A 57,671-nucleotide genomic window follows, 5' to 3' on the forward strand; every position below is an offset into this window, starting at 1 on the left:
AAAACATGATGAATATAGCGGAACAGGAGGCTTTATGACATATGTAGCAATTTTGATTTTTGTCCTGACCATCACATTGGTTATCTGGCAACCACGCGGATTGGGTATTGGCTGGTCCGCCATGGGCGGGGCTTTGCTGGCGTTGATGTGTGGTGTCGTCAGTCTGAACGATGCCTCTGATGTGGCATCCATTGTATGGAATGCAACGCTCGCTTTTGTCGGTATTATTATGATTTCATTAATACTCGATGAGACAGGTTTTTTCGAATGGGCAGCTCTTCATATGGCAAGATTGGCGGGAGGAAATGGACGCAGGCTGTTTATCTATTCCATTTTGCTCGGGGCGGCGGTATCAGCTCTCTTCGCCAATGATGGTGCAGCGCTCATTCTTACCCCGATTGTGCTTGCGATGGTACGTGCATTGAAGTTCGATGAGCGCATGGTGCTTGCCTTTGTTATGGCCAGTGGATTTATCGCGGATACAACGTCGTTGCCGCTGGTCGTCAGCAACCTGGTGAATATCGTATCTGCGGATTATTTCGGTATTACATTTGTGGAGTATGCGGTGCGGATGATTGTGCCTAATCTCTTTTCCATCTTGGCGAGTACGGGGATGTTGTTCTTGTTTTATCGTAAAAACATCCCGCTCCGCTACGATATCTCTGCAGCACGTGATCCACGGGAAGCCATTCGTGATCCGCGGATGTTTCGCATCGCCTGGTTTATGCTGGTGCTGCTGCTCGTGGCCTATGCTTCCAGTGAGTTTTTGCCGATCCCCGTATCGGTTATCGTCGGTGCAGTAGCTCTTTTGTTTGCCATATTGGCGAGAAAGAGCGAAGCCGTGGACCTGAAACGCGTAATCAAGGAGGCCCCATGGTCCATTGTCGTGTTCTCGGTCGGTATGTACATCGTGGTGTATGGGCTGCGTAATGCCGGATTAACCGATCACCTGAGCCGCTGGCTTGATGCCATCGCAGACCATGGTCTGCTGGCTGCCTCAATGGGAATGGGCATGATCGCAGCAATATTGTCATCTGTAATGAACAACTTGCCTACCGTGTTAATTAACGCACTCGCGATTCAGGGTGCACACACCGATGGCATTGTGCGTGAGGCCTTGATCTATGCCAATGTGATTGGTTCGGATCTGGGTCCCAAAATGACCCCGATCGGTTCACTTGCCACATTACTGTGGCTGCATGTGCTGTCCCGCAAAGGTGTGAAGATTACATGGGGATATTATTTCAAGGCAGGCATCATCTTAACCATTCCTACCCTATTAATTACCTTGGCCGGATTAGCGTTATGGCTATGGATATTGGGTTAGTAAAATCGCATTTTACATTAACAATCATCAAATGATCCAATATATTGTAAAAAGCTGCTCTCACACGCTGGTGTTACCTACTAGCTATGAGGCAGTTTTTTTGTTTCTTCTATAGAAGAAACAAATTCTCTTTCTTCATTATGCATTTACACTAAGGCCAGCCTTCTATAGACTGGCCTTCTTTTTGCCATCCCCCAGGCTGAGGATTAAAATGCCTGGGACCCCACCAGCGGTGACACAGCGCAGGGAACGGAAAGATTGTGTAAAAGCGAAGCGTATTCTATGTAAGAATTTTAATTGTAAGAAAAGATCAAAATGATCATTTGTTCTTGATGGGTAGATTGAGTAGATAAAAAAACTGAACGTAGTGGAGGGGACGGAATCGATTCTGAAGAAGCGGCAGCGTTCGCCTTTGTCTCCGAGTTTTAACATTATACATATCAGATCAAAAAAAATTGGAGACAACAGCGATCGGAAGAACGATCCGTAACCGGAACGGCCACTCGAAAGTATTAGCGACTTATTCATTATGTGATGAAAAACTGGACACAATACGGATTGAAACAACGTCCGTTCACGAAGCGGTCACTTCAGCGCAATTTGTCTCAGGTAAATTTCAATCCACAGTAAACATTTTTAACATTGCGTTTACAAAACATTGATTTTGAGATGACATAACGAAACTACAATGAATAAAGAGTTGATGGTGAACAAAAATAAAAGCCAAATCACCGTCACTAAATTGGGGGAGGAAAACAAAACATGTTTAAAAAGTTGCCGTTCATTTTGATGACCTTAACGTTCGTACTGGTTCTCGCAGCATGCGGATCGAAAAATGACGCTGGTACAGAGGGAAGCAATAATTCCACAGGAGAAACTGCTACTGAACTTAGCGGTAACATTCTGGCTGTTGGTTCAACAGCACTGCAACCTCTGGTAGAGCAAGCTGGACAAAAATTTATGGCAGTTGATGAATATAAGAACGTAACAGTACAAGTGCAAGGCGGCGGTAGTGGTACTGGTTTGACACAAGTATCCGACGGACAAGCTACAATCGGTAACTCTGACGTATTTGCAGAAGAGAAAATCGATGACGCAGCAAAAGTAAGCGAATTGAAAGATCACCAAGTGGCTGTTGTAGCCATCGCTCCAGTAAGCAACAAAGATGCGGGTGTACAAGATTTGACGAAGCAACAACTGATCGACATTTTCTCTGGTAAAATCACAAACTGGAAAGATGTTGGCGGTAAAGATCAAGCTATCGTTATCGTAAACCGTCCTAGCAGCTCCGGTACTCGTGCAACATTCGAGAACTTTGCACTGGGAACAAAAGTTGAAGATATCCAAGGTTCTATTCAGGAAGATTCCTCCGGTACAGTTAAAAAGCTCGTAGCTGAAACGCCAGGCGCAATTGGTTATCTGGCTCTGTCCTACCTGGATGACAGCCTGCAAGTTTTGAAATACGAAGGTGTAGAAGCAACAGTTGAGAACGTAGAAGCAGGAACTTATCCGGTATGGGCTTACGAGCACATGTACACTAAAGGTGACCCGGATGCAGCAACAAAAGCATTCCTTGACTACATCTTGAGTGACGAAATTCAACAGAAAGATGTGACGGAGCTTGGTTACATCCCAGTATCCGGCATGAAAGTAAAACGTGACGCTGCAGGCACTGTGACTCAATAATCTTTGAACTTGCGCATACAGCGAGAGAGGCGGACCCAGGTCCTGCCTCTTTGCGCGGTTTGCTCTGGAATAATCCCATATTTATGAATTCTACTATAGAAGGATGGTTGTTATGGAACAGACCGAAGGGGGAACGGTAATGAACAACAAGTTGAAACCGCGCCGGCCCTTGAGAGAGAAGCATTATTGGGAAGAGTGGACGGGACGGATCTATACGTCGATTTGTGTCGTTTTCCTGATCGTTGTCATGTTTTCCATCGTTTATTTTGTAGCGTCCAAAGGCTTGTCGACCTTTTTCCAGGATGGCGTAAGTTTGCGCGAATTTATATCCGGAAAAACGTGGAACCCAACGGGGGAACCTGCTGCCTATGGAGCGTTGCCGTTCATTACCGGTTCATTCATAACAACATTGCTTGCAGCTCTGATTGCAAGTCCGCTTAGCTTGTGCGCAGCGCTCTTCATGACCGAGATTGTACCAGGTAAAGGTAAAAAGATATTGCAACCTGCGATTGAATTGCTGTCCGGTATCCCTTCCGTTGTGTACGGGTTTATCGGTCTCAGTGTGATCGTTCCATTGTTGCGCAGCATGTTTGGCGGAGCCGGCGTCGGGATTGCAGCCGGATGTTTGGTTCTGTCTGTTATGATTCTGCCTACCGTAACTAGCATTATGGCAGATGCATTGTCTGCACTGCCGAAAGGTCTGCGTGAATCATCCTATGCGCTGGGGGCAACTCGCTGGCAAACGATCTACCGTGTCATTATCCCAACGGTTCTTCCAGCTTTGCTGACAGGGATTGTACTGGGCATGGCACGCGCATTTGGTGAAGCTCTGGCCGTACAGATGGTCATCGGGAATGCCCCGCATGTACCGACATCATTGCTCGAATCGGCTTCAACATTAACGAGTGTAATCACCCTGAGTATGGGTAACACCACGATGGGATCTGTTCATAATAATGCACTGTGGAGTATGGCGCTTGTCCTGCTGGTGATGACCTTTGTCTTCGTCATTCTGGTTCGCCTGCTTGAAAGGAGGAACCGGGTATGAAAATGAAGGCTAAAACGGTAGATAAAGTTGCCACTTCCATTATCGTTGTTCTGGCCCTGTTCATTGTTGTTCTCTTGCTCGGTTTGCTTGGCTTCATTCTGGTACGTGGGATTGGGCAGATTAACTGGCACTTCCTGACCAGTGCACCACAGCTGCTCAAAGGTGGTGGCGGGATTGGACCGCAATTATTCAACTCGATCTTCCTGCTTGTTCTGACCTTGATTATTACGATTCCGCTCGGATGGGGCGGCGGTATTTATATGGCTGAGTACGCCAAGCCAGGCCGGATCACAAGCTTTATTCGACTGGTTGTCGAAGTGTTATCCTCGTTCCCGTCTATCGTTATTGGTTTGTTCGGACTCTTGTTGATTGTTAATACATTTGGTCTCGGATTCTCCCTTCTATCGGGTGCTATGGCCTTGGCAATATTCAATCTTCCACTCATGGTGCGGACAACGGAGCAGGCGTTCCGGGCCGTTCCGAAAGAGCAGAAGGAAGCGGGTCTTGCACTCGGATTGTCCAAATGGAAAATTATTACCTCCATTCTGCTGCCTGTGGCATTGCCAAGCTTAATCACGGGTACGATCCTGGCATCAGGACGGATCTTCGGTGAAGCAGCAGCCCTGATGTTCACAGCAGGTATGAGTAGTCCGCCGCTGGACTTCACGGACTGGAATCCAACAAGTCCAAGGTCTCCGATCAATCCATTGCGTCCGGCAGAGACGCTGGCCGTGCACATCTGGAAAGTAAACAGTGAAGGCATTGGCCCGGATTCCAAAGAAATAGCAGCTGGCGCTTCAGCCGTGCTTGTACTTCTCGTACTGGCGTTCAATCTCAGTGCACGCTGGATCGGTCGGGTGGTTTACCGCCGCATGACAGCTTCGAAATAAGGAGGAACCAACATGGCCATACCTTTTGGTACGGAACAGTTAAGCATATATTATGGGCATTTTCAGGCCGTTAAACAGATCAGCCTGACGTTTCCCGAAGCCAGTGTAACGGCACTCATTGGACCATCCGGCTGTGGTAAATCCACGTTCCTGCGGTCGCTCAACCGGATGAATGACGAGATTGCCGGTTCCCGCACGGAGGGACATATCTGGATGGATGGCAATGATCTGAATGAGCCAGGCACAGATGTAATCAAACTTCGCCAGAAGATTGGCATGGTGTGGCAGAAGCCGAATCCTTTTCACAAGTCCATTTACAATAATATCGCGTTTGGCCCCCGCTACCGCGGTATCAAGAGCAAGAAGGCATTGGATGAAATTGTGGAAAAAAGCTTGCGCCGCGCTGCGCTCTGGGACGAAGTGAAGGACAGACTGAATGAATCTGCCCTGGCCCTTTCGGGTGGACAACAGCAGCGGCTTTGTATCGCGCGCGCGTTGTCGGTTGATCCACAGATATTGCTGCTCGATGAGCCGGCATCTGCGCTTGACCCGGTATCTACGGGTAAAGTGGAGGAGTTGATCTCGGAGCTCAAGAAGGATCTTCGGATCGTAATTGTTACCCATAATATGCAGCAAGCGGCACGCATCTCGGATTATACGGCTTATTTTTATCTGGGAAGCATGGTTGAGCACGGAGATACGGAGCATATTTTCACCAATCCGGACAATCGTCTGACTCAGGAATATATTATGGGACGTTTCGGTTAACTGTTATATTGGATGGAGTATGAGATAGAGATAGTTTTATAGAGATACAAGGAAGCATAACACTCGGGCGAGGTCGTTCGGGAGTTATGCTTTTTTACATCTTCGTAAATATGGAATAGTTTGCCAAAGTAAAAACAATCATGCTACGATATTTGTAAACACTGCCTTTAATTTGATAAGAGAAGGAGATGTGGATTATAACTACCCATAAGATTTCCCATGACACCATGGCAACTGAAATTATCTCGCATTATTCCATAGAAAAGCCTTCGGTTTCCTTTATCCGACATAATGAAAATCTAACGTATCAGGTGGTTGATGAATCAACCGGACAGAAGTATCTATTGCGAATACATAAAGCCGCTTTTGCAAGCATGACGGGCATTCAGCATACACGACCTGCACTTGAAGCAGAGATGAATCTACTTCATGAATTACGGGCTACCAGTCCATTGCGGGTGCAGACACCCGTTCGCAATACATCGGATGAGTGGGTTACCGTCTGGTTGGACGAAACAGGAGAAGAGATCTGTTGTACTGTTCTGGAATGGATTGAGGGCAGGGATATCAAGCAGGGAGAACGTCTGACAACAGCGCAGATTCATGATTTGGGTGTACAGTTGCAGATATTGCATCAATATGGACGACGACCGAAGGAAACTCCCAAGCCGGGGGCTGGTTCATGGGAGTCTGAAAGCGGACAGCAGGTGAATGACCGTGAACAGCATGCTGATAAGACGACCATCTCAGGGGAGTATACCGATAGCGACAGCCCTACCTTGAAGCAAAAGGAAGTAAGACCAGCCTATGGCTCGATCAAAGAGAATCTGGTCATGCTGGAGCAATTGGAGGAAGGCGTTAGACGTGGCATCTTTACTCCTGAAGATTTCGATCTGATTCGCGAGACGTTTGAGAACATTAACGGGCAACTCGATACGTATCCGTATAATGCTGAGACATGGGGAATAATTCACGGGGATATTACTCGCGGCAATCTGTTAGTGACGGATCAAGGCATATCCATGATTGATTTTTGTTTATACGGTTATGGCTACTATCTGTTTGATGCCGGTGGTGCAGCTCTTATTTTCAATCCGGAGGAACGGGATGTCTTCCTATCGGGTTATACGGAGCAGACAGGACCACTAACGAAGCGTGATATTCGGTTAATGGAAGGATTCATGCTGATCTTTACGTTTGGCTATTTCGCATTCCAGATGGAGAATGAATCCAGGTACGAATGGATGAAAGAGCGAATGCATCTTATATGCAGCAAATTTTGCAGACCATATCTGCAGAATGAGAGTATTTTCTATGATTTATAATTTATGATTTCAAGTGGGTGGGTAGCGCTATGAAGGAAATCCGTACAAAGAGAGCTGCATCAAATGGGCAGTCTGGTGGCTGGAAGCATGCCGGATTGCTGCTTAGTGGAGTGGGCATATCCAATCTGGGTGATTTCATATATATTGTGGCAATTAACCTGATGGTTTTGGATATGACACAGTCTCCAGCGGCAGTCGCAGGGTTATGGATTATCTCGCCGATTGCTTCGGTGTGTACTAAGTTTTGGTCAGGCAGCCTGATTGATCGTTATGATCAGAGGCAGTTGATGATTGGTGCTGATATGCTACGGGCATTGTTGGTGGCGATGCTCCCACTGATGTCCAGTCTATGGATGATGTACGCAGTGATGTTTCTGATCAGCATGTCCTCCTCCATATTTGTCCCTTCCTCTCAGGTATACATTACCCGGCTGGTGCCTGCTGAACGGCGCAAGCGCTTTAATTCCCTACAAGCTCTGATCAGCTCAGGGGCATTTATTACCGGTCCGGCAGTTGCAGGAGTGATGCTGATATATTTATCTCCTTCGGCAGCCATTTATGCCAATGCGGCTTCCTTTGCTGCTTCTGCATTGATTCTAATGTTTCTTCCCAAACTGGGCATTGGAGAACAGAATATAGGGACAGGCAGCAGACTGACCCCTCGGATGGTAGCCCAGGATTGGAGAGCTGTACTGAGCTTTAGCCGGAAGTCGGGCTACGTGGTCGGTATATATGCTCTGTTCCAGATTATTCTGGTCGTCGGCATGTCGCTGGATGCCCAGGAAGTGGTATTTATCCGTCAGGTGATGAACCTGCCTGAATCGCAGTACGGAGCATTAATGAGTATCACCGGGATTGGTTATTTGGCAGGCTCCATGCTGGTTTGGCTGTTCGCCAAACATTTGCCGATCCGTCACATGATGGGTGGCGGTGTACTTCTGGTTGCGCTGGGTTATTTCCTGTTCGCCCGTTCATTCTCGTTTGAGCTGGCGGCGGTTGCTTTTATTCTGCTCGGTCTCTGTTCGGCACTGGCGAATACGGGCCTGGTTACCTTTTATCAAAATAATATCCCTGTGGATATGATGGGGCGAATGAGCAGTGTACTTGGACTGGTGTTAAGTGTGCTGCAGGTGGCTTCCATTTTGATTGCAGGGGTAATAGCAGAGCAGTTGTCACTTCGTATGGTATATACAGTTGTATCTGGGGTCATGCTGTTAGCTGCGTTGGGATTGTGGGTGACGAGCATGTTTCCTTCCCGAAGCAGGTATTACGATGAACCGGCGAAGTCCAAGGCGATGGTGGGGTAACAGGCAGAAATAAGGCAATTCCAGTACAGAATAATGGTTGCCTGAATACCCGAACCGTTCAGTGGAACATAACATAAATAGTATTAAACACAGATATTGGCTAATAGAAAATGAAAAATGTATACGCTTTCTAGATGAAACGCATTAACACATTCATGTGATGAAAGTTTACAGTTCATCAGTTTATCTTGTGTATAAAATGGAAAAAAACAAATATTCACAAAGAAATCGTTAAGTTTGTTGACACTGATCTTCCTGTCGATTAATCTTAATGAGAAAGTATTAAAAACTTCAATTATCGTTCTGGTACAAGATCAGAATGGTTCCATACAGCGAATGATAGCGAGCGGGAGAGACCTGGGCATGTCGAGTAAAATGGCAGCTGTCGGGCACCGAAGGAGCAAGCTGCTGCGCACCCGGCGCAGCGGTTAATCTCTCAGGTAAATGTACCATCGTTGGACGCAACTCTGGAGAGTGCGCAAACTGCGCCACCCAAGGGGTATATGGTCAAGCAGCACGGTGTGCAGGGTGACATCACCTGTGAATACAGGGATGCATCGATTCGCCGCGCTTCTTATCATGAAACTCTCAGGTATCGAGGACAGAGAGAGGGCCTAGGGCCTTCTTCTGTCCTTTTCTCATGTCATCATTCAGTAATAAAGGAACATTATGGGTGTACGTCTGGATGAAAATGACGATTATAAATGGAGGGTTTGCGATGCGTTTTAAAGACGTTTTTTCAATTATTGGTCCGTCCATGACAGGTCCATCAAGTTCACATACGGCTGGAGCGGCAAGATTGGGGCGAATTGCTCGTCAGTGGCTGGGATGCACGCCTGAACGCGCCCGATTAACGCTGTACGGCTCGTTCGCCGATACGTATCAGGGGCATGGTACGGATCTTGCGTTGATCGGTGGCCTGCTTGATTATGTGACGGATGATCCACGTATACCGGATGCAGAACAATATGCAGAGGAAGCGGGGATGGAGGTAGAGTTTTTTACAAGCGGCCTGCCTGCTCCTCATCCAAATACGGTCAAGATTGAACTGTGGCATGGAGACCGTCAATGCTCACTAATTGGTGCTTCCATTGGCGGAGGTAGTGTATCGGTGCATGCATTGAATGATTTTCGTGTACAGATCAGCGGAGAGTTTCCCACACTTGTACTGCGCCATTCGGACAAAGCAGGGGTGCTCGCTTCCGTAACCTCCACCATCAGTTCGTCCGGGGTGAACATCGGGTACATGCAAGTGGATCGGAAAGCCCGGGATGGTGAAGCATTAACAGCGATGGAGATGGATGGTGTGCCGAATCCTGAGATGTTGAACCGTCTGCGGTCACTGGATCATATGCTGGACATTCGCGTGATTGATTTAAAGAGAGGGGTCGAGCCTGATGCGGTTTAAACATCTACATGAACTGAATACCATCTGTACAGCAGAATCCAAGACCATTGCCGAGCTGATGATCGAAGAGCAGGTTCAGGAGACGAATATCCCGGAAGCGGATGTTGTACGGCAGATGTCGGATTACTATCAGGTGATGAAGGAAGCTGTACACAAAGGGCTGACAGAAGATACGACATCACGCAGCGGTTTGACTGGCGGAGACGGCAAAAAAATGGCTGAGTACATTCGTAAAGGTGAGACTTGTTCTGGAGATGCTTCTGCACTGGCCATGGCGTATGCCCTTTGTGTATCGGAAGTGAATGCCTCCATGGGCCGGATCGTAGCGACACCGACAGCCGGTTCTTGCGGCATCATTCCGGGTGTGTTTATCAGCTCCCAAGAGCGTTTTGGCTGGAGTGACGAGCATCTGGTGAACGGTCTGTTCTGTGCGGGAGCGATTGGTTATGTCATTGCCAACAATTCATTTATCTCCGGTGCCGAGGGTGGCTGTCAGGCTGAAGTGGGTTCTGCCATCGGTATGGCCGCTGGAGCCATGGTGGAGCTGCGAGGAGGGACGCCGGAGCAAGTGGTTCATGCGGTTGGCCTCGCGTTAAAAAATACATTAGGCCTCATCTGCGATCCAGTGGCAGGCCTCGTGGAAATTCCGTGCATCGTCCGTAACGGACTGGGTGCCGTAACCGCTTTGGCTGCAGCCGACATGGCGCTGGCCGGGGTACGAAGTGCAATTCCTTCTGACGAAGTCATTGATGTCATGCTGGAAGTGGGCAGTGCGATGCCGAGCAGGCACCGTGAAACGGCCCAAGGTGGGCTTGCCCAAACACCGACAGGACGGAAAATGATGGAGAAGCTTGCTAAACCGAAGGCGAAGCGTGCTGAGCCTGAGGCTGAAGCTGAGTCCCCTGCTGAAAATAAACCAGAAGCCAAGGCATAACATCCATGAACGAACATGAACTGAATTTAACTCGTGGAGTGAACGGTGATCTGTTCCCATCATAATATAAAAGCCGATACGAATTCTTCCTGATGAAGAAGCGTATCGGCTTTTTTGCTTATTCGGGGTTGCTTTCAATGCGTTGGAATGGCAAGGACACCACAATATGAAGATGCTATGCGATATCTGTACTTAGTACAGCATATCCGTATGCGGGCAACTCAACGACCAGGATTCCTTCTTCCTTGGCTGTGCGATAATTCTCGCCAAATAACTCCGTCCATTCCCCTGCGCCCGCCTCCAGCTCGACGATCGCTGTTTCTTCCGAACGATTGAACAGGATCAGAATACGCTCATTATCATCCTGTCGTTCCATCACAAGCTGGCTCCCGCCTTCACGGGCCTGCAGGAATCGAATGCTGCCTTCTGCACGCAGGGCAGGATGGGCATGACGAAGTGCAATCAGCTTTTGATAAAAGGTGAACAGCTCGCGGTCCTGCTTCGTCTCATCCCACTCCATACATTTCCGACAACCGGGATCATGCTCTCCGTCCAGCCCAATCTCGTCTCCGTAATAGATGCACGGAGTACCCATATAAGTGAATTGGAACAGCGCAGCCAGTTTCATCTTCCGCTGGTCGCCCTCACATAAGGTGAGCAGCCGTGGTGTATCGTGGCTGTCCAGCAGGTTGAATGCCACTTCGCTGGCTTGCAGCGGATAGCGGGACAGTTGTCGACCGATCGAGTTCGCGAATTGGTCGGCATGCATGGCATCTTTTACAAAAAAGCGATTTACGGCTTCCGTAAATGGATAGTTCATCGAGGCATCGAACTGATCACCTTGCAGCCAGGAGGAGGACTCATTCCATACCTCACCCAAGATATAGGCATCCGGATTCGCAGCCTTCACTACACGGCGGAAGTCGCGCCAGAACGCATTATCCACTTCATCCGCGACATCCAGCCGCCAGCCGTCGGTACCCACTTCCTTAATCCAGTATTCCGCCACCTCCAGCAAATACGCCTTCACCTCCGGATTTTCCGTGTTCAGCTTCGGCATGTGAGCTTCGAATCCAAACGTTTCATACGTAGGAATGCCATCCTTCACCTCCAGCGGGAATTCATGCACATGGAACCAGTCCTTGTATTTGGAATTCTCCCCGTTCTTCTGCACATCAACAAACGGCGCGAACGTCTTCCCGGAATGATTAAACACCGCATCCAGCAGCACCCGGATTCCGCGTGCATGGCACAGCTCAACAAGCCGTTTGACCGTATCTGCATCACCAAAATGACGATCTACTCGCAGATAATCTTCGGTATCGTATTTGTGATTGGTCGTTGCCTCGAAGATCGGTGTGAAATAAATGGCGTTAATACCCAACTCTTCAAGGTAATCCAGATGGTCGATGACGCCCTGGAGATCACCGCCGAAGAAGTTAAACGGGGTCGGCTTGCCTCCCCACTGTTCCACATGTTCCGGATTGAGGTCGGGGTTGCCATTTGCGAATCGTTCAGGGAAGATCTGATAGAAAATTGCATCCTTAACCCATGCAGGCGGTGTAAATACAGCCCCAGGGTGGATATATGGGAACTGGAACATGTGACCAGGGTCGTCGGGTTCATGGTCTTGGAAATCCGTTTCGGTCATCCAGATTTGTTCTGTGCCACTTTTCAGCAGGAAGGAATACTTCAGTCGATGATACGGAGGCTTTACTTGCCCCTCATAATAGTCGAACATGGAGTCGGATGTATATTTGGTTAAAGGAACCAGCTCTTTGGTGCGATCCCAGGCGTATTTGTCCCCAGTCAGGGCATGTACCTCGGTAAGATCATTCTTTTTGGCACGCAGACGCAGACGAATGGTATCCTTATCGTAGGCATAGGCCCAGTTCCGTTTTGGTTGATGATAGATGGCTTCCAGCAGCATGTTGAATTTCCTCCCGTCGTATACACATGTATTATGTGAGCAAGTCGAAGCATTCGATGCAGAATTATGCGAAGCGGATGATTAAGGTATAATTTAAAATAAAAGGACATCAATGATTGCGGAATCAACATTTGTACAATTTATATAAACAAGATATCTCATTATGTTTCAAATATATAATTAACCCAAAGGGTGCAGAAAGGAAACGAATACACGCATGAAAACGAAACTGTTATACATTGAAGACGATACGGAAATTGCCACCTGGGTCAGAGCCGACTTGGAGGAGCGTGGATATGAGGTGCTGTGGCTCGGAAGTGGTGAAGGTGCGGCTGAAGCTGCCGGGGGCTGTTCGTTGGTTATTCTGGATGTCATGCTGCCGGGACTGGATGGATTTACGGTAGGACAGCGACTCAAAAAGGAACATCCAGAAGTGCCCATTGTCATGCTTTCGGCCAGAACGTCCATTGACGACAAGCTGCATGGGCTTGATTTTGCCGATGATTATGTAACCAAGCCATTCCATCCCGATGAACTCGCCGCACGGATTGAAGTCCAGCTTCGAAAGGCAGGAACGGCAATCTCCGCCGATACCGTGGTGAAACTGGACCACCTGTCCATCTACGAGAAGGACCACCGGATCGTGAATGAGGAGACGGGGGAAGAAATTATTTTATCAGGTAAACAGTTTCATATCTTCGCCTACCTGCTCAGGCATATGGGCATGATTCGAACCAAGGAACAGATCTACGAAGCCGTTTGGAACGAATCTTACCTCGACGGAGACAAGACATTAATGGTACATATTCGGCATCTGCGTGAGAAGCTGGAGCGTGATCCGGCGAACCCGACTATCATTCAGACCGTTCGCGGTGTCGGGTATCGTGTGAAGAAGCCATGAGCAAAAAGGCGACGATGCGCGATTCATCCAATAGGGATAGAGGAGTGAAACGAAGCTTTCCAGGCAAACGGAAAATGCGTTTTGGACGGACCCTGATGTCCCGATATATTCTTCTGATCTTGGCAGCGGTTTTGTTTGTGCCGGTCATTCTCCCCATTACATCCATCATCTATGTGGTGGTGGTGAACAATACAAATAAAGAGAATACGGCACCTTATGGGGATAGCACGAAAATCAGTAACCTGTGGACCCGGGAATCCGAGAAGCTGGATGGGGCGACATCTGAAAAAATCAATCAACGTATGGAGCAGCTGCACCGCAAATATCCCAAATCTTCGATGTACCGTGTGGATCAAAAAGGTGAAACAGCATTTATTCTCGCTGGAGAGGATGTTGATGTATCGGAATCCACCGTGGATGGAACAACAATGACGACATTGAAGTGGACGTTGAATCATCAGACAACCGAGACCCGGATTCCTTCGATATGGAATGCAAACACCTCCCTGGAGTTTATGAAGGAAGCCTCCTATCGTGATCCGCTAACGGTGGTTTCTTTTGTAGGGGGAGATAGTGAAGACAAGGGACAAGGCTTTATGGTGATTGAAGTCCCAAGGTATCTTTTGCAAAAGCCGCAGAACAACTGGCCTATGGAACTCTTGTATTTGGGTGGACTGATGATGATTATCTTCCTGTTATTTATCATCATGTCGATCCTGTTCTTTGCGCGAATTCGCAAGCGGCTCATCCGGCTCCAGACGGCGATGATCACTCCGGGCAAGGAGGGTATTCCACTTCCTGTTGAGATTCGCAGATCAGACGAGATCGGGCAGCTGGAAGAATCGTTCAATGAAATGGTGCATCAGTTGACAGACAGCCGTCACCGGGAGCGGGAGGAAGAGCAGCTTCGCAAACGTCTTGTCGCGGGACTGTCGCATGATCTGCGCACACCGCTGACTGTTATTCGTGGACATATGCATTCTCTTCACAAAGAACCACTAAGCACGGCTGCGGATACTTCATTGCGTCGTATGGAAGCCAAGATGGATGACTTGAGCGGACTGATCGATAACATGTTGTCGTACAACCTGCTCACCAGCGGAAAATATACATTGAAGCTGGAACTGAAGGACGTCCTGCGAATCGTCAGAGAAACGGCAGCAGCATGGTATCCTGTGTGGGAGAAAGAGCAGTTTGAGATTGATATCGATCTGCCGGAAGAACCATTGACTTGGCAGGTGGATGAGCAGGGATTGCGTCGTGTTCTTGATAACCTGTTTCAGAATGTCATCCGCCATGCAGCGAGTGGGAGATATATTGGCATATCGACAGAACAGATCCATGGGGAGGTAGCTCTTGTCATTCAAGATAGGGGACCAGGATTGCAGGAAGATTCGGATACCAAGGGAACAGGTCTCGGGTTATCTATCGTGGATCTGCTGATTCGTGAGATGGGTCTGCGGAAGAGGGTGGACAGCTCCGAGAACGGACTGCGGGTGTGCCTCTATAGCGGCGAGGGAGCTGGGAAACCAAGGGCCTAACCTTTTTTTAAACTAAACTTAAACTTCAGGCGACTTCAGCTTTAACCTTGGAAGGTTACGATGATATCCGAGGTGATCAAACAGTGAGTAATAACATTATTCAAACCGCTAACTTATGGAAAACATACCGGGACCGTGCGGCGGTCCGTGAACTTGATTTGCATATTAAAAAGGGAGACATTTACGGCTTCCTTGGTCCCAACGGCGCTGGTAAAACAACAACCATTCGTATGCTTCTTGGCTTAATCAAGCCAACCAAAGGTGTCATCCGTGTATTCGACAAGGATATCCGCAAAGATCGCATGGACATTCTGCGACGTGTAGGGTCATTGGTTGAATATCCTTCATACTATGGACACCTGAACGCCGTGGAGAATCTGGAAACCTTGCGTCGGATATTGAATGTCCCCAAATCGAGGATTGCCGAAGTTCTTTCCATTGTGGATCTGACCCGGGATGCCAAACGTTCCGTAAAAGGTTATTCGCTTGGAATGAAACAGCGTCTGGGGATTGCAAGTGCCCTGCTGGGCGAGCCGGAGCTGCTAATTTTGGACGAGCCGACGAACGGCCTTGATCCGGCGGGCATTCAGGAGATTAGGGAATTAATCAAACGCATGCCGCTGGAGCACGGCATTACCGTCCTGGTGTCCAGCCATTTGCTGAGTGAAGTGGAACAGATGGCGAGCCGGGTCGGCATTATCCGTGAGGGGAAAATGGTCCTTCAGGATACGATTGCCAATCTGCATAGCCAGACGGGCAGTTCCATTCGACTGACGGTTTCCGAGCCGGAAGAGGCGATGAAGCTGGCAAGAGAGCAGGGACAATTCGGTCAACGTGAAGGAGCCGCGCTCACGTTCCCGTATATGGATAATAGCGCGATTGCATTGCTGGTTCGCCGATTGGTTGAGCAGGATCACGCAGTCTATCGTGTGGAAGAGCACCGTCAATCCCTGGAAGACTTGTTCATGCGAGTCATCGGTGAGGGGGCAACGGTATGACGGGCCGTGCGTTATCGTCCGATTGGCTCAAAATTCGTGGCAAAGGTATCTGGTTCCTCGTTTTCTTGGCCCCCATCGGACTGACAGCGATGCAAGCTTTGAATTTCGGGCTTCGTTTGGACTATCTGAAAGAACAGTATGGGGGCCATCTGTGGGAGAGTTTGCTGGATAATGTGGTTGTTTTTGTACCACTTGCCTTGATGCTGGGGGCGACGATCCTCAGCTCAATGATCGCAAATGTGGAACATGAACAGGGATCGTGGAAGCAATTGCTGGCGATGCCGATCTCGAGACCTGCGGTATACCTGGCCAAGTTCCTGCTCGCTTGTATGCTGCTCATCATCTCCTGTTTGTTATTAACAGCGGGAATTATTGGTCTGGGTCTGGTGCTTGGATTCAACGCGGGTGAGATTCCCTGGATACATGCAATCAAGCTGGGTTTACTGCCACTGGCTGGCGCGCTTCCGGTGTTATCGCTGGAGCTATGGCTGACAATGGTAAACAAAAATCAGGCTCTTCCCGTCACGCTTGGCATTGTCCTCGCGGTAATGGGCATGTTCGCACTAAGTATCTCACCGTACTTTCCGCTTGCATGGGCACAGATGGCTTGGGCCAGCCCAACACCATTCGTGTATGTCGGTTTGGGCGTAGGTTCGGGTCTCTTGATCATGCTGCTGGGGATGCTGCACTTTAGCCGGAAGGATGTGGCCTGAGATGAATTTTGCAACTACTTATCTTCGAATCCTGTCCTCTGAGCGGCTCAAAATGGGCAAATCACCTGTCTGGCTTCTGATTCTGCTTAGTCCATTGATCGCACTGCTTATCGGGCTGCTGTCCACACCATCAGGTCAATGGAGTGTACTTATGGGTTCAATGGTCTTTCTTCACGGTTTGTTATTGCTGCCCATTCTGACTGGTGTATTTACCTCTTTCGTCTGTCGTTTCGAGCATGCGGGGGGAGGCTGGAAACAAATGCTGGTGCTGCCGCTTACCCGTACAGGCGTATATGCAGGTAAACTGACCATCGTGATTTTGCTTCTGGCAGGCACACAATTGCTGCTGTTGGGGTCCATCCTGCTGGCGGGTACGATCCAGGGTATGACCGGTCCTATCCCTTGGGGGTTCCTTACAGGTAAGCTGCTGCTGGGACTGTTTGCTTGTGTGCCGCTCGCTGCTCTCCAAATGTTCGTTTCCTTGATATGGAGCAGCTTTGCCGCACCGCTGGCATTGAATTTTGCGTTGACCGTACCGAACATTCTGATCGTGAACTCGGCTACATTTGGCCCGTATTACCCTTGGGCGCAACCGATGATTCTAATGACACCGATCGAAGGTGGAGGATTCGGAGCGTACAATGTTCCGCTTGGGACCATGCTGGCGGTTGTCGGGGGCAGTGCAATTCTCTTCATTTTGATTGGCGTTTTATATTTTAGAAAAAAAGAAATTTAATTACCGGATCTCACAATTCGTTGTGTAATAAATTCCTTTTAAGCAAACATAGACCTCGGTTATTGACGGACTATGTCGCTTAAAGGGGATTTTTTTGTCGTTTTTACATGGTTATGGTGAAGAGATTTTAAGCAAATTTGAACTGGAATCTGGTAAAATAAAAAAAGCTGTTTCTAGGAAGGCTTACATGGTTATTCGAGGGTAGGCCCATTTCGCAGATAATTATATTTTTTGGTTGTTAGATGAAGATATAGGCTAAGAAAAGAGGGGTAAGCCTTGGATATTAATAAAACGGAAACCCTGAAGCGCATTATTTCTGAGGGAAGTTCTTACCAATCATTGTTTTTTAATCACCCGGATGCCATATATGTGATGGACATCCATGGAAACTATATTGATGCCAATCCCTCGATTGAGAGGATTTCAGGGTATACATTTGAAGAACTCCGTCGGTTGAATCGAGATGTGATCTGTCCTCCAGAGAGCGAGGAGTTACGAGGAAAATACATTAATGAGGTACTGGCTGGGCATTCAGTCAGTAATTCAATCACGTTTTATCATAGAGACGGTTCTCTGAAACAGGCCGAGATTACCTATGTTCCCATAACGGAGAAAGATGAGATTGTAGGGATATACGGTATTGCCAGGGATGTAACTGAGATTGTAGAAGTGGAACGTAAATTGCATGAAACGCAGGAGAAATATCAGATGTTGGCGGACCATGCTCAGGATCTGATTACCACGAGTTCAATGGACGGCAAGCTGCTCTATGTTTCTCCTTCCGTCTATCCGTTGCTCGGATATCGCCCGGAAGAGGTGACAGGAAAGTCCCTGAAGGATTATTGTTACCCTGGGGATTATCCTGAACTTTTGGAGATGTCGTCGAGTGGGAATGGCTGCAAGATGCGAGTGCTTCATAAGAAAGGTCACTACATCTGGATGGAAACGCTGGCAAAGCCTGTGGCTGGAGAAGAGGGCAAAAATACTCAGATTGTAAGCATCAGCCGGGATATTACCCAGCATAAAAATGCAGAAAGACGCCTTAGAGAGAGTCGTCAACGGTACAAATCTCTCTTCGAACATAATCCGGCAGCGGTATATTCGCTCAATCTTGAAGGTAAATATACGGCAGTGAACCGAAATCTGGTCAAAATGCTGGATGTGCCTCGAAGCAAATTGATCGGGCAGTCCTTTCTTTCTCATCTGGATAAAAGTGAAGTGAACGCCGGGCAAGCCTACTTCGAACTGGTGAAGCAGGGGAAACCCCAACATTATGAAACTCGGATCGTGAATTCCAGTGGCCGGAAGGTTGATGTATCTATCATTAATGTTCCCATCATTGTGGATCAGGAACTTGTGGGTGTGTATGGGATCTTGTCTGATATTACGGAGCGCAAGGATTATACGGAGCAGATTCAGGAGCTTAGCAAACAGCATGCCCTGATTCTTAACTCGGTTACAGAGGGCATCTATGGATTGGACGCAGAGGGCATCACCCGATTTATGAATCCGGCTGCTGCTTCCATGTTTGGCTATGAAGCGGAAGAGTTTGTCGGCAAAAATTCGCATCCCATCATTCATCATTCACGTGCAGATGGCAGCTATTTCCCGAAAAATGAATGTCCTATTCATATGACGGTGATGGACGGGCAGCGTCGTACGGTGAAGGAGGATGTGTTCTGGCGCAAAGATGGAACCAGCTTTCTGGTGGAATACCAGGTTACACCGATTATTGATGAGGGCCAGATTCGCGGTGCCGTTATCGTGTTCAATGATGTGACTGGTGAGCGCGAGATTGTACGCGCCAAGGAAACTGCTGAACTGGCGGCACAGGCCAAGTCGGAATTCCTGTCCATGGTCAGTCATGAAATTCGCACACCGATGAATGGAATCGTAGGAATGACTGAATTGCTGATCGGCACGGATTTATCGGAGGAACAGCGAGAATACGCCGAGATCATCCGTGAGAGCGGGGATGCACTATTAAATATTCTGAATGACATCCTTGATTTCAGTAAATTGGAGTCTGGTAAAATGGCTTTGGCCTACGAACCGTTCTCGCTGCGCATCATGCTGGAGCAGGTTGCGGAACTTTTCTCCCCAAAAGCGGAAGAGAAGCAGTTGAAGATCCGATATCGACTCAATCCCGATATTCCCGAGTTTATGGTGGGAGATGCGATGCGTATTCGGCAAATTCTCGTCAATCTGGTGAGTAATGCCTTGAAGTTTACGGATCAGGGCAGCATTGATGTCACGGTGGATATTATTCGCGGCAGTCGACCGGAAGCGAGTGTGCTGGATTTTGCGGTGAAGGATACGGGGATCGGTATTCCAGAGGATAAGCTGGATCAGTTGTTCCAGTCATTCTCTCAACTGCATCCTGTAATTAACCGCAAATATGGCGGGACAGGTCTTGGATTGGTCATCTCGAAGCGACTTGTGGAGATTATGGGCGGCAGTATCAGTGTGGAGAGTGAAGATGGAAAGGGATCAACCTTCCGCTTCGCAGTGCCAGCCACAAGTGTTGATGCGACTGCAGAGGCAGAGCAATCTGCACGTCAATTCAGCCATGATCGCACACGCCAGGGTGATAAAGTGGCGATGCGAATCTTGGTGGCTGAGGACCATCCGGTAAACCGAAAGATTTTGACAGAATATCTGGAGAAGCTTGGTTACCAAGCGGATGTATGCACCAATGGGGTTGAAGCGATCGAGGCTATTTCACAAAATGCCTATGATATTGTTCTTATGGATCTTCAGATGCCTGTTATGGATGGGCTGAAAGCGACAGACCTTGTACACCGATTAATTCCGCAGGAGCGAATTCCGGCTATTATAGCGGTAACCGGAAATGCCAAACGTGAAGACAAGGAAGCTTGTTTGGAGATTGGGATGCGCGACTTCATCAGCAAACCAATCATGCTGAGTGAATTAAAACGGGTATTACAGCAATGGGGACCAACAGATGAACCTCAGCTTGCACCGAGCTGAAGACTCGTACTCCCAAGGTGTATTAAAATAAACAAACATAAAAACGCCAATGACGCTTCTGTATCAGGAGGTTATTGGCGTTTTTGTGTTTCTGGTTATTTTGTTATGGGCCATCCTTGAATGAACTGGTCAAACCAAGGTAAGACGGTTGATATTACCCGACAGTACCTCACAGGAACGCTCGAATTTCTCACGTTCAGATGCATCCAGATTCAATTCGATAATCTCCTGAATTCCATTCCCGCCAATAATGGCTGGAACACCTGCACAGACGTTGCTCTGTCCATACTCGCCATCGAGGATCGCGGAGACAGCAATGATCTTGTGTTCATCGTTGAGAATCGAACGGGTAATATGTGCGAGTGCGTTACCGATTCCGAATTGAGTGGAACCTTTACGGGTGAAAATTTCCCAACCGGCATCTTTCGTCTTGCGGGCGATATCTTCCAAGTCCAGATGTTTGAAACGTTCCTTGTGCTGCTCCATAATGTGCATAATCGGTTTGCCTCCGATGGTGACATGCGACCATGCCACGAATTGAGATTCCCCATGCTCCCCGAGAGCATATCCGTGCACGCTGCGTGGATCGATGGAGAAGACTTCGGACAACAGTGTTTTGAGCCGGGAGGAATCAATAGACGTACCTGTACCGATGACTCGTTCACGCGGAAGACCGGACAGCTTCCATACCATATAAGTTACTATGTCAACCGGATTGGCCGCGACGACAAAAATCCCCCGGAATCCGCTATTCATGATAGGAACAACGATATCTTTGGCAATGGACTCCGCTTCCTCCAGAATATCCAGACGAGTCTGCCCCGGCTTCGGATTCGCTCCGGCAGTCAGAACAATGACGTCCATGCTGCCGCAATCTGCATAAGTGCCAGCGTATACCTTCGTGCGGTTATGTGTGAAGTCCATACAATGGGAAAAATCCAGCGCCTGTGCAACCGCGCGGTCATACGTCCGGTCAACCATCATAATCTCTCTGCATATCGATTGATTAATCATCGAATACGCACAACTTGAACCGACAAGTCCCGCCCCGATCACCGCTACTTTACCTGATTTGCCTAACACTGCCGTTCAGCCCCCGTTTACATTTGATTTATCCGTTCACAATGAGACTTATGTTAAGTATAGTCCTTTATTTTATGCGAATAACTGCTTCTACGTTACATAAGATAACACATGGAAAAGCTGTGCAGCAATGATTTCCTCTGTCGCGGGAGCGTATTGGAGTAATGGGGTTAACAAAATTGACATGTATAATTCATATTCATAAAAAGTGACGGCGTTTGCACCAATCAATTTCGACATGACAGCATTCATGCTCCTTGTCGGATGAAGGGTTATTTTTACGAATGAGGCAGCTGACAAAAGTTCTTATGAATCCGCAGAAACAGAAGAAAAGCGTCAAAGGGATCTGCAACGAGACTGACGAATACATACGGACAAGCAAATGAAAAATGCGTACTTGATCCATGAGACAGGTTGACCCGATCCGATGACAGTTCCAGAAGGGAACGCTGAAGCCACTACCTTGTATCAAAAAGACTTCATTCCGGGAGGGAATAATAATGATTGAAGAAGCAGGAGCAACGACGGAAACGGCCAAGAGCCTGGGCATTGGTGCCAGTACTCTTCGTAAATATGCGGCGGCGCTTGAGGAACATGGGTATCGATTCGAGCGTTCCGCCAACAAATCCAGGTTGTTCAAGTCGGACGATATCGAGTGCATCGAACGTCTGATGACAGAACTTAGGGAACATAACCTGCCACTTGCAGATGCTGTGGTGACTGTACTGACTCCGGATGTGCCTGTGATGGCAGTGGAGGAGGTTTCGAAGATGGAGGTTGCTGCAACAGGGATGCCCACAGTATTCCCTGAGGGACCTGAGCCAACTGGAGCCTTGAGATCTTATGAAGGTCTGGGACAACTGGTGAGTGAAGTGACATATGGTGCTGTTGGACAGCAGGATGATCAGGTCCAGCTGCTGCAGCATCGGGTGGACGAACTGGAGTTAACGCTGCAGCATCTGGCGGATACCCATCTTGCTCTTCAGGAGCAGATGGAGAAGCAGCGCCTGTGGATGAATGAGAAGCTCGAAGAGGAGCGGGACCGTGAACTGGTCACCAATCTGCGCAGCTTCCAGGGCAGAAAACGCAAACCCAAAGGAGCGTCGCTCCGAATGTTGTTCGGGCTGCTGCCCAAAAAGCATAAAGAAGCTTGAGGGTCTGGTCCATGCTCGTCGTGATTTTACACAGGCAGCTTGATATAATGAGCCCATACAACAACAAGACTGGCTGCTGATCTGTTCTGCTTAAACGGAGAACAGGAGATCAGATGGCTGGCGTGGGAGGACCTGTGGAGCTGCGACGAAGCTGGCAAAAACTGCTTGGCCTATGGACTGATCGCCCCCGGCGGAAAGGTACGAAGATCGCCGGGCGTTATACGATATATGACCTGCTCGGCATGGGGAGTTATGGACTGACATACCTGTGTACCGATGAACAGACTGGCCAGGATGTGGCTTTAAAAGAATCCAAACCCAGCAAGGGTAAACTCGCTGTACGGCTGCTGGACAGGGAGGCGGATGTGATGAATCGGATGGAACATCCGGCCATCCCACAGTTGCTGGATGTGTTCACATACCGGGCGCGCAGTTACATTGTTACTGAGTATATCTTAGGGGAGACACTGGAACAGTGCATATTCGATCAAGGCCGCAAATATACGGAACAGGAATGTCTGGAGCTGGTAAGGCAATTACTGGCTCCCATTATGCATGTTCATGAGCAGGGATTTATCCATGGGGATGTGCGTATTCCGAATGTCATTTTACGTGACGGACAGACGCATTTAATTGATTTTGGCCTGGCACGGCGCATGGGGGAGCCGTTGTTGCCTGAGCTGAAACGCCGGATGCGTGAATTACCCGAGCCTGAAGATGAACTGGCTGCTCCGGACCAGGATTTGCAGGATCTCGGTCATTTTCTTTTGTTCATGCTGTATTCCGCTTACGAGCCAGAAAAGGGTCGCAAACCGGCCAGCTGGCAGGAAGAGCTCAAGCTCACGCCGGGAGTTCGCGATATGCTGGAACGACTGCTTGGACTTCGTCCAGGCTATGAAGGCGATGCGCTGGAATTACAGGCGGATATTGACCGTGTACTGATGAAATTGCGATGAAGAAATAAATAAAGGGTGTTTTGCTAACCGTGAGGACGGTTGGCAGAACACCCCTTTTAATACATATACGATGATTTAGCGCCAGTCTACCTGATACGAACCATTCTGTTTTGAAATTGTAATACCCGTTTAGCTGGAGCTGTACTTTCTGCTTTTATAATAACCGGAGCCGTGGCGGCTATCCCGGTGCTTTGCATCCGAAGATGAATATCGTCTGTAGTTGCGTTTGCCAGAGGAACTGCTGTAACGTTTATATGAACGTCGATCTGATGAGCTGCGCCTACGGTGAGATGAAGATTTAGAATCCAGAAGTTTGCCTATAATCTTTTTGAACATGAACGTTCATCCTTTCGACTTCAGCCGTTTTAAGCATATACGGGGCTTCGATTGGACAGGTTTCGGATTTTTTTAAGTAGGATTGTATTCATTGGACAGGGGCTGGGCGTATAATAGGATGCTCGACGATTACACGGAATTTTTTATTTTGAGCAATTCGCGTTACAATAGAAGACAGGATGAGATTTTAACGGACAGGAGTAGTTGTAATGATTACGTTGAAGACCAAAGAACAAATCGAACTTATGAAGAAGGCCGGAGAAATTCTTGCCGCATGCCATAGAGAAATCGCAGGAATGATCCGTCCAGGGATCACGACACAGGAAATTGATCAATTTGCAGAAGCTTTTATGAAGAAAAATGGCGCTACACCGGAACAAAAGGGGTATAACGGGTACCAATATGCGACATGTGCGTCGGTTAATGATGTGATCTGTCATGGATTTCCGGGAAAATATGTACTCCAAGATGGAGATATCGTTACGATTGATATGGTCGTGAATCTGAATGGCTGGCTGGCCGATTCCGCATGGTCGTATGCGGTGGGTCAGGTGACTCCAGAGGCACAACACTTGTTGGACGTCACCAAAACATCGCTCTACAAAGGGATTGAAATGGCTGTGATCGGCAACCGGATCGGTGATATCTCCAATGCGATTCAGACGTATGCGGAAGGTGAAGGCCTATCAGTTGTCCGTGAATTTATCGGTCATGGAATCGGCGAGAAGATGCATGAGGAACCACAAGTGCCTCACTACGGCCCACCACACCGTGGTCCACGTCTCAAGGAAGGTATGGTTATTACGATTGAGCCGATGCTGAACATTGGTACGTATCGCAGCAAGCTGGACTCGGATGGTTGGACAGCACGTACTCAGGATGGAAGTCTGTCTGCCCAATATGAGCATACGATTGCCATTACAGCAGATGGTCCTGTCATTCTGACTGCGCAATAATGGCCCCAGATGTCTCCAATGTGATGATATTTGCATATTTCAAGGCGGCCCACGTTTGTGATCCGCCTGTTTCGGTTTAAACTATTTAGAGGTGATACACATAGAGCCAGTGGTGAAGGATATCAGCTGACAGAGGGTTAACCCCTGTCCACTGGCAAGAAGGAGGTCATTTTGGTGTCTGAAAATAAACAGATCGTACTTGCGTCTCGTCCCGAAGGTGCCCCATCCAGAGAAGACTTTAAATTCATTGATGCACCGCTTCCTGAACCGGAAGCAGGACAAGTCCTGGTACGTACGCTATATTTGTCTGTAGACCCATACATGCGGGGCCGCATGAAAGATACAAAATCCTATGCTCCCCCCTATGCGTTGAATGAAGTGATCAAGGGAGGAACGATTGGGCAGGTGGTGGAGTCTTCGGAACCCAATCTGCGCAAAGGGGATTTAGTATCCGGCATGTGGGGCTGGCAGCAGTATGCAGCCGTAAATACGGGAGACATTTCCCTGATCGATACAGAAGAGGCTCCGATTACGGCTTACCTGGGTGCACTTGGCATGACTGGTTTGACCGCTTATTTTGGCATGGAAGATATCGGTAAGCCGAAGGACGGCGAAACGGTGGTCGTATCGGGAGCAGCCGGAGCGGTGGGCATGATTGCGGGCCAGATCGCCAAGATTGTAGGTGCGCGTGTAGTCGGGATTGCAGGTTCTGACGAAAAATGTGCTTATCTGAAAGAACAACTGGGATTCGACGTGGTGTTGAACTATAAGCACGAAGAGGATATGTCTGCTGCTATTGAACGGGCTTGCCCGGCTGGCGTAGACGTTTATTTCGACAATGTTGGCGGTGAAATCTCCGATGCGGTACTGCGTCATATTAATCGGAATGCACGTATTCCGCTCTGTGGACAGATTTCGTCATATAATCTGGAGAAACCGGACATCGGCTTGCGCCCGCAGACTTTACTGTTAACCAATACAGCGTTGATGAAAGGCTTCCTGGTGGGTGACTATGCCAAATCCTTTAAGGAAGGCCGGGCCAAATTGGCAAAATGGATCAAGGAAGGCCATATTCAGTTTGAAGAAAACATTGTGGAAGGTTTTGACCAGACGCCGGAAGCATTTATGGGCCTCTTCTCTGGAGATAACCTGGGCAAACAGCTTGTAAAGGTTGCGGACCCTGAATAGACCGGGCTGTGTAGTCAATAAGTCTTCCTGTAACACAACGAAGCACCGCGACAGAGTTGTGTGCGGTGCAAACGTTTGCTATCCCAACAACTATAACGAAAAGTAACAAGTGTCGGTTAGTTGAGGCGGATTTAATTTGATAGCGATGTTAAGAGAGTGCAGGCTGTGCCAGCGATAAGACCGAAGGCACGCCTGTTGGATCGACAGTCCGTAGAAGCTGGTATCCTATCCCTGAATAGCCAAGGAAAAATCCCGGCGTGGCTATTGCACGGGGCACGCCTGTCTGCCAATGACCAGTCAATTTTTTTTCGCGGATCACATGCTGAGCAAGTAGTCGAGCTTTTTTCAAATCTTCTTGACGTCCTAGGATCAGCCCGGATTGGAGTAGAAGCTCTTGGATGCCCATATCACCGTGACACAGGCAGTGGCTTGCTCCGATACCTCCGTTCAGCGATGAGTGGATGGCGGTTTCAATTTCGTCCAGCATCGCAGTGCATCCATTCAAGGATTCACTGTCTTGGAGCAGGAGTAAACGACTCAGCCCAATTCCCGCAGAACCATGGCACCAGAACTTAGATGAGTGAGCTTCTGAAGCCTCCAATTTCCGCAAATCCGTCCAGTTTTCTTTCTCCGAATTGTATAGCGAGCGGTCATACCTTAATGCAGCTTCGGCTGCTTCCAGATAACGTGGATCGCCATTAATTCTGGCGAGTCGATTGAGTGACCAAGCTATGCCAGCCGAGCCATGTGCGAAGCCTCCTAAGGGTTGTTTATTTTTCAAGGGAGAAGGCCAGCCAAGCCCGTCTCCTAAAGGTATCGCATATTCTAACAATCGGTCACCATAGAGGATCGCCGTGTCCAGTGCTTCTTCTATTCCTTGCTCACGGTACAAATCTAATAGCACTGGTATGATACCTGCACCCCCACCCAGCACGTCATAGTAATTATCAAATGGCACGCCCATCCGTAGATGATTCAGAATCAGCGCTGTTTTCTCACTCCAGTTTTTCTCATTCAAACCTAATGCGGACAATTGAAGCATGCTGTAAAGCACAGAAGCCTGTCCATAAAATGCCGAACCGAAGCTAGTGTTGTAAGGCAGTGATGCAATGGATGTTCGCATAGAAAGTTGAGCGAGGTCACTGTATTTACGTTGGCCTGTGAGACGTCCTAGGTGTGCTAGAAAAAGAGATGGTCCAGCTGCTCCATCATATAGACCACCTTTCATCGCTGCTACGTTCCATTGACCCCTGTAGTTCATACCGACCCCTACCCATGTGGCGTCATGTCCTCCAGTGCTATAGATCGCTTCCTTTAGCAGGTAGTCCCCTATTTCCGAAGCCTGTTCCAGGAAATTATTATTCTGATCAATGGATTCTACTGCTTGGTCATCTGATTCGCCTGTTTCTTCAAGGTTCACCAACATGTTATTCTTGTTGCAGCATCCCTTTTCTGTTGAGCGCCAGTCAGCTGAGCCGAGAATGGAAGATATGATCCAGTCAACCTGTCGATCTTCTTCATCGTCTAAGGAAAGTAGACGCTTTAAAGCTAGATCATAGCTAGAAGAGGCAAAGAATCCAGGAATACGTTGGCCTCGGCTATCGAACAGATCAAGTGAAGAAGGGGTCGTAGTGAAATAGGGAATGTCGCCATATAGCAGATCCTGTCGTTCCGAAGCAATAGCACGTGGATCGAGTACTGTAAACCAGAGACGGTCCATTAGGAGTTCGCGTTTAAAAGCATCGCGTGTATAATTCGGATGTCCCGATTCCATTAAAAAGTTGGCATAGAATTGCGTAGCTCTCAAAATAATTCTCACAGTGTCGTTTGCGAATGGTGCGAGTGGACTATTATTCTTGTCAAGTAGCAGCGTCCGATTGCGACGAAAAATTGAACATGCTTGTCGGAAACCTTCCACAATATGATTCACATACTTGGCTGCATGTGTTGGAATATTATTCAGCATAGGGATGTTTTCTGATCCCTTGGTAGACTTGGCCTTGCGTACGAAACGCATCTCGTCAGTTTCGTCGTTTTCGACTTGAAGTACCGGGAATGGAAGTACTTGCTCACCACCACCTATACCGCTCATTTCGACTCCGAATCCTTCCTCGTTCTGATACAGTAGTAGTGGGAGCAGCCCTGTGCCGATGACCGAATCGACGATTTTTTTCTTGGCTTCCACATCGGCTGTATCCGGGAAATGAAGTGTAGGTGTATTGTGAAACACCGTTTCCAGGTCGATTGGTATCGGGTGTTCGCCGGATGCAATCACGTTTTCCATATGAAAATCAGTGCCGCGCATACTGTATAGTATGGCGAGCAAGCCACCAAGCCGAGTGTAATAGCGTTCTACCTCGTTTGAATTCGTACAGCCCCTCTGCACGATAAACTCTTCCCACCCGTAGTTTCCCTGATCTAGCACCCGCATTGGTTTGAATTCGGGATGGAATCCTTGACTGTTCATCCAACCAAGAAAATCACTGAAATGTTTCGAGGCTCCGAGTGGTTTTGGCTTATAGACCAGTTCGGTACCATCTTCCAATTGCATGCGAATGACGGAACGACCCTCCTGGTGTGCATCGCCCATACCGGCTACAAACGATTGCAAGCGACCACAATCTTGGGGCAGTCCAAGTGTCAGGATCAATTTGGGGCGGTCTGCGGTAAAACGCTCCATCGCTTCCAATGTTGCGTTGACGATAAATATCGTTCGGATCATCAACATACGGGCGAGTATAGGATACTCATTGTACAAAAATTCGATCTGAGCTGTAGCTTGGTCGGAGCTCTACTTTGGAGAGGGATGGAGCGATTCAGAAGCAATGCCTCTTCCCATTCTTTAAGTCCGATTCGCACTTGTTCTTTAGCTACCGAATTATTTGTGCTCAGTGCTTTGGTATTCAACGAAAGCAGAAGCAGATTCCCAAACTCTTCTTCATTCAAGCCCAATGCATTCAGGCGAGCTTGATAGTGGTTATCATCTAGCAGTAGAGCCTCATTCCTCCAATGGTCTATTGCTGTTTTACGTGCTTCTGCTTGATTCTCTGACTGGTCCAATGTGTCCAAAAAGTCTTTCCGCTCTTCAAAAAAGAGAGCTGATGCATTCAGAGCACTATATTTGGAATCGTGCGATTGAGTCGTTAGAGTAGACATCATAATTCCCCCCGATTCATATGATGAGTTCATCATAACAAGAATGAATCAGACAGAGGATGCATCGTGGAAAGTGGCAGCCATATGCAGCTAATCAATTAAAAAGGTTTATATTACCAACTTTATATGAATGAGGGGGAAAAAGAGCATGAGCTTTTCTCTTAAACGCTCCACCTTTGCAATCAAGCGTACTTCTGTGCATTCGTCCACAAAGGTATCCCATTGTCGAGCTGCCCAGAGCAGGAAAGGACGAAATGCGGAAATCACTGGCAGTCTAAATTTAATAATTTGAAGGTTTGCGTTTTGTCCTTATCTATGGCCTTGTCAGCAGGATTAGTAGGAATATCAGGCGTAGCAGCGACGGGAGTAGCTGATGCCTCTGCGGCCATGGAGCTTAGTGTAACAGGGGATTCATATAGTAGACTTGTCTTATTCAAGGAAGGTATGTTTCCAGAGCAAGCAGCTACTCTTATAGAAGGGTGGAAAGATATTCAAGCTACTATATTGCCAGAAACAGGGCTAATACGGTTGAGCGGGTCTTCCCCCACACTCGTGAGAGAAGCGGAGTTAGCTGTTCTACAAGCATTCACAGATGCGGTGGAGTACACTGGCAGTGACCCGAAACTGGAACTTAAATTGGACGATTCAGAAATGATTGCTGCCGCGCTCACTCCGCAGATTGTGCAACAAAATCTGGTGGATATTAAAAATATAGGAGATAACCCGAAATTAGATAAGTCATTTTCCAAAACAATGGATTTCGAAGGATTAAATGCTAATCGTGGCGAAGAAACAGTTAGGGCAGAGGAGCTATTATATGAGAAATGGGGCTGGGACATTAAAGAAGTAACTGATGATTGGAAAAGTCATGATATTCAACGCGGAAGCCGGGATGTGGTCATCGCTGTGGTGGATAGTGGAATCGATTCTTCTCATCCTGATCTGAAGGATAGCCTTATCGGAACCGGGAAATCATTTGTGCCTGGCATAGAGTCCACTGATGATAACCTTGGACACGGGACGATGATTGCTGGAACGATCTCTGCGGATGGAAAGCTGCTTGGTGTGGGACCCGGGCTTGGATTGGTTCCTTATAAAGTATTCGATACGGGAAAGGCGGATAGTTCTTGGGTCGTTGAGGCCATAGTAGAGTGGCGGTAAACGATAACGTCGATGTGATTAATCTCAGTTTAGGGACTTACAAGTCTTTATTGAAGCCCGATGACCAAGCAGCGCTGCTCGCTTATGAACGAGCGTTGGCATATGCTCAATTAAAAGGGGTGACTGTCGTCGCTTCCTCTGGCACAGATGGGCTTAATATTAGTGATCCTTCCATTCTTGCTCAAGCGCTCAAATGGGATGCTTCGGAGCTTGCTGTTCATGCACCTGGTGGTTTACCTGATGTTATCACTGTTTCTGCCTACAATCGTCAGCATGAAAAGGCTTTTTATTCAAACTATGGTTTGCACGATATGATTGCATCTCCTGGTGGGGATTATGGTAGTACGTGGTTCACCAAAGGCGAATTGAACTTAACGAGCATGTGTCTGACGACATATCCTACTCATCTTCCGCAGTCAGAACTCAGCAAGCTGGTGGGTCTACCAGTCGGTTATGAATTTATGATAGGCACCAGCCTGGCTGCTCCCAAGGTAGCTGCTTCAGCAGGGCTACTGATCGCTGAAGCGAAAGAGCGGGGTTACAGATTGAGTCCATCTGCGGTGAAAGATATGTTGTTTGAGACGGCAAACGATTATGGTGAGCACGGAGCGGATGAAGACTTTGGTGTAGGGGGTGTGAATGTATACGAAGCACTAATGCGGTTGAACCCATGAACAGGCAAACTCAAGCAAGAAAAGTTCTCTATGAAAAATATATGGAGCAGTTGATTCATGAGAGAATGAATATGCTTGGAAGACTCTTTCTGGAGATGAGTGCGTTTGAAATACTAGAAGGAACTCAAGAGATGGACGTTATCTTTGGAGATTCGGGGGAAGACAGCCCCATGGCGTAGGAGGAAGTGTTTTGAAAAAGAACCTGGTGGTTTTTGTTGGAGTGACGATTGTTTTCGCTCTGGCTACTTCGTTTTTGCTGGGGGATACAGAAGGTATACCAACACTAGGAGGGTGGGGGGGAGTATCGCTGCTTACCCTCTTGCTCAATATTGCAATTGCACTGGTAATAGCTATTATGTTACATGAATTCGGGCATATCCTCGGTGCACTGTTTATGGGAAACCGAGTTACCCATTTAATATTTGGACCATTTCTGTTTTCATTTTCACCGTTTCACCTCGAATGGAAATGGAAACAAGCCTACTTTTTTGGAGCGATGAAAGCGGAAGTCGCTGCTTATGAGGACGAGCGCACATTTGCTTTTGCAATACGATCTCAACGCGTCATCTATTCGGCTGGTCCTGCGTTTAGTCTACTTCTCGGTCTGCTCACTCTGAACCTCTCGTCCAATTGGCTCAGTCTGTGGGGACTGTTTGGTTTTTTTTCAGCCGCGATCGGGATCGGTACGTTATTTACAGATGGAACAAATGCTCTCTTGCTCGGTAGACGCAACTATTATCTTTTCTTCGCCTGGACTGCGTTGATTACTGCCAGCGCTATGGACGTCAGGAAGCTGGATTTTCTACTTAAGGAATCTCGGCGGTATCTATATGAAGTAGCAGCGAGAAATGATACTAACTGGAGCAAAGATCTGTATAATCTCAACGTTTTATATTTTTATACAGCGATGCAGAGTGACAGAAATCATGAAGATACTTTGATCGCTAGGCTGACCGGAATGTTGATCGAATGTTGGCGAGAAGTAAAGACAACCTGCATACACCAGAATACCGTAGCTATGATTCTGGCCGAGGAGGTCATTCGGCTGAAAGAAGTGGGTCAACATAGGGAGGCGGACAATCTCTTACATCTTCTGCTCAAAAAGGAGGCACTAGGTCCGCTGTCTTCACTCAAAGTGGAGGCCTTCACCCATTATTCGGATGAAGGCGCGGATTCATACTTGAGTCATATTCAAAGTATGTATTCCCCGTTGCATCCTTACGGTGCATTACTCGGTTTTGAAGAACAGCGCCTAAAGAGTTTAAAGAGAACGCTAGACTTCTGAACAAATTTTAAGTGGAACTCTTCTGGCTATATAGCCAGAGGAGTTTTTTTGTCGTTAATTCTTAGGAAGTTGAGCCAAAAAAGATAAATATGCTATCTTATTGGAAAAAATATAAAAAATATTTAAAATGAAAAAAAGAGAATAAGGAGGATGTTTGATGGTGGAAGACATGAAGATCGAACAGATATTGTGCCAGGCCATAGAGAAAGAATTCACAGATGAGGTACTTTGCAATCAAGCAGTGGAATGTGTCTTGTACAAGTTGCAAGGTGGAACTAAAATCGGAAATCTGACAAGTTTGCACTATCAAATCTATGGTGGTGAAGGCAAAGCGATTTATAGGGCGGTCGCTGCTGTCGAATTGTTTTTGCTCGCGCTAGACATGATTGATGATCTTCAAGATCGTGATAATACAGTTGCCGTTTGGAGCTCCATTCCACAAGAGTGTGTACTAAATATTGCGCTTGGTTTCGTATTCTTGTCCCAGCATCTCTTGCTGGATAGCGACTTTGATACCACGCGAAAATATAAGGCTGCCGCTCTTTTGAACACCCAGGCTATAAAAGCGGTAAACGGTCAGATGATGGATTTGACAAGCCGGATTCGCAGCGAAAGTGAATATATACAAACAGTTGTCGACAAATCAGCATCCTTGATTGTGATGGCTTGTCAAATAGGTACGGTTCTCGCATGTGGAGAGAGCCGTGTGGAAGTAGAAGAATACGCCGAGCAGTTGGGTTTAGCCGCTCAGATCAAAAATGATATTTTGGATGTGATGAATCGGGAAGGGAAGAACGACTTTTGGAATCGAAAAAAAACCCTTCCTGTGCTTGCTTTAATCGCGAATCTGAATGGGCAATCCCACTGGGTGATTGATTATTTTGAAGGTCGATTAACGTACAAACAAGTTTGCAACAGAATAAACGAGCTACTAGAGTTATTGGAGAATTCCGGTGCATTAACATATGCTTCTGTTCATATGCGCATCGCTTATTATCGTTATCTCCGGTTGGTGGAGCAGTTGCCCATTCAAGATGGGTTCAAGAAACGTTTATCTGCTGTAATAGAATCCTGATGCCTGTGTAAAGAGGAATGCAGGTAAAGTTGCAGATCACGCAACAGAGCGCAAAATCTTTTGCGGGAATTACAAAGTGGGTTGTCGTTTCATGTTCCTTGTTGTACTGATATAGTAAAAACAAGCCGGACACCCGCATTTCATACATCAGAAGATCATCTCATACTCGTATGCAGCCGGCGTAGAATATATAGGAATGGGATTTAATGCTCATCAAACTAAACTACGATACGGGAGGCTGACTGGAATGTTGAAGGAAGCTATTGAGATGTTGATGAAGGAAAAAAATGCATGTAACAGTTTGAAAAGTGGACAATTACTATTCGAAGGACTGGGAGAAATCGAACACCGAGCGTTACTGGATGTTTTCACTTTTCGATCGGAAGGTCGCTCCATCACTAGTCTACAGATTTCAAACTGGGGTGACTAAATCATACATAAAACAGGTTGGAGGATTTTGAATTGAGGAAAAGGAATTGGCTAGCCGCAGTCTTGATATACATCGTCATTGTCATCTATGATATCGTTCTCCTTGTCGGGACACCTTTAGTTCATATTGAAGTTGAGGAAGAAGACGTAACAGGAAATTATAAAGTGATCTCTGTTGGAGATGAGGGGTGGGGTCAAGCTTATATGAAGCCAGGAGACATCGTGACTGCCATCGATGGGGCTTCACCAGTAAGTAATTTCACCGTTCAACATTACGGGAAAATTGAAAGAGCCGATTCGATTACTAGATTAGGGGCAGATGGAAATGAGCAGCTTCTGACGATTCAGAAGCTGCCTTTGCACGTATCACTGCTTTCCATTATAGGTCCATTAAGCGCATCTATACTTTTTCTTTTTTTTCGTTCTCGTGATGGGGCGCTACCGAATGAAAGATTCTTCGGCATTTCTTCTGGCACTCTTCTTTCTATTCACAGTACTAGCCTATCTAGGAGGCTATACTACAGATCGATACGAACCCTTTGGACGTCTTTTTTTCTATGTATCCTTTCTAATGGTGCCCATTCTATTTATTCATTTTATGAATAGTTATCTAAGAAAGTTTGAAGAATGTTTTGTATCCAAACCTTGGCTTATGTTTTTTTATATTTGTATCGTGTTCCACATAGTCATGAGGTCGATCCGTGAACTTGTTGACGTGGAATTTTACGCTTATGGATCAATATTACTTATATTATTTTTTGCAATACCTAACATTCTGATTGTAGCCAAGTTAATTCAGCAGTATCGCAAACATCGCTTGGATCATTTGCGCTCGTTGTTCAAATTGACGTTAATTGCACATACACTAGCCTTTTTCCCATTTGTCTGCCTGTACAGTTTGCCATCACTGTTCGATTATCCAATTGTATCCAATGATGTGGCTGCGGCCTTCTTGTTGACCTTACCGATTATTTACCTATACATGCTGATGACGAGAATGCTGTTTGATGTTGATTTTATAGTTAACCGCTTTATTTATCATGCGTTACTTGCCATAGTACCTTCTGCGTTGATGGCTATACTTGGGATGTGGGTAGCTCGCAGTGGAGGGCAGAACGGGATTGAGGGCATCCGTATGTTTCTCTTGTTTTATTTTCTTCTGGTAATTACTCTGTTTGTCAAGGAATCTATGGATCGTCGAGTGAAGAACAAATTGAATGGTCGTCTGGATATAAGTGACAGTTTTGAACGATTCTCTCACAAGGTATCTCGTGTCATGAAATGCTCTGACCTTGAGAAAGTACTGGAGCAGGAAATAAATTCTTCGCTTCCTGTGTTAGATATGGCTTTCTTCGATTTGGATATACATCAAACCGAAGTGATGATCGATAAACTGAGGATGACAGAGCGTGCTGAGATGGCAAGTGTGTTGCGAAAAAAAATGAATCTACTCGCTCCCGGAAGTCTGTTGACCATGTCTCGTGGCATTTGCCTCGTTATTGGAAAGCGTCAGGATTCCTTATATATACTCTGGGTTGACGACAAAGCAAATCATACACGATTTAACCCTGACGAACGTAATTGGCTTAGTACGTTAGCCAATTATAGCGCTATTGTATATGAAAATCTTTACTTAATTGAAGAGATAATCGTAGATCTAGAGACGGAAATACAAAAGCACAGTCATGCTCCATCCTGGGTGCTTCGGTTAATCTTTAACTTATCTGAAAATGAGCGGCGGCGCTTGGCTTCAGATTTGCATGACTCAGCCTTGCAGGATCAGATCATCTGGCTTCGGCGGTTAGAGACAACTATTATTGATGAAAAGATGTCTGATGGTCTACGTGCTGAACTGGAGCAGATTAGGGAAGGGTTGCTTGATGTTATTCATCAGATCCGTGAAACTTGTAATGAGTTACGCCCGCCGCTTTTAATGGAAATGGGACTTACTCAAGCTTTGGAGCAGCTATTTGTTGAAGCGCAGACAAGGACGGATTATGTGGTGAATTTCTCTACAGAATCCATTGATGGACTGCTTGGTGATGAACAGACACTAGCAATTTATAGAATCACTCAGGAACTGCTTCGAAATGCTGCTAAGCATGCGCGAGCTTCGAGAGTTGAGATTGCCATACGATTGGAGGAGGGGATCTTACATTACACATATAGTGACAATGGCGTAGGTATGGAATGGTCAGTCGCAGAGGACTCATTTAGTCATATGGGCATATCTGGAATAAAGGAGCGAGTCCGCAGCTTTGAGGGAAGCTTTGATTGGCACTCGCAGCTTGGGAAAGGACTATTTGCCGTTATCCGGTTGCCGATCCGTAGCTAGAGTAGATGAAGGATAAAGTGAATGTAGAAAGGAGAAAATCCAATGATTCGTATATTGCTGGTTGATGATCACCCATCAGTAGTAGAAGGAACAAAGCTTCTGCTGGAGCAAGACCCGGAAATTCAGGTGACGACGCTGACACTTCCTATGGAGGCTTTGGAGCGATTGCAAATTGAGAGCTTTGACCTATTACTTTTTGATCTGAATATGCCTGGGATCAGTGGATTGGAGCTGACTAAACGTGTAATCTCGATCGATCCAGATAATCGAATATTGATCTATACCGGTTATGACATCAGTCCAAACTTTAACATCCTTATTGACTCAGGCGTGACAGGTTTTGTGAGTAAGACAGCAACCCGTGAGCAACTTCTGACTGCAATTCGCTGTGCGATGCGTGAGGAAGCTGTTATTCCGGTTCATTTGCTGCGTCAATTGCGTCGAAGTGAGATTCATCTGAGTGCGCGTAAAGATCAGACCCTGAATAAGGTATCCATCACTGAGCGGGAACAAGAGATTTTGCAGGAGGTTGCAAGTGGCCATAGTAACAAAGAAATTGCTGCAAAGCTACTCATGAGTCAACGTACAGTTGAGTACAGTCTGACCCGCGTTTTCGAGAAGCTAGGGGTGCGCTCCCGTTCCGAAGCGATAACAGAAGCGATGCGCATTGGGCTTTTGCGCAACGATTCGATTTTATGAGGTAAAGAGGGAATCCTTCCCAAGAAAATCGTCTGTCCTACGGAAGAGAGGAACAGGAGCAGATGAGTTGAATTTGCGGTGGCGACATAACTCAAGAGTACCAAAGATACCTCAGCTTCGTTAACACGAGCTGAGGTACCTAATAAAATGATTTTTTGTTTTTTAGATTATTCACTTGACAGGAAGCACTTCATTATGCGAATGCATGGAACGTGTTTTTTTTCTGTTGGAGTCCGATTCAGGATTGTGCCCCAGCAACTTCCTTATAGTGCTTGTACATATATACCCGCCAGCGCACGATCATACCGAAGGCCAGAAGGAAGAACAAGCCACCCGTTTGAGGGATGCTCACATAACGCTGAATGACTTCATGCAGGATGAGACGTATAGCCAGCAATCCAAGCAGAATGAACGCGAAGCTTCGTGAACGTGTGGCAAAAATTTCACCGTTAACTCGTTCAAAGCGAGTACTGCGAATGAGTGGATACGAGAATATAAACCAGCCCACCAACAGCGCAATGAGTGCCCATAGAAGCGGGACATGTGTCTGGGGTACAACAAACATGAGAAAACCCGTGCTCATTCCCAGCGGGGGAATAAGTATTTTGCGAATGGTTACCGGACGATGGCTAGCTTTCATTCGAATAAAAATGGCAAGCAGGGCCATGACGAGCATACCCACAGTTGCACCGATCTGAAGGTAAAACGGACTGATTTGAGCCACGTAGAACTCCCTCTTTCTGGAATAATATGTTATCCGGACATCCGGAACATGATGCGAATTACCGGAATTTTCTGTTTCTATTATATCACAAACGAAGAAAGCCGATAGAATGCTTAGTGTATCATTTACCCGGATTGTATATAGAGGGTTCATTTGAAAAATTTGTATTATTGTACCCAATGTGAAGCCGTTTATTCGAATAAGGGGAAATCAGGAAATGAACGAACATGTAGGGTCATAAAAATCGACGGTGACTAGACAGATAACCAAGTGGGTCATATAGAGCTTGTCAGGCGACTGCACAAACATATGAAACAGATGAAAGAGCGTGGACGTATTATATACATTCCCGATTCAATCTATGGGTGGATGGGCTACAGGAGGAAGGACAGTAAGAACGGAAAGGAGTAATATGCTGATCATAGGAATACCTTGGAACAGAGCAAGGAGGAATACGCTTCATGAATAGAAATCACAGGCCACTCACGGTATGGACATTGGCTTCTCTGACTGTGGTATCAGTGGTCCTGGTTATCCCCTGGATTATGTGGCAATCACAGGCACCAACACCGCTTAACATCATGATTGTCGACAAAAGTAAACCGGACTTGTCCTATGTGGGACATAAAGGACTGGTATGGATTTTGAATCAGCAGAAGATTGTTCAGCAGACAGGGGAACATTATAATTATGAAGAAGATTACTACGGGTATGATATACAGAACGGGATCTCCCGTATTGAGCGGAAATTGCCGGATGAGGTGACCGACACGGACCTGATCTATCTGACGGCGAATCATCATCTTTCATCTACAGAAACGAATGAACGTATACAAGGCAAAACCTATGAAGGTCTTACGATATATGATGCGCACAAAATTCGTGAAGCCGCGACCAAAGGCGTAACGATTGTCGCTGAGTTTAGCGCCTTGTCGAATGCTGTTTCGGACATGACAAGAGAGCAATTGTATCCGATTCTGGGCATGAAAAGCAGCGGATGGCAAGGGAGATCGGTATCGGATCTGCAGAGCCTGGATGAAGTGCCTCAGCGGTTAAGAATGAACTACGAGCTTAAGGAGAAAAGGCAGTGGCCTTATCATGGAGCAGGCATTGTACTGGTTCATAAGGATGGACGGGTGATTGTACTGAAGCAAGGCCGGGATGTAAAGACCGGTGACATAAAATTCGCCTTCACACAGGAAGGTGGGGAATGGAGTGGAATTACCCGAGACATCCATTACAGCGAATGGTTCGACATCATTGTGCCTGAACAACAGGCTACGGTTCTGGCCTGGTATAAGACGGATCTAACGCAGAATGGACAGCAGAAACTGATGGACGCAGGTATTCCAGGGGAATTTGCTGCTCTTATCCGGTATGAGGGCTATAATCGGACGTATTATATGGCGGGATCCTTCGGAGAGCTGGAGCATTATTCGTTCTGGCGCCGTATCAAGGGATGGGATGTCGTAAAAACGAAGCTTACGCCGGATCAAAAGGGCGTTCCGGATCGGTTTTACTGGAAAGTATACGTACCCGTGATGAAGAAGATTTTGCAGGAAGTCCAGACAGGGCAAGCACCCTGGCAATAGAAAAACCGTTCTTTCGGTAACGAACGGTAGGATACATAAAGAGGGCTGCAGATCATCTGCAGCCCTCTTCCATTGGGCATCGAGATCATCAGGCTTTATGAAGGTGTCGCAACCCATCCAGGAAAGCAGTCACGGTCAGCTGCAGGCTCTCATCCGGGTCAAAGTTCATGCCGAAGCCTCCTTTTTCACCGATGGAGGCGAAGCCGTGGCAAAGACTGCGTAAACCGCGAACGGCATGGAGCGCTTCCGCTTCACTTAGCGAATAGGGCTGCAACAGGCGGAGCATCAGATCCAGGGCAGCTGTACTCTCGACTACGAGCTGCGGTTCCTGCCGGTCCGGGGCATGGAAGAAGGCTTCATACAGCCCTGGATGCTTGTGGACGAAGCCGATATATGCAGCAGCGACCTCCTGAATGGCTTCGTCGCCCGAACGGCCGGCCGAAGCCTCAGTTAATGCACGCCTGAGCTGCTGTGCGGACATCAACGCCAATTCCTGGCGAAGCCCGGGAAGACCGTTGATGTGGTTGTAGAGCGACGGAGAGCGCACATCCAGCCGCTGGGCCAGAGCGGCCAGTGTTAGCGAATGGAATCCGTCGCTGTCGGCAAGCTGGGTGGCGGCGCTTAACAGAGCGCCGCGATCCAGCCCTTGACGGGGGCTCACAGATGCCCCCCGGCAGGGCGCAGCCGCTGCTCCGCGTCTGCCGTAGCTGCGCGCATGGCCGCGGCGGGCTGACGCAGCATTCGTCCGTGCCCTACAGCGAGCACGGACGGCTCCAGCTCAGCCAGGCGCTTGGCGCTGGCAAGAGCAAGTTCACAGTTCCACGTCGCCAGCGCGGGGAACGGAAAGAGCGGGCGCAGGTGGCCGGATACGGCGAGGCCACCGTGCAGCTGATACGCGTCGCCAGCGATGAGCACGCGGCTGCGCGTATCCATGAAGGCCATATGGCCCGGCGTATGGCCTGGGGTGGCAATGGCGACCAGGGATCCGATTCGGTCGCCATCATCGAGCAAGCGGTCCGGGCGGGTGCGGATCGCTTTGGGGACACTGCCGCGTACCGGAGTCTGCGGCTCGCCGGGAAGCAGGGAAGCGTCGCCGGCCAGCAGCGAGGCATCTCTTCTGGAGATGCAGACCTCGGCTTTAGGCAGCGCATCCTTCAGACCATCCAGTGCACCAACATGGTCGCCATGGGCGTGAGTCAGAATAATTCTGGTAATTGGTTTGCCCAGAGATTGTGCAGTAGCCAGAATCCCCTTGAGACTGAATGGCATTCCGGCATCAATAAGAGTAAACCCATCATCTTCTTCAACAAGATATACGTTCACAGGGAAGAGGCGTGGGAGGAATGAAACTTGGACAACATCATGCTCACGTGTAATTCGCATCATTAAATCCTCCTTAAAACTAATGTTATTAGTAATATAACTAATGTAATTAGTTTTTGCAATACCCTATGTGAATATGCTTAAAAAATAGGATATTTCAAAATCCCCAAACACTTTACAAAAAAAGCGTTTTCAAAATAGGAATAACCGATTATAATAATCTCGTAAGCCCTTTCATATGTCTATCTTATTGGAGCCGTTCGCCAAGCGATCGGCTCACTTTTTTTGTTCTTTTCCCTTAAACAACGGATAGAACTCCAACGTTTTACTTAGCCTATGAAGGGCCTGTATATACTGGTATGACAGGAGATAACAGGTTTTCACCACCGGGTGAAGAGTGTTGACAAACATAACTGTTATTCCTATAATAACAGTTATACTTACCTTGGATTGAATTTTCATCGGTGAACGGTATGCCGGGAAGGGAGTAAGTAATGAACAGTGAATTTACCATTGCTGTGCACTGTCTGGTCTTTCTGTCCATGAAGGATGAGTGTATGGCCAATAGTGAAGACTTGTCTCAAAGTGTGGGTACGCATCCAGCCAGAGTACGCAAGGTGCTTAGTGTGCTGCGGAAGCATGGATACCTGACCACCAAGGAAGGTGCCCATGGTGGATATCTGCTCAGCCGTCCGAGTGAACAAATCAAGCTTGGAGAACTGTACAGACTGGTGGCAGGTGGATCACTTGGTCCCAGCTGGTGCTCGGGAGAGTCCGGTTCAACATGCGTTGTTTCTTCCAATATGCAAAGTGTGATGGGAAGTATCTACGATGGAGGCGAAGAAGCACTGAGCGCTTATTTTGACCGTATATCCATTGAGGATGTGAAGCATCGTATCGGTAATGGGGAAGAATGTTCCTTGGCTATGGAACCCTTGTCCATGAAGGAAAGATCCTGACAGATTGAATCGTTAACCGTTCTTCATGATCTGGCCTTGGACTGCTGCTGTCAGGCATGGTGGACAGGCTATATAAGGGCGTTTGCTCCGGTTGTAAGATCCGTTGATGTTTCAGGCGATTCCGGGCATAACGTGAACACAGATGGAAGCGATCGTCTGCGCTGATGTTATTTTCGGAAGGTGAGTACTCGGTAGAGTTTGGCCTTGCGAACGTAAAAAAATAAAAAAGAACTTGGGGAGTGGAACGCATGTCCAGCATTGAAAACAATGAAACACTTCGCGTGATTAACGAACGTCACGCTGTCAAAAAGTACGAAAGTGGTTTTGTTATGCCTGAAGCAGATCTGAACGCTATCCTGACAGCCGCTTCCGAAGCACCGTCTTCATGGAACCTGCAGCACTGGAAATTCCTCGTGATTGAATCCGAAGCAGACAAAGCCAAGTTGCTGCCAATCGCTTACGGCCAAAGTCAAATCACAGACAGCTCCGTTACGATTGCTGTACTCGGAGATCTGGAAGCAAACCGCAACGCCGTGATTTATGATCAGGCTGTTGAAGCAGGTGCGATCCCGGCTGAAGTTCGTGACGCATTGGTTGGACAGATCAATGGTGCTTACCAAAATCCGCAAATCGCCCGTGATGAAGCAATCCGCAATGCATCTTTTGCTTCACAGAACATTATGCTTGCTGCACGTTCCCTGGGATATGATACTTGCCCAATGGGTGGTTACAACCCGCAACAATTGATCGAAACATTCAACATCCCTGCGCGTTATTTGCCAACGTTGTTGATCACTGTAGGTAAAGCTGCAGTTCCAGCTCGTCCGGCAGGTCGTTTCCCGCTGTCTGAAGTTGTTGTTAAAGGTTCTTTCTAAGACTGATTTTGGATCAGTTATCGCTATAGATATCAATAGATATAACATAAATAGCCGCATGTCCCTTCTAGAGGGAACATGCGGCTATTTGGTATTTAAAATAAAGATGGGGCATTATTTCTCTGGTGTTTCCGGGATTTTCGGTGCATTGAAATCTTCCAAATACTCAATTGCGTTATACATCATAACCGCAGCTTCAGCGCGGGTAATCGTATCCTTCGGATTGAAGTTGCCCTCGGCATCGAGCGTGTTAATCTTCAAGACAAGGGAGCGTTGAACAGCGCCTTGAAATTCTGGCGTAAGCTCTTTTTCATCCGTGATATTTACAGGTTTGATGTTAATCATCGGCAGGCCACCTTTGGCTTCAATGCCCTGCATCAAGAAAAGGGTGTACTGTTCACGGGTCAGCGCCTTGGAAGGATCGATATCGTTGGACATCTTAATACCATTGAACTGGGCACGGACAAAAGCATCGCTGTACCATACGCCATCTTTTACGTTGGAGAAGTAGTCACTTGGCAGGGGTTGTTTGACAAAACGAATCGTGTCCAAATTCAGATTCAGACCATCTGCAATGAGCTGAATACCCTGAGCCGTGTTTAGTTCCTGTTCCGGTTTGAACAAGCTATCACTCACGCCTTTGATTAAGCCATCCTGATGCAGGGATTCAATCTTGTCTGCCCCTGCAATACCTTGAATATCAGTGAATTCCGCTTGAGCGGCGTGAATTGGACCAGCGCTCAGAGAAAGGGTAAGTAAAGCTCCGGCTGTTAATGCAGCCAATATATTTTTTTTCATGTCAGGTTCGCCTCACTTTTCCAGGGAATATCCCTTTGTTTATAAGCTATTTGTCCCTATAGACGACCTTATTCCTCAAAAGGTTGCTGCAATTTTCCATTGGTTTTCAATATGAAATTCCGTTGGATTAGGTACAATGTGGTTGGACTATTGTAAGCCCTCTTGCTTTGTATTATGTTGAGGGAGGATAACCGCTGAAGCAAAAGACAGTGAATTGGGTAAGTACATAACAGTGGAATCAACTATTCGGGTTAATACTTCTTATCATTGCTTGTAATTACGGAGTAAGGTCAATCATTTGAATCAATAAGGAGAGAATGAGACGATGGAACCGACAGCAACGAATGAAGCTTTTTTCTATACAGGTACTTATGCATCAGCAGATCAACCGGGGATTTTTCTCTGTGCGTTGAACAAGGATACAGGCGAGTTGCGGATTGTAAGTCATATGGATGGGGTGGATAATCCATCCTATCTGGCTTTATCTGCGGATGGGGATTGTCTCTACGCGGTAAGTGAGACAGATGAGGGAGAGGTGCTGGTCTATCGCAGGGATGCCGCAACGGGTGAGCTGCACCTGATGGATCGCAAGTTGACGAAGGGCGCTTCGCCTTGTTATGTGTCTGTCAGTGAGGACGGCAAGTGGGTGCTGACTTCGAACTACAGCAGCGGCAGTGTGAACGTATTTCCGGTAGGAGATCAAGGCACGCTTGAAGAGATGAGTGCTTTGATTGAGCATACGGGAAGAGGGCAGAACGATGACCGTCAGGAAGGGCCGCACGCTCACTCCATTCAACCGGACCCTTCGGGTCAGTACGCCGTTGTCTGTGATCTGGGTCTGGATCAGATTATTGTGTATCGTCAAGAAGAAGGCCGCTTAGTAACGCATCGTGAGACGAATCAGCCTCCAGGCTCTGGACCGAGACATCTCGTCTTCCACCCAAACTCGCAATGGGCCTATGTGATTAATGAATTGAGTAACACCGTTACGGCATTCATGTATGATCAGCGTCGAGGTGAGTTCACTACGTTGCAGCATATCACCACACTGCCTGAAGGACATTCTGGAGAAGGTACGGCAGCGGACATCCGTGTCTCCCCGTGTGGTCGCTTCCTGTATGCTTCCAACCGCGGGGACGACAGTATTGTGCTGTATCACATTGACCAGGAATCCGGTGAGCTGGAGGCGATAGAGTGGACTTCCACTATCGGTCAGACTCCGCGTAACTTCAACCTGCTTCCCGGTGGTATTCTGCTGGTGGCCAATCAGGACAGCAACAACCTTGTTGCTTTTCAGATCAATGGTGAAGATGGACGTCTGACACACAACGGATTCAAGTTGGAGATCCCCCGCCCAGTGTGTATTACTCCGGTAGTATAAAGTGAGATGACACAACATTCTTTGTTACGTTCAGATTCCGAAAGATCGAGCGTGCGAGAAAAGAAGCATTCCAGTCGAAAGATTCATCTTTCGGCTTTTTTCCTTTTTTTCATATATGAAATTACTAAGCTAGACCTATAGATGGAATTATATGTTTATTTTAAAATGATTGTATTAAAGCGCTTATATATAAGATGGCGCTACCAAGGGCATCGGGCTTACCAATTCGATTGGGGAGGCAATGGCTTTATGGAAAAACGATCGTTATGGAAGCGAACATTGCGGAACGCAGGGGTATCCCTGCTGAGTTCTGCGTTACTGGTTACTTCGCTCGGTCTTGGAAACACGCCAGTCACTCATGCTGCGGGTGCCCGTCAGATGGAGTTTCTGGACCGCGGTGTAGTTGCAGTGAAGACAGGCACAGGTGTGTTTGTCAGTTGGCGGCTTCTGGGTACGGAAGGGTCGAATGTATCGTTTAATGTCTATCGGGATGGAACCAAGGTAAACGCATCGCCTATAACGAACAGCACCAACCTCCAGGATACAAGCGGGACAAGCAGTTCCAAATATACGGTGCGAGCCGTAGTCAGTGGGACCGAGCAGGCTGCTTCGGCGGCAGTGAGCGTATGGGGCAATAATTATTTGTCTGTACCTCTCAGTGTACCCGCAGGAGGCACAACACCGGATGGTGTAGCCTACACGTACAGTGCCAATGATGCGAGTGCAGGCGATGTGGACGGGGACGGCGAGTATGAACTGATTGTAAAGTGGGACCCGTCCAACTCCAAGGATAATTCCCAAAGCGGCTATACGGGTGAAGTATTTATCGATGCCTACAAATTGAATGGAACGCGCCTGTGGCGAATCAGTCTGGGTAAAAATATCCGTGCGGGTGCCCATTACACCCAGTTCATGGTGTACGATCTGGACGGAGACGGCAAGGCAGAAGTGGCGATGAAAACGGCTGATGGTACCAAGGATGGTACGGGCGTAGTCATCGGGGATGCCAGCAAGGATTATCGTAATTCTAGCGGATACGTTCTGTCCGGACCGGAGTTCCTTACGATCTTTAATGGACAGACCGGCAAAGCACTTTCCACGGTGAACTACGAACCGGCGCGCGGCAATGTGTCCGATTGGGGAGACAACTACGGCAATCGGGTCGATCGATTCCTTGCAGCCATTGCGTATTTGGATGGGGAGCGGCCAAGTCTGGTCATGGCGCGTGGATACTATACCCGAACCGTGCTGGTGGCGTACAACTGGCGGGATGGGCAATTGACGAAACAATGGACTTTTGATTCCAATACATCAGGTAATTCCGGTTATGGTGGACAAGGTAATCATAATTTGAGTGTGGCAGACGTGGACGGTGATGGCAAAGATGAGATCGTATATGGCGCGATGGCGGTGGATGATAACGGCAAAGGACTCTACACGACAGGACTTCATCATGGGGATGCGATGCATCTCAGTGATCTGGACCCGGATCGTGCAGGACTTGAAGTATTCCAGGTGCATGAGACACCGTCCAATGCCGGAGTGGAATTCCGCGATGCGCGTACAGGTCAGTTGATCTGGGGCGTACCTACGACCAAAGATATTGGGCGCGGCATGGCAGCCGATATCGATCCACGTTATAAGGGTGCCGAAGTGTGGGCGGATGGTGGTTTGTATACAGCCAAAGGACAGAAAATTGGGACAACCCTGCCTTCCTCCACGAATTTTGGCATCTGGTGGGACGGTGACCTGCTCCGTGAACTGCTGGACAGCAACCGGATTGATAAATGGGACTACGCCAATAGCAAAACGGTTAATCTGTTGACCGCATCCGGTGTTTCTTCCAATAATGGAACGAAATCCACACCGAATCTGCAGGCTGACCTGTTTGGCGACTGGAGAGAAGAAGTGGTATGGCGGACCAATGACAGCTCTGCACTGCGCATCTACACGACAACAGCCGTTACGGACAAACGGATCTACACCCTGATGCATGATCCGGTATACCGTCTTGGTGTAGCTTGGCAAAATGTAGCCTATAACCAACCGCCACATACTGGCTTTTATTTAGGAGATGGCATGAGTACACCTCCCGTACCGAATATCCGGTACGCTGGCAAATAAGAGGGAAAGGGCATGACTCATGCCAATCCCAGGGCTGATGTTACAGCGTATAAAGCTTACCGCTGACAAGGGAACAACGGTCTTTGGTCCGTTGTTCTTTTTTTTCTGCCATTTCCACAGATATTCGGTAGAAATCGGAAAAAAACGTTTGACAGTCATATGTACTGCCCTTATGATACGTATATAACTCACTAAACAGGTAGGAATAATAAAAATGACTAAGCCCTATTTTCGGGAGCAGTCATTTACAGTCACATGAGAGATCGTAACGTGAACAGAATAACGTTCTCACCGTATAGACGGAGGAACACCGCAGCGCATCATTTCTGGATGAAGCATACACGGCCTTTGGGCCGGCATGACTTTATGAGGGAGAAGTGCGCGGGGGTTCCTCCGTTTTTTGTTTTTTTTTCGGTGCGTTCCATGCTGTTCAGCCTGCCTGAGGTAATCTTGCAGATCCATTCGGGGGGAGTGTTAGCTATGAAAAAGAGAATTCATAAGGGTATTTTGGTTGGTCTGGCATTGGTGTTAACAGGGGTACTGGCGGCATGCGGATCGGAAAGTGGTGGCACGAATGCGACAGCAACATCGGGAGGAACGGAAGGCGGCAAAGAAGGGGCAAAAGCGATCGAGCTGCTGAATGTATCCTATGATCCGACACGTGAACTCTATGAGCAATATAACAAGGCGTTTGCGGCGTATTGGCTAAAAGAGAAAGGTCAGGAAGTAACGGTTAAGCAATCTCATGGCGGTTCAGGTAAACAGAGTCGTTCTGTCATAGATGGGCTGGATGCGGATGTGGTTACGCTGGCATTGGGATACGATATCGATGCTATTGAAGACAAAGGTCTGATCAATGCGGGGTGGCAGGACAAATACGAGCACAACAGCTCCCCGTATACTTCAACGATCGTGTTTTTGGTACGCAAAGGCAATCCGAAAGGCATTAAGGACTGGGATGATCTCATCAAGGGAGATACCCAGGTCATTACCCCGAATCCGAAAACGTCCGGTGGAGCACGCTGGAACTATCTGGCGGCATGGGGATATGCGCTCAAACATAACAACAATGATGAAGAGAAGGCCAAAGCATTTGTTGCAGAACTGTTCAAACATGCGCCTGTCCTTGACTCTGGAGCACGTGGGGCGACGACTACGTTTGTAGAGCGCGGTATTGGTGATGTACTGCTTGCATGGGAGAATGAGGCTTTCTTGTCAGTTAAAGAGCTGGGACCGGACAAATTCGACATTGTTGTGCCTTCGGTCAGTATTTTGGCTGAACCACCTGTAGCAATTGTAGATAAAAATGCAGACAAAAAAGGTAGCCGCGAAGTGGCTGACGCCTATCTGAAATATTTGTATAGCGAAGAGGGGCAAACCATTGCTGCTGAGAACTATTACCGTCCAACCCTGGACAGCGTGAAGGAAAAGTTCAAGGATCAGTTCCCGCAGCTTGAGCTGTTCACATTGAACGATGTATTCGGTACATGGCGCGATACCCAGGCCAAGCATTTTAATGATGGCGGTATCTTTGACCAGATTTATGTTCCGGGCAGCTAATGCTTCTGACGTCGATGATGTTGCTTGACCATGTAAGCGGCCAACCAGTCCGACCGACTGAAGGCAGAGAGGATGAACGTGCATGAGCAAGGTGATGGTGGCCCGGAGTCGCACACTGCCGGGATTCGGATTAACGATGGGTTACAGTGTGCTTTACCTGAGCCTGGTTGTACTTATTCCACTCGCAGCGCTCTTGTTTAACTCCACGGGGCTGACCTGGTCCACACTGATTGAGGTGGCGACGAATCCCCGGGTACTTGCTTCTTTCCAGGTGAGTTTTCTGACTGCAGGTGCAGCGGCGCTGATCGATCTGGTTCTCGGGTTACTCTTGGCTTGGGTACTTGTCCGGTATGAGTTCCCTGGAAAACGGCTGTTTGATGCCGTTATTGATCTGCCTTTTGCTTTGCCGACGGCAGTGGCCGGGGTTGCCTTAACGGCGCTGTATGCCGGAAATGGCTGGATTGGGCAGTTTGTGGAGCCTTTGGGCATCAAGCTGGCCTATTCACAGGCGGGCATTACGCTCGCGCTGATGTTTATCGGGATTCCGTTTGTGGTGCGTACGGTGCAGCCGGTTTTGCAGGAACTGGAGACTGAGGTGGAGGAAGCTGCCGCTACGCTGGGAGCGGGAAGATGGCGGATATTCCGGAAGATCCTGCTTCCGGATCTGATCCCGCCGCTGCTGACAGGTTTTGCGTTAGCCTTTGCCCGAGGCATTGGCGAATATGGCTCAGTGGTATTTATCTCAGGCAATATGCCGATGAAAACGGAGATTGCGCCCTTGCTGATCATGGCGAAGCTAGAGCAGTTCGATTATGCGGGAGCCACGGCGGTAGCCTTGCTGCTGCTGTTGGTCTCTTTTGTCCTGCTCTTGATCATTAATTCACTTCAACGCTGGAGCCGTAAGGCAGGCAGAGCCTAATGCATAAGCCCACCTATATAAGTTGAACTTAACATTTACACGATAACGGAGAGGACAGAAAAATCTGGAGAAGCGGAGCGTTTGCCTTTATCCCCGGATTTCCCCTTTTTAGGAGTGGTTCATAAAAAATCTGGGGATAACAGCAATCGGAAGATGTTCTGACCGCGCAGTGGTTTAGTGTAAAATCATTTGTTCAACTTATATAAACCAAAAGGAGGTACATAATATGGCGGGTTCCGTTCCATTGACGCCTGCATCCAGTGTGCGAACCGGGCCGGGGCCAAACCGTGCAACCACGGAAGCACCATGGGTCAAATGGTTGTTGATCGGATTGGCAAGTCTGGTGCTGCTCTGGCTGCTCATCTTGCCGCTGGTGATCGTGCTGATGGAAGCGTTAAAGCAAGGCTGGGGTGTCTACATCGCCGCGCTTACCGAGCCGGACGCGATGTCGGCATTGAAACTTACGCTGCTGGTTGCCGGGATCACCGTACCGCTCAATACGATATTCGGTGTGGCGGCTGCGTGGGTCATTACCAAGTTCCAGTTCAGGGGCAAAGGACTCATGATCACCCTGATCGATCTTCCTTTTTCGATCTCGCCTGTGGTAGGCGGATTGATCTTTGTCCTCGTCTTTGGTTCGAATGGATGGTTTGGACCGTGGCTGGCCGAGCATGATATCAAAATTATTTTTGCCCTGCCCGGCATTGTCATCGCAACGTTGTTCATTACGTTTCCCTTCGTCGCCAGAGAACTGATTCCGCTAATGGAAGATCAGGGCACGAGGGAAGAAGAAGCGGCGGTTACACTTGGGGCATCCGGGTGGCGGATTTTCTGGAATGTGACCCTGCCCAACATCAAGTGGGGACTGTTGTATGGCATTATTTTGTGTAATGCGCGGGCGATGGGCGAGTTTGGGGCCGTGTCTGTTGTATCGGGACATATTCGCGGGGAGACCAACACCTTGCCGCTGCATGTCGAGATCCTGTATAACGAATATCAATTCTCCGCTTCGTTTGCCGTCGCCTCCTTGTTGCTGATTTTGGCTCTGGCAACGTTGCTGCTCAAGAGCTGGTTGGGTCATAAAACGATTCCCGAAAAGTGATTTAACACTCCTGTATCCCTGCCAATCATCTTGGTTTTGAAGAGGGTTCCGAATGTAAATGGTTTTTGTTTAAAGTTCATGAAAATTCGGATTGACAGCTACTGGAAGCCCTGCTAATGTATAAACCAAGTATATGGGTTGGATAAGAATGAATTATAAGTCGGGTTGGATGACAGCGCACTTGAGGAATATAGCGGGCAGTAGCCCGAGAAGAGGAGGCGGCTCTATGGCTAAGCCGTTAAAAGTGGATGAGGTATGGATGGATCGAATTGCCGGACAACTGAATGACATGGAGTTTGGCTCGTTACACATCGTTGTACACGAAGGCCAGATTGTGCAGATGGAGCGGACCGAACGCAAGCGTTTTGAAAATACGCCCTCCGGCAGCGCCTCCAAATCCGGCAGCACTGCACGAAGCAGCTCACCCCGTTCATTGCGCTCATCGAATGCAAGCGCGAAGGGATAGGGTTTATGTAATTCAGGATCGAATTAGGCATAATGCAAAAATAGTAGAAATCAAAAAAAGAGAAGCCGAATGCCGGCTTCTCTTTTCTAGTTTTGAATGAACTGAGTCTGATGATGCCGGGTAAACCAAGTTAAAATAAAGGTTTATTTTTCGGAAATGGCTCCAGATGTGCGTGGTTTATAGAGGTTTAGCTCCACATCCAGGTTCTCATCCTCATGTGCTTCTGTACTGTGATTCAATTCCTTATCCGAATCGGTGTGTCCCGCGTAGGGGCGATCACTGCGAGAGGGCGCTCCTGTCAGGCTGAAGCCGGAGATGAACAGGATGAGTTGCAATCCTAATGCGTAGGGCGCAGCAGCAAGTCCGATCAGATGAAGCAGGGAGCACATGGCAATTAGGGTAAAGAGTGCTTTGGTTACTGTGCCCGATGAACCTTGTCTTGGGCTGGACCAGAGCAGATAACCATAGAATACCGTGATGATTAAGGAAACGAAGCGTATCCATGGCAAAGCGTTGGACCAGGAATGCCAGAAGGGATATAACAACCCTTGTTGACGAAACACAAAATCAGCGATCAGGTACAGTACAGCCACGACAGCGGCAGGCTCAGCAGCCGGACGAATGACATTCCAGATCGCCCTTCCCCAATGATCAGGATGTGCGTATCGATTCAATTCATCGGACAATGCTGCACTCTCTCGCTCCAGAGCCCTGTGCATCAATGCCAGTCGAGCGGGATCAACATCGATGATACAGCTGCGGATTTGATCCTGAAGCTGTGGAGACAGATGCACTGCGGCTCTGCAGGACAGCATAGCACTTAATAATTCATGATGCTCATGTTCCGTTAGATCAACATTCCGATGTTCTTTGGCTGTGAGTTGTCCCAATAGGGTTGTACTTATGTATAATGTATCTCGTATCTCTTGCATTCGCCTGTCACGGCTTCGTCTGACCTCAGTTGCAGACCATACGTAGAGTCCAAGCAGTACAGTGATCATTCCGAGTAGTACCGCCACGTAGCCCGGATATGAGAATAGAGCAAGCATCCAGCGTTGAAGCACAGTGGTTCCTCCTTTGCAAAAACTGTAGCGTAGCATGAAACACGGTTCACATAAGCTTTCTCTCACTATTACACAGGAATTGCGTGAATTCAAGCAGGAACAGTAGGGATTTACTGTCATAAGAAGGACCAGAGCACCCATGCAAAGAAGATGTAAATTCTATGAATTTTTTAATTCTGTCATAATCATCGGTTTAATTAGGAAGGGAGCATGATCTATGAACCAGATCAACATTGAACACACACCGCCCTCAGCAGCAGAATACCTAGCGTTACGGAAAAGCGCAGGTCTTAGTGCGATGAGCAAGGAGGGAGCGGAGATTGGGCTGCCGAATAGCCTGTTTGCCGTATGTCTGCGTGCAGAAAATGAAATCGTAGGCATGGGCCGGGTCATCGGGGACGGTGGTTGCTTCTTTCAGGTGGTGGATATCGCCGTGCGCCCGGATCAGCAGGGAAGAGGATATGGCAAATTGATCATGAGCGAGATCATGAATTATTTGCGTGAACATGTGCCTGCTCGTGGACTGGTTAGCCTGCTGGCTGACGTCCCTGCCGATCGTCTGTACGCTCAATATGGCTTCACCTATACCAGTCCGAAATCGGAAGGCATGTGGTGGAGGCAAGGGGAATAGTTGATAGAAACAAGGAGAATTAAGCCTCGCCTTGTGTATATGGAATTAGTCTAGCCAAACTCAATTCGTACAATCGGTTATTCAAACCTTTGGTTGTCATCCAAAGGTTTTTTGCTTTACATCCAATTATTTACAGGTATAATGTAAATCAAATACAATTTACGATTTACAAATTACGATAATAACAATAAATGCAGAATGGAGGATACGAATTTGGATAAGAACCAGCGGACTCAATTTAATCAAATGGTGGAACGATCCATGGAGCAGGCCAGCAGAAACCTTTCGGGAACCAAGGGGGTCGTCTCGGTAAGATTAAGTCAGGAAGAGATTGATATTATTGATCAGCTTGTATTTCTTGAACTGGCCAAGAATCGATCTGATGCAACGGCTATGTTAATTAGGGAAGGGATTCGGACTCATCAATCGCTATTGAACGAGATTCAGGAGTATACGGCAGAGCTTGAGCGCGTAAAGGCCAAGATACAACGGTCCATTCGCAATTCAGGTTTGTTGACACGTCTGCAAAATGAAACTGAAAGTGATAGTGAGGGGAAAGGAGAGGGAGTGAATGAAACAGACGAAAAATGAAATCCATAACGACAGTTACGGATCTGTTCTGCGTCTTCCATCTTTTTGTGTACTTCTTGCAGGCAGACTGATATCCGGTGCAGGTCAAATTTTATTTTCCATGGCTACGATGTGGTATATTCTTCAACTAACCGAGTCAGCACTCGCAGCAGCACTGATTCCTATGTTGCCATACTTTATCTATGCTTTTTTGGGCATACCACTGGCTACAATCAGTGATCGGCTGCCCAAAAAGCAGCTCTTGATCTGGACAGATATACTTAGAGCGTGCGTGGCCTGTATATTGGCGCTTTTATTCATGAGTGGTCAGATGGTACCGTGGCATATCTATGCTGCCAATTTGCTCATTGCGATTCTTGGATTTTTGTTCAATCCGGCAACCCAGACCGTCATCCCCGCAATTCTGCCCGACCCGTCGAAACAGTTAGCACCAGCCAACGCACTTCTAAATTCATCTTCCAAAACAATTGAATTGCTTGGATATGCTGTAGGTGGCATATTGGTGGCGTTCATCTCAGTCCAGTCAATCCTTTTCATCTATGCACTTACCTTTCTGCTATCTGCTTTCTCCATTGTCTTTATTCATATTCCGGTGACCAAAGTGGTCAAACAAAAAGGGATTTCTGGCTTCATGAAGGATAGTTTGCAAGGGATTACCTTTTTGTTCTCACGTAAAATTCTGGCCAGCTGCATCATTTTTGGTGCCATTATCAACTTTGCTGGTGCGCCTCTGCACATCTTCACTCCGATTTTTGCTGACATGGTTCTTCATGCCGGACCACAAGGGTACGGTCTTCTCCAATCGGCCTTTGCCGCTGGTAGTATTGCAGGCTCTTTGCTCAGCGGGAAATATGCCAAACGGCTTTCGCTTGCTCGATGGTTCCTGATCAGTTACCTCATCTCAGGTGCAAGTTTGTTACTCATGCCTATGTTTCCTAATCTGTATATCGCCATCGCCTGTTCATTCTTGTTAATGCTGGGGCTTGCCCTCGTAAATGTACCTCTGGTTACCTCGATCCTTCTATCCACACCGGAAGAAAAGAGAGGGCGTGTCATGAACAGTATGGGAGTCTTAATGAGTGGTGTCAGTAATCCACTCGGTTTATTGCTCGGAGGCTGGTTTATTGAAACGTATAATCCATCCTGGGTGTACATGGGGATTGGTATATTTGTTATTGTGATGGGGCTGGGGAGCATGTTTGTTAGGCCTTTCCGAGAGGAGCAGGGGAAACATTCCAGACAGCAAGCGGCATCCGTTTAATTATAATCAATGTGAGAATACCTCCATTTTTTATACGATAATTCCGATTGGGTTAACATGAGTATGTCGCGTAAATGGATATCTTAAATAATTTATGTAAAATAATTCAATTAAAAAGAAGGAATATCAAAATTTATGTAGAAATTGGTTATTAAGAGGGGGAGACAAATGGGAGGTAATTTATCATGGAAAACAAGGAAATTTTATCTGTACAGGACTTGATGGCATTAGAGGTTGAAGAGGATAACTACATGTTCGAGGAAACCAGCCTGTGTACCGTGTGCAGCTGGACAAGCTCACAGACAATCGCTGTCGAGAGCTAGGAACATCTTCATTAAACGCTCTATCCAGTAAATTTAAGGATAAGTCTTTGATTTTCGCATTACTAAAATAATTGTACCTCCCCCTCTAACTTTAACCAACAGGAGTGATTCTCATTGAAATTCGCAAATGTATCCGTTAAGAAGGACGCCTTTGAGAACGCTTTGGAACATATAATCAGGGAACTTCCCCAATCCATCCAATGGTCGAATGACGGCCATTGGATTTGTTTTAGACCAGAGGATTTGAAACTTCCTTCACAAGGCTGGAAAATACATCTATCTGTGGTTCCTGGAGAAGGAGCTGAACTGTTACGCCGCATTACACCTGTTTTGACGGAGCACGGTGTACAGTGGAAGGTTGTGAACAGTGGATTGAAATTGATTGAAACTTCTAACGGATCGATCCCCCTGCCTCAAACGGGTAAATGTGTCACGATCTATGCAGCAAACGAGAAACAGTTTCTGCACCTGCTTGAGGATATGCATGTATGCACCATCGGGTTCGATGGCCCGGCTATTCCTACAGATCGGTCATACCGCGGGAGCGCATGCGTATTTTATCGTTATGGTGCGTTCACAGACCGATTCTATTATGACCGATATTCGGCAGCAAAAGTGCATGCGATCCAGAATATTGAGGGAAATCTGGAGGAGGATCGCCGTGTACCTGGCAGGTATAAGCCGGAATGGGTCAACGAGCCGGAGGAACTACTTCACATCCAGGCCACCAAGAAGGATATTTCTTCTTCCAACGTATCCAGTCCTAATAACAATGAGTTTGGAATACGAAATATTCGTGTGAAGCGTGTGCTCAAGAAGTCTGGCAAGGGAGGCGTATTTCTTATTTCCTGTACGCAGCATGCACAAGCCGTTATGAAAGAAGCGGTCCATCGCATGCGTGTCGATAGAGCAGGACGCTCTGCCCACGACTATGTAGAAAATGAATATCATGTACTTGAATTATTGAAGGAAACGGGCTATACACCCCAGCCACTTGATTTGTTTAATTATGAGAAAAATCGGTATCTGATTCTGGAGTATTTTGATAGCATCAGCTTGCGCGAGTATATTCATCGCAGACATGTTGCTGCAGATTATACATGGACGGAGATGGCTCGGATCTGCCAGGATATTCTGGATATGGTTGAGACCTGTCATCGTAAGGGAGTCATTATTAATGATTTAACACCTAACAATATTGTCGTAATGCCGGATGGTAATGTACGTCTAATTGACCTCGAATTGGCTTACTTACGAAATGACGAGAGGGAGACCAAGCCATTGACTGGGCATACGCCTGGATATGTGTCTCGTGGACGGGAACACAGTCAGAGATCAAGCTTCCAGGATGATATCTATTCACTCGGGGCTGTTTTCTATTATATGGCATCATCTGTGGACCCCTATTTCAAATATCAGACGGACTACCTCAAATGTGGTCAGGCTTTGTTGAAAGGTCTGGTTAATATGGAAGAACTGCGTTCCCTGGGTAATCTTTCTGTACGGATCATGACTGGTGTTTATGAGCAGTTGGCAGATATTCGCAACGATTTGGATGCAATTTCAAAAGAGCCGATGAATGAATGGCAAGGATCATCTCTGCCATTGAACAACGAACTAACTGGAGCCGAGGTATTGCGTCAGGCACAAAGGATGGCCGATTGGCTTTATACATCGCTTGATTTTGATAATAGGCAAGAACTTTATCCGGAAAACAGCATGAGCCGGATGTTTCATCCGGCAAATTTTAACTTTGGATGGACAGGCATGGTCTACGGCTTTAACCAGCTTGGTCATATTACACAACTTATTCAGTATCATCAGTATGCCCGAGAAGTTATGGAATGGATTTTGGTTCATCACCCATACATTCCGGACGAGACACCGACCGGATTATACTTTGGGTATGGGGCAGTTCCGTGGAGATTGGCTGAGACTGCAGAGGCGTTAAATGATTCTTCATTGCTTGATCTGGCGGAGAATCTGGCATTACAGCTAACTCAGAATGGACCGACCCAAACCAATATCAGTCATGGAGCTGCAGGTCTGGGATTAATGTTATTGGAGATTTATCGCATTGGGGGCCGCGCGGAACTACTTGAACGAGCTGAGTTATTGGCTGCTTATATATTGAATCAGGAAGAACGGAACGAGGATGGACTGAGTATGTGGAAAGTGAAAGAGCAGCCAAGTAAGAAAAATGGTGGGCATTATTCCCTGGGATTTTCTCACGGCATCGCGGGGATTGGTTATTTTCTACTCGCAATTGCAGATCAAACCAATAAGGAAGTCTATTTATCAGCAGTGAAACGAATTGTCTATACATTGGATCGTACCAGTCATACCGGTCAGAATGGCCAGAAGATGTGGCCTGCAACATCTGAAAAACCGGATACGCTCTGGGTACACTGGTGTAATGGTTCGGCTGGCATCGGGCGTTTTCTTCTGGCAGCTGCTGATGTGTTGGGTGATCCGGTGTCTGCGAGGCTTGGCAGAGAAGCTGCAGATGCGGTGGAACAGACCACGATCTTTGCTTCCTTCGGGCAATGTCATGGGTTAGCTGGCAACGGTGATCTGCTGCTTTTGGCGGAGCGTTGTCATCCTGGCCGGTATGCGGCCAGACTGGAACAATATGCACAGACGCTGTTGGCGATGAGAAGTGACGAGCACGACATGTGGATGTGGCCACTGGAAGATATGGAATCATTCTCACCGGATTATATGACAGGATATATGGGCGTATACTCCTTTCTGCTTCGTCTTTATTACCCTTCAGTGTGTGCAGAACCGTTGGTATATTCAGGTTTTAACCCTGTCAAGGAGGCGATGAATTATGATATTAACAGCTATATCTGATGTTCTTCCTCAATTTCGGCATGAACAGGGCGAGTACGGGCATCGTTATTATGCAGCAGCCCCAGATTACTGCGAAACCGGATCTTCATTAATGATCATTGATCACGGACAAAGGCAGTATACACTCGATTT

At 47.5% G+C, this 57,671-nt stretch carries 53 protein-coding genes and 1 riboswitch (1 of these 54 running past the window's edge); of the genes, 43 read left to right on the top strand and 10 right to left on the bottom strand.

Going from position 1 to position 57,671, the window contains the following annotated elements:
- The first annotated feature begins 34 nt into the window (after window positions 1–34).
- The 9 genes from MKY42_RS02495 to sdaAA all read left to right on the top strand — a co-directional run bounded on the left by MKY42_RS02495 (window position 35) and on the right by sdaAA (window position 10,693).
- Window positions 35–1,327 carry an arsenic transporter gene (locus MKY42_RS02495; RefSeq protein ID WP_339848331.1) on the top strand — a complete coding sequence of 431 codons (1,293 nt, stop codon included), beginning with the start codon at window positions 35–37 and terminating at the stop codon, window positions 1,325–1,327.
- 762 nt (window positions 1,328–2,089) lie between these two features.
- Complete coding sequence (locus tag MKY42_RS02500; protein WP_090904142.1) at window positions 2,090–3,013, top strand: phosphate ABC transporter substrate-binding protein; 924 nt, start codon at window positions 2,090–2,092, stop codon at window positions 3,011–3,013.
- A 139-nt stretch (window positions 3,014–3,152) separates the two neighbouring features.
- Window positions 3,153–4,061 (top strand): phosphate ABC transporter permease subunit PstC, encoded by a 909-nt coding sequence (pstC, locus tag MKY42_RS02505; protein ID WP_090904348.1) that lies wholly within the window; start codon window positions 3,153–3,155, stop codon window positions 4,059–4,061.
- 2 nt (window positions 4,062–4,063) lie between these two features.
- A complete protein-coding gene (gene pstA / locus MKY42_RS02510) occupies window positions 4,064–4,951 on the top strand; it encodes a phosphate ABC transporter permease PstA (RefSeq protein ID WP_090904349.1) in 888 nt (295 codons plus the stop codon).
- A gap of 12 nt (window positions 4,952–4,963) precedes the next feature.
- Window positions 4,964–5,719: a phosphate ABC transporter ATP-binding protein PstB gene (gene pstB / locus MKY42_RS02515; RefSeq protein WP_090904143.1), complete on the top strand. Its 756-nt coding sequence runs from the start codon at window positions 4,964–4,966 to the stop codon at window positions 5,717–5,719.
- 227 nt (window positions 5,720–5,946) lie between these two features.
- Window positions 5,947–7,044: a phosphotransferase gene (locus MKY42_RS02520; protein ID WP_339848334.1), complete on the top strand. Its 1,098-nt coding sequence runs from the start codon at window positions 5,947–5,949 to the stop codon at window positions 7,042–7,044.
- Window positions 7,045–7,073: 29 nt separating this feature from the next.
- A complete protein-coding gene (locus MKY42_RS02525; protein WP_339848336.1) occupies window positions 7,074–8,351 on the top strand; it encodes an MFS transporter in 1,278 nt (425 codons plus the stop codon).
- A gap of 337 nt (window positions 8,352–8,688) precedes the next feature.
- Window positions 8,689–8,812, top strand: a riboswitch (glycine riboswitch).
- 257 nt (window positions 8,813–9,069) lie between these two features.
- Entirely contained in the window at window positions 9,070–9,759 is a 690-nt protein-coding gene (gene sdaAB / locus MKY42_RS02530; protein WP_076290630.1) for an L-serine ammonia-lyase, iron-sulfur-dependent subunit beta, read from the top strand.
- Complete coding sequence (gene sdaAA / locus MKY42_RS02535; RefSeq protein ID WP_179261968.1) at window positions 9,749–10,693, top strand: L-serine ammonia-lyase, iron-sulfur-dependent, subunit alpha; 945 nt, start codon at window positions 9,749–9,751, stop codon at window positions 10,691–10,693. Before sdaAB ends, sdaAA begins: the two co-directional genes overlap by 11 nt.
- A 175-nt stretch (window positions 10,694–10,868) precedes the next feature.
- Here sdaAA and MKY42_RS02540 read toward each other — a convergent pair whose 3' ends face one another.
- Window positions 10,869–12,623, bottom strand: coding sequence for an alpha-glycosidase (locus MKY42_RS02540; protein WP_339848341.1), 1,755 nt, complete (start codon window positions 12,621–12,623; stop codon window positions 10,869–10,871).
- A gap of 217 nt (window positions 12,624–12,840) precedes the next feature.
- On the opposite strand from MKY42_RS02540, the gene MKY42_RS02545 reads away from it, so the two are divergent.
- The 6 genes from MKY42_RS02545 (at window position 12,841) to MKY42_RS02570 (ending at window position 20,503) form a co-directional block, all read left to right on the top strand.
- Complete coding sequence (locus tag MKY42_RS02545; protein ID WP_090904148.1) at window positions 12,841–13,524, top strand: response regulator transcription factor; 684 nt, start codon at window positions 12,841–12,843, stop codon at window positions 13,522–13,524.
- Window positions 13,521–15,065: a HAMP domain-containing sensor histidine kinase gene (locus MKY42_RS02550; RefSeq protein ID WP_179261964.1), complete on the top strand. Its 1,545-nt coding sequence runs from the start codon at window positions 13,521–13,523 to the stop codon at window positions 15,063–15,065. The genes MKY42_RS02545 and MKY42_RS02550 overlap by 4 nt, the downstream gene beginning before the upstream one ends.
- Window positions 15,066–15,148: 83 nt before the next feature.
- A complete protein-coding gene (locus MKY42_RS02555; RefSeq protein WP_090904351.1) occupies window positions 15,149–16,063 on the top strand; it encodes an ABC transporter ATP-binding protein in 915 nt (304 codons plus the stop codon).
- Entirely contained in the window at window positions 16,060–16,776 is a 717-nt protein-coding gene (locus tag MKY42_RS02560) for an ABC transporter permease (RefSeq protein ID WP_339848345.1), read from the top strand. The genes MKY42_RS02555 and MKY42_RS02560 overlap by 4 nt, the downstream gene beginning before the upstream one ends.
- A gap of 1 nt (window position 16,777) precedes the next feature.
- A complete protein-coding gene (locus MKY42_RS02565) occupies window positions 16,778–17,512 on the top strand; it encodes an ABC transporter permease (protein ID WP_090904150.1) in 735 nt (244 codons plus the stop codon).
- Window positions 17,513–17,788: 276 nt separating this feature from the next.
- Entirely contained in the window at window positions 17,789–20,503 is a 2,715-nt protein-coding gene (locus MKY42_RS02570; RefSeq protein WP_339848348.1) for a PAS domain S-box protein, read from the top strand.
- 129 nt (window positions 20,504–20,632) lie between these two features.
- Here the strand turns inward: MKY42_RS02570 and MKY42_RS02575 are convergent, their stop codons facing one another.
- Window positions 20,633–21,586, bottom strand: a complete 954-nt coding sequence (locus tag MKY42_RS02575; protein WP_090904152.1) for an L-lactate dehydrogenase — start codon at window positions 21,584–21,586, stop codon at window positions 20,633–20,635.
- Between the two features lie 500 nt (window positions 21,587–22,086).
- Here MKY42_RS02575 and MKY42_RS02580 point away from each other — a divergent pair, with 500 nt between their 5' ends.
- Complete coding sequence (locus MKY42_RS02580) at window positions 22,087–22,740, top strand: hypothetical protein (protein WP_179261958.1); 654 nt, start codon at window positions 22,087–22,089, stop codon at window positions 22,738–22,740.
- Between the two features lie 113 nt (window positions 22,741–22,853).
- Entirely contained in the window at window positions 22,854–23,696 is an 843-nt protein-coding gene (locus MKY42_RS02585; RefSeq protein ID WP_090904154.1) for a protein kinase, read from the top strand.
- A 129-nt stretch (window positions 23,697–23,825) separates the two neighbouring features.
- On the opposite strand, the gene MKY42_RS02590 is transcribed toward MKY42_RS02585, so the two are convergent.
- Window positions 23,826–24,032, bottom strand: coding sequence for a hypothetical protein (locus MKY42_RS02590; protein WP_090904155.1), 207 nt, complete (start codon window positions 24,030–24,032; stop codon window positions 23,826–23,828).
- Window positions 24,033–24,241: 209 nt separating this feature from the next.
- On the opposite strand from MKY42_RS02590, the gene map reads away from it, so the two are divergent.
- Together map and MKY42_RS02600 are read left to right on the top strand one after the other, a co-directional pair.
- Window positions 24,242–24,988, top strand: a complete 747-nt coding sequence (map, locus tag MKY42_RS02595) for a type I methionyl aminopeptidase (RefSeq protein WP_090904156.1) — start codon at window positions 24,242–24,244, stop codon at window positions 24,986–24,988.
- Between the two features lie 174 nt (window positions 24,989–25,162).
- Complete coding sequence (locus MKY42_RS02600; RefSeq protein WP_179261954.1) at window positions 25,163–26,176, top strand: NADP-dependent oxidoreductase; 1,014 nt, start codon at window positions 25,163–25,165, stop codon at window positions 26,174–26,176.
- 148 nt (window positions 26,177–26,324) lie between these two features.
- Here the strand turns inward: MKY42_RS02600 and MKY42_RS02605 are convergent, their stop codons facing one another.
- Entirely contained in the window at window positions 26,325–28,904 is a 2,580-nt protein-coding gene (locus MKY42_RS02605; protein ID WP_339848355.1) for a type 2 lanthipeptide synthetase LanM family protein, read from the bottom strand.
- Window positions 28,898–29,368 (bottom strand): hypothetical protein, encoded by a 471-nt coding sequence (locus MKY42_RS02610; RefSeq protein WP_339848356.1) that lies wholly within the window; start codon window positions 29,366–29,368, stop codon window positions 28,898–28,900. Before MKY42_RS02610 ends, MKY42_RS02605 begins: the two co-directional genes overlap by 7 nt.
- 279 nt (window positions 29,369–29,647) lie before the next feature.
- Here MKY42_RS02610 and MKY42_RS02615 point away from each other — a divergent pair, with 279 nt between their 5' ends.
- From MKY42_RS02615 to MKY42_RS02655, 9 genes are all read left to right on the top strand, one after another.
- Complete coding sequence (locus tag MKY42_RS02615) at window positions 29,648–30,493, top strand: S8 family serine peptidase (RefSeq protein ID WP_339848357.1); 846 nt, start codon at window positions 29,648–29,650, stop codon at window positions 30,491–30,493.
- Between the two features lie 14 nt (window positions 30,494–30,507).
- On the top strand, window positions 30,508–31,167 hold the full coding sequence (locus MKY42_RS02620; RefSeq protein ID WP_339848359.1) for a S8 family serine peptidase: 660 nt from the start codon (window positions 30,508–30,510) through the stop codon (window positions 31,165–31,167).
- A complete protein-coding gene (locus MKY42_RS02625; RefSeq protein ID WP_111620153.1) occupies window positions 31,164–31,346 on the top strand; it encodes a hypothetical protein in 183 nt (60 codons plus the stop codon). Before MKY42_RS02620 ends, MKY42_RS02625 begins: the two co-directional genes overlap by 4 nt.
- Window positions 31,347–31,357: 11 nt before the next feature.
- Complete coding sequence (locus MKY42_RS02630; protein WP_109999224.1) at window positions 31,358–32,452, top strand: site-2 protease family protein; 1,095 nt, start codon at window positions 31,358–31,360, stop codon at window positions 32,450–32,452.
- Between the two features lie 157 nt (window positions 32,453–32,609).
- The gene (locus MKY42_RS02635) at window positions 32,610–33,527 is read left to right on the top strand and encodes a polyprenyl synthetase family protein (RefSeq protein WP_109999223.1); all 918 of its coding nucleotides are present in this window, start codon (window positions 32,610–32,612) and stop codon (window positions 33,525–33,527) included.
- 247 nt (window positions 33,528–33,774) lie between these two features.
- Entirely contained in the window at window positions 33,775–33,957 is a 183-nt protein-coding gene (gene comX / locus MKY42_RS02640) for a competence pheromone ComX (RefSeq protein WP_109999222.1), read from the top strand.
- Between the two features lie 32 nt (window positions 33,958–33,989).
- The gene (locus tag MKY42_RS02645; protein WP_339848363.1) at window positions 33,990–34,562 is read left to right on the top strand and encodes a hypothetical protein; all 573 of its coding nucleotides are present in this window, start codon (window positions 33,990–33,992) and stop codon (window positions 34,560–34,562) included.
- Entirely contained in the window at window positions 34,555–36,291 is a 1,737-nt protein-coding gene (locus MKY42_RS02650) for an ATP-binding protein (RefSeq protein ID WP_339848365.1), read from the top strand. Before MKY42_RS02645 ends, MKY42_RS02650 begins: the two co-directional genes overlap by 8 nt.
- A gap of 42 nt (window positions 36,292–36,333) precedes the next feature.
- On the top strand, window positions 36,334–36,990 hold the full coding sequence (locus tag MKY42_RS02655; RefSeq protein WP_109999220.1) for a response regulator transcription factor: 657 nt from the start codon (window positions 36,334–36,336) through the stop codon (window positions 36,988–36,990).
- A 238-nt stretch (window positions 36,991–37,228) separates the two neighbouring features.
- Here the strand turns inward: MKY42_RS02655 and MKY42_RS02660 are convergent, their stop codons facing one another.
- Window positions 37,229–37,714, bottom strand: a complete 486-nt coding sequence (locus MKY42_RS02660; RefSeq protein ID WP_181458474.1) for a cytochrome c biogenesis protein CcdC — start codon at window positions 37,712–37,714, stop codon at window positions 37,229–37,231.
- Window positions 37,715–38,175: 461 nt separating this feature from the next.
- On the opposite strand from MKY42_RS02660, the gene MKY42_RS02665 reads away from it, so the two are divergent.
- Complete coding sequence (locus MKY42_RS02665) at window positions 38,176–39,306, top strand: hypothetical protein (RefSeq protein WP_339848370.1); 1,131 nt, start codon at window positions 38,176–38,178, stop codon at window positions 39,304–39,306.
- 88 nt (window positions 39,307–39,394) lie between these two features.
- Here MKY42_RS02665 and MKY42_RS02670 read toward each other — a convergent pair whose 3' ends face one another.
- Both MKY42_RS02670 and MKY42_RS02675 read right to left on the bottom strand, forming a co-directional pair.
- On the bottom strand, window positions 39,395–39,967 hold the full coding sequence (locus MKY42_RS02670) for a TetR-like C-terminal domain-containing protein (protein WP_339848372.1): 573 nt from the start codon (window positions 39,965–39,967) through the stop codon (window positions 39,395–39,397).
- Window positions 39,964–40,689: an MBL fold metallo-hydrolase gene (locus tag MKY42_RS02675; RefSeq protein WP_339852677.1), complete on the bottom strand. Its 726-nt coding sequence runs from the start codon at window positions 40,687–40,689 to the stop codon at window positions 39,964–39,966. Before MKY42_RS02675 ends, MKY42_RS02670 begins: the two co-directional genes overlap by 4 nt.
- Before the next feature lie 434 nt (window positions 40,690–41,123).
- On the opposite strand from MKY42_RS02675, the gene MKY42_RS02680 reads away from it, so the two are divergent.
- Both MKY42_RS02680 and MKY42_RS02685 read left to right on the top strand, forming a co-directional pair.
- Complete coding sequence (locus tag MKY42_RS02680) at window positions 41,124–41,588, top strand: Rrf2 family transcriptional regulator (RefSeq protein WP_339848373.1); 465 nt, start codon at window positions 41,124–41,126, stop codon at window positions 41,586–41,588.
- Window positions 41,589–41,836: 248 nt separating this feature from the next.
- Window positions 41,837–42,463, top strand: a complete 627-nt coding sequence (locus tag MKY42_RS02685) for a nitroreductase family protein (RefSeq protein WP_063566195.1) — start codon at window positions 41,837–41,839, stop codon at window positions 42,461–42,463.
- Between the two features lie 114 nt (window positions 42,464–42,577).
- On the opposite strand, the gene MKY42_RS02690 is transcribed toward MKY42_RS02685, so the two are convergent.
- On the bottom strand, window positions 42,578–43,261 hold the full coding sequence (locus tag MKY42_RS02690) for an S-layer homology domain-containing protein (RefSeq protein WP_090904161.1): 684 nt from the start codon (window positions 43,259–43,261) through the stop codon (window positions 42,578–42,580).
- Window positions 43,262–43,586: 325 nt separating this feature from the next.
- Between MKY42_RS02690 and MKY42_RS02695 the strand changes: the two genes are divergently transcribed.
- From MKY42_RS02695 to MKY42_RS02720, 6 genes are all read left to right on the top strand, one after another.
- The gene (locus MKY42_RS02695) at window positions 43,587–44,642 is read left to right on the top strand and encodes a lactonase family protein (protein ID WP_179261950.1); all 1,056 of its coding nucleotides are present in this window, start codon (window positions 43,587–43,589) and stop codon (window positions 44,640–44,642) included.
- A gap of 249 nt (window positions 44,643–44,891) precedes the next feature.
- Window positions 44,892–46,766: a rhamnogalacturonan lyase gene (locus MKY42_RS02700; protein ID WP_109999216.1), complete on the top strand. Its 1,875-nt coding sequence runs from the start codon at window positions 44,892–44,894 to the stop codon at window positions 46,764–46,766.
- A gap of 480 nt (window positions 46,767–47,246) precedes the next feature.
- A complete protein-coding gene (locus tag MKY42_RS02705) occupies window positions 47,247–48,326 on the top strand; it encodes a sulfate ABC transporter substrate-binding protein (RefSeq protein ID WP_090904164.1) in 1,080 nt (359 codons plus the stop codon).
- Window positions 48,327–48,408: 82 nt separating this feature from the next.
- The gene (gene cysT, locus MKY42_RS02710; RefSeq protein ID WP_063566191.1) at window positions 48,409–49,245 is read left to right on the top strand and encodes a sulfate ABC transporter permease subunit CysT; all 837 of its coding nucleotides are present in this window, start codon (window positions 48,409–48,411) and stop codon (window positions 49,243–49,245) included.
- A gap of 226 nt (window positions 49,246–49,471) precedes the next feature.
- Window positions 49,472–50,347 (top strand): sulfate ABC transporter permease subunit CysW, encoded by an 876-nt coding sequence (cysW, locus tag MKY42_RS02715; RefSeq protein WP_090904165.1) that lies wholly within the window; start codon window positions 49,472–49,474, stop codon window positions 50,345–50,347.
- Between the two features lie 226 nt (window positions 50,348–50,573).
- Window positions 50,574–50,813 (top strand): YezD family protein, encoded by a 240-nt coding sequence (locus MKY42_RS02720; protein ID WP_062322628.1) that lies wholly within the window; start codon window positions 50,574–50,576, stop codon window positions 50,811–50,813.
- A 143-nt stretch (window positions 50,814–50,956) separates the two neighbouring features.
- Here MKY42_RS02720 and MKY42_RS02725 read toward each other — a convergent pair whose 3' ends face one another.
- Complete coding sequence (locus MKY42_RS02725) at window positions 50,957–51,877, bottom strand: hypothetical protein (protein ID WP_090904166.1); 921 nt, start codon at window positions 51,875–51,877, stop codon at window positions 50,957–50,959.
- A gap of 217 nt (window positions 51,878–52,094) precedes the next feature.
- Between MKY42_RS02725 and MKY42_RS02730 the strand changes: the two genes are divergently transcribed.
- The 6 genes from MKY42_RS02730 to MKY42_RS02755 all read left to right on the top strand — a co-directional run.
- Entirely contained in the window at window positions 52,095–52,508 is a 414-nt protein-coding gene (locus MKY42_RS02730) for a GNAT family N-acetyltransferase (protein WP_090904167.1), read from the top strand.
- 213 nt (window positions 52,509–52,721) lie between these two features.
- The gene (locus MKY42_RS02735; RefSeq protein WP_090904168.1) at window positions 52,722–53,099 is read left to right on the top strand and encodes a hypothetical protein; all 378 of its coding nucleotides are present in this window, start codon (window positions 52,722–52,724) and stop codon (window positions 53,097–53,099) included.
- A complete protein-coding gene (locus tag MKY42_RS02740) occupies window positions 53,080–54,360 on the top strand; it encodes an MFS transporter (protein WP_090904169.1) in 1,281 nt (426 codons plus the stop codon). Before MKY42_RS02735 ends, MKY42_RS02740 begins: the two co-directional genes overlap by 20 nt.
- Before the next feature lie 185 nt (window positions 54,361–54,545).
- Window positions 54,546–54,683, top strand: coding sequence for a hypothetical protein (locus MKY42_RS02745; protein ID WP_157258615.1), 138 nt, complete (start codon window positions 54,546–54,548; stop codon window positions 54,681–54,683).
- 114 nt (window positions 54,684–54,797) lie between these two features.
- A complete protein-coding gene (locus tag MKY42_RS02750) occupies window positions 54,798–57,539 on the top strand; it encodes a lanthionine synthetase LanC family protein (RefSeq protein WP_090904170.1) in 2,742 nt (913 codons plus the stop codon).
- A protein-coding gene (locus MKY42_RS02755) for a hypothetical protein (RefSeq protein WP_179261944.1) crosses the window boundary here: on the top strand, window positions 57,517–57,671 show its start. Its footprint extends 646 nt past the window's final position; the window shows 155 of its 801 coding nt (coding positions 1–155); the start codon lies at window positions 57,517–57,519; the stop codon falls past the right edge of the window. Before MKY42_RS02750 ends, MKY42_RS02755 begins: the two co-directional genes overlap by 23 nt.

It is taken from the genome of Paenibacillus sp. FSL W7-1088 (genome assembly GCF_037969855.1).
Classification (GTDB): Bacteria; Bacillota; Bacilli; order Paenibacillales; family Paenibacillaceae; genus Paenibacillus.

Coding starts and splice junctions, on each gene's coding strand:
- MKY42_RS02495 (WP_339848331.1), top strand. CDS start 35: ATGACATATGTAGCAATTTTGATTTTTGTCCTGACCATCACATTGGTT.
- MKY42_RS02500 (WP_090904142.1), top strand. CDS start 2,090: ATGTTTAAAAAGTTGCCGTTCATTTTGATGACCTTAACGTTCGTACTG.
- pstC (WP_090904348.1), top strand. CDS start 3,153: ATGAACAACAAGTTGAAACCGCGCCGGCCCTTGAGAGAGAAGCATTAT.
- pstA (WP_090904349.1), top strand. CDS start 4,064: ATGAAGGCTAAAACGGTAGATAAAGTTGCCACTTCCATTATCGTTGTT.
- pstB (WP_090904143.1), top strand. CDS start 4,964: ATGGCCATACCTTTTGGTACGGAACAGTTAAGCATATATTATGGGCAT.
- MKY42_RS02520 (WP_339848334.1), top strand. CDS start 5,947: ATGGCAACTGAAATTATCTCGCATTATTCCATAGAAAAGCCTTCGGTT.
- MKY42_RS02525 (WP_339848336.1), top strand. CDS start 7,074: ATGAAGGAAATCCGTACAAAGAGAGCTGCATCAAATGGGCAGTCTGGT.
- sdaAB (WP_076290630.1), top strand. CDS start 9,070: ATGCGTTTTAAAGACGTTTTTTCAATTATTGGTCCGTCCATGACAGGT.
- sdaAA (WP_179261968.1), top strand. CDS start 9,749: ATGCGGTTTAAACATCTACATGAACTGAATACCATCTGTACAGCAGAA.
- MKY42_RS02540 (WP_339848341.1), bottom strand. CDS start 12,623: ATGCTGCTGGAAGCCATCTATCATCAACCAAAACGGAACTGGGCCTAT.
- MKY42_RS02545 (WP_090904148.1), top strand. CDS start 12,841: ATGAAAACGAAACTGTTATACATTGAAGACGATACGGAAATTGCCACC.
- MKY42_RS02550 (WP_179261964.1), top strand. CDS start 13,521: ATGAGCAAAAAGGCGACGATGCGCGATTCATCCAATAGGGATAGAGGA.
- MKY42_RS02560 (WP_339848345.1), top strand. CDS start 16,060: ATGACGGGCCGTGCGTTATCGTCCGATTGGCTCAAAATTCGTGGCAAA.
- MKY42_RS02565 (WP_090904150.1), top strand. CDS start 16,778: ATGAATTTTGCAACTACTTATCTTCGAATCCTGTCCTCTGAGCGGCTC.
- MKY42_RS02580 (WP_179261958.1), top strand. CDS start 22,087: ATGATTGAAGAAGCAGGAGCAACGACGGAAACGGCCAAGAGCCTGGGC.
- MKY42_RS02585 (WP_090904154.1), top strand. CDS start 22,854: ATGGCTGGCGTGGGAGGACCTGTGGAGCTGCGACGAAGCTGGCAAAAA.
- MKY42_RS02590 (WP_090904155.1), bottom strand. CDS start 24,032: ATGTTCAAAAAGATTATAGGCAAACTTCTGGATTCTAAATCTTCATCT.
- map (WP_090904156.1), top strand. CDS start 24,242: ATGATTACGTTGAAGACCAAAGAACAAATCGAACTTATGAAGAAGGCC.
- MKY42_RS02605 (WP_339848355.1), bottom strand. CDS start 28,904: ATGTTGATGATCCGAACGATATTTATCGTCAACGCAACATTGGAAGCG.
- MKY42_RS02610 (WP_339848356.1), bottom strand. CDS start 29,368: ATGATGAACTCATCATATGAATCGGGGGGAATTATGATGTCTACTCTA.
- MKY42_RS02615 (WP_339848357.1), top strand. CDS start 29,648: ATGGCCTTGTCAGCAGGATTAGTAGGAATATCAGGCGTAGCAGCGACG.
- MKY42_RS02625 (WP_111620153.1), top strand. CDS start 31,164: ATGAACAGGCAAACTCAAGCAAGAAAAGTTCTCTATGAAAAATATATG.
- MKY42_RS02635 (WP_109999223.1), top strand. CDS start 32,610: ATGGTGGAAGACATGAAGATCGAACAGATATTGTGCCAGGCCATAGAG.
- comX (WP_109999222.1), top strand. CDS start 33,775: ATGTTGAAGGAAGCTATTGAGATGTTGATGAAGGAAAAAAATGCATGT.
- MKY42_RS02650 (WP_339848365.1), top strand. CDS start 34,555: ATGAATAGTTATCTAAGAAAGTTTGAAGAATGTTTTGTATCCAAACCT.
- MKY42_RS02655 (WP_109999220.1), top strand. CDS start 36,334: ATGATTCGTATATTGCTGGTTGATGATCACCCATCAGTAGTAGAAGGA.
- MKY42_RS02665 (WP_339848370.1), top strand. CDS start 38,176: ATGAATAGAAATCACAGGCCACTCACGGTATGGACATTGGCTTCTCTG.
- MKY42_RS02675 (WP_339852677.1), bottom strand. CDS start 40,689: ATGCGAATTACACGTGAGCATGATGTTGTCCAAGTTTCATTCCTCCCA.
- MKY42_RS02680 (WP_339848373.1), top strand. CDS start 41,124: ATGAACAGTGAATTTACCATTGCTGTGCACTGTCTGGTCTTTCTGTCC.
- MKY42_RS02685 (WP_063566195.1), top strand. CDS start 41,837: ATGTCCAGCATTGAAAACAATGAAACACTTCGCGTGATTAACGAACGT.
- MKY42_RS02690 (WP_090904161.1), bottom strand. CDS start 43,261: ATGAAAAAAAATATATTGGCTGCATTAACAGCCGGAGCTTTACTTACC.
- MKY42_RS02695 (WP_179261950.1), top strand. CDS start 43,587: ATGGAACCGACAGCAACGAATGAAGCTTTTTTCTATACAGGTACTTAT.
- MKY42_RS02700 (WP_109999216.1), top strand. CDS start 44,892: ATGGAAAAACGATCGTTATGGAAGCGAACATTGCGGAACGCAGGGGTA.
- MKY42_RS02705 (WP_090904164.1), top strand. CDS start 47,247: ATGAAAAAGAGAATTCATAAGGGTATTTTGGTTGGTCTGGCATTGGTG.
- cysT (WP_063566191.1), top strand. CDS start 48,409: ATGAGCAAGGTGATGGTGGCCCGGAGTCGCACACTGCCGGGATTCGGA.
- cysW (WP_090904165.1), top strand. CDS start 49,472: ATGGCGGGTTCCGTTCCATTGACGCCTGCATCCAGTGTGCGAACCGGG.
- MKY42_RS02720 (WP_062322628.1), top strand. CDS start 50,574: ATGGCTAAGCCGTTAAAAGTGGATGAGGTATGGATGGATCGAATTGCC.
- MKY42_RS02730 (WP_090904167.1), top strand. CDS start 52,095: ATGAACCAGATCAACATTGAACACACACCGCCCTCAGCAGCAGAATAC.
- MKY42_RS02740 (WP_090904169.1), top strand. CDS start 53,080: ATGAAACAGACGAAAAATGAAATCCATAACGACAGTTACGGATCTGTT.
- MKY42_RS02745 (WP_157258615.1), top strand. CDS start 54,546: ATGGAAAACAAGGAAATTTTATCTGTACAGGACTTGATGGCATTAGAG.